The sequence below is a fragment of the Nostoc sp. genome (assembly GCF_036916985.1).
Classification (GTDB): domain Bacteria; phylum Cyanobacteriota; class Cyanobacteriia; order Cyanobacteriales; family Nostocaceae; genus Nostoc.
In genome coordinates, this window is record NZ_JBALFD010000042.1 from 1 (window position 1) to 57,671 (window position 57,671).

The window sequence follows — 57,671 nt, forward strand, 5'->3', positions numbered from 1 at the left end:
GGTAGTCCTGATAAGACAGTACGGTTGTGGGATGTGAATGGTCAGCCCATTGGTCAACCCTTTGTCGGGCATGATTCTAGGGTCAATTCAGTGGCGTTTTCCCCTGACGGTCAGCGGATTGTCAGTGGTAGTCCTGATAAGACAGTACGGTTGTGGGATGTGAATGGTCAGCCCATTGGTCAACCCTTTGTCGGGCATGATTCTAGGGTCAATTCAGTGGCATTTTCCCCCGACGGTCAGCGGATTGTCAGTGGCAGTTTTGACAAGACAGTACGGTTGTGGGATGTGAATGGTCAGCCCATTGGTCAACTCTTTGTCGGGCATGATTCTAGGGTCAATTCAGTGGCGTTTTCCCCCGACGGTCAGCGGATTGTCAGTGGCAGTTTTGACAAGACAGTACGGTTGTGGGATGTGAATGGTCAGCCCATTGGTCAACCCTTTGTCGGGCATGATTCTAGGGTCAATTCAGTGGCATTTTCCCCCGACGGTCAGCGGATTGTCAGTGGCAGTAATGACAAGACAGTACGGTTGTGGGATGTTAATGGTCAGCCCATTGGTCAACCCTTTGTCGGGCGTGATTCCCTAGTCTTATCAGTGGCGTTTTCCCCTGACGGTCAGCACATTGTCAGTGGCAGTTTTGACAAGACAGTACGGTTGTGGGATGTTAATGGTCAGCCCATTGGTCAACTCTTTGTCGGGCATGATTCTAGGGTCAATTCAGTGGCGTTTTCCCCCGACGGTCAGCGGATTGTCAGTGGCAGTAATGATGAAACCATCCGTATTTGGGATGCAACTACTGGCGACTGTCTGCGGGTAATTAGCTATAAACTGTGTGCAGGGCTGAATATCACAGGTGTAACAGGGCTAACGTCTGCACAGTCGATAGCATTAAAACTAATGGGAGCGATTGAATAAGCTGATGCACCTCTGCGCTAATCTAGAGGCTATATCTAAATAAAGCCTTATGACACCTGAAGAAATTGCGGGTACGCTCACAGAATTATTTGACACATCGGCTGTTGTAGTCATTGCTCCTGGATCGTGGCAAGTAGATACTTCTACATTTCGGCTGTTGGTGCTGCTTTCCGAAGATAATACTTGGCTGCGAGTTTTACTGCCTATTGTGCCCATCCAAGAAGCCCAACCATTTTTAGAACAGTTCCTAGAAGCTAACTTCGATGACACTCAAGAAGTACGTTACGCTTTGTATGAAGGGGTAATTTGGGGGGTATTTCAACATCACAGTAGCACTTTAGTCAGTGCAGATTTGTCCAATGCAATTAACCGACTTGCATCTCTCTATCAAGCCAGATTAAATAATGTCTTTAATCGACTAATTGAAAGCCGCATCCGGCAAATTATTCAGGTAGCAAAACAACAAGGGCAATCTCTGCAAGCGACGATGCAAAGCTTAGAACGCTTTTACGCAGAAGGAATGATGGGCGAAATCAATCAAACCTCAGAAGGGCGAGAAGAAGTCCTAACTGCTTGGCGGCGTCAGTTAGAACGTTTATGGAATGAAGGTTAATTTTCATTTTTCAGCTTTCATAATTAAACCAATTTACACATATATTTATTTCTCATGGATATCATTGAAATCCTCAAAGAAGACTATCAAAGATTCCCAGTCAATCAAACTTATAATATTTATGCTCCAGATGTTTATTTTCAAGACCCGCTGAATAAATTTCGTGGTGTTAAACGTTACAAAGAAATGATTAACTTTATCCAAACTTGGTTTTTAAATCCCAAGATGGATGTACATAATATTCAACGTTTAGGAGACACAATCAAAACTGAGTGGACACTCAGTTGGAATACTCCTCTCCCTTGGAAGCCAAGGATCTCTATTCCTGGTTGGAGTGAATTAGGTCTTAATTCTGATGGTTTGATTGTCTCCCATATCGATTATTGGAACTGTTCGCGCCTAGATGTGGTGAAGCAACATTTATTTACTTCAAAAAGTTGATTATTATCCCTCTCAAAAAGGGAAGAACTGAAGCAAGACTGAGCCAAGACTTCCAAAAAAGTCCATGAAACTGGGGCTACCAGTACTTACCTTGTCATTTACTGGTGTTTGCAATTCTTTAATAAAAGCTTGGGCTGTTAGTGTACCAGGGTTGTTATTTTGGGATGTAAACAATTTTTCAGCAACTTGAGCATCTTGAAATGCACCTTGTCTATCTAGTATTTGGTAGCGAGCGACACCACGAGCTAAATAAGCACCCGCATATTCTGGTTTAATAGTGATCGCTTGATTAAAATAACTGATTGCTTGCTGTTGGTTGCCTTTTTGCCCTTCTGCTATACCCCAAGCATAAAATTCTTCTGATGAAGCCACTTGTAATGGTATCCCAACTGCACCCTGAAAGTTAGCGCCATTCAGGTAAGCACCATTTAGTTCTGCATTCGCTAAATAAGTATTTCTCAAATCAGCACCAGTCAAATTTGCCCCACTAAATTTAGCTTCGCTCAGGTTAACACCAAATAAACTAGCACCACTCAAGTTTGCACCCCGTAAATCTGCGCCGCTCAAATTTGCACGGCTGAGGTTAGCACCTGTGAGATTAGCACCACTCAAATTTGCTCCAGATAAGTCAGCCAGAACTAAACCTGCATTCGTCAAATCGCAGTTTTGACATTGTTTGGTTGCCAATAACTGTCTAACATGTTCGGAGTTTGCTGCTTGTACCGTTACTGTCAAACTAATAGTGGTTAAAAATGCTGCTGCGCCGATAATTTGGTTTTTCATAATTGTGTAATATTTATTACTCCATACTAAGGTTGACCGAGACGGATTTATACCTCAGCATTATGATATGAGCAATCTCAACAATTTGCCCTCTGTAGTTGTCTATATTACTGATAAATTGGTGATACCTTTACTAGGGAACGCTACGCTAAAGGATTATAGAAAAGTAGTCAAGCTATTAATTGAGCCAATATTAAGACTGATAACCCCGGTAAGGATGGTCAATGAGCGTCATTCGTTAAGAGAAATTATACACTCCACAATAAGTAAAACTGATGTCACAAAATTAAACTCATTGCAAAACATTACTTTCAAGAAAGCATCTGCAACATCCAAATAAACCTCGTCTAACTTGAGAACTGTAGTTTTTTACCAAAATTTTGCGATTGCTTCCTACCCTGCGGGAACGCTAAGAGCGAACGTCGCAATGACACAATAGAATAATTCAAAACTCCGGGTTTCAACATGGACGATGGAGAAGAAAAAATATATTTCGAGACGCCAAAAGCGATCGCCTTTGGCGTCTTATAGAGATAAATACGGCGTCCTTGTTACCTTTAGAAAGTAAAAGTAGTTCTCAATGCACCAATGACAGCATCATTGTTATTACTGTTGTTATCCGGCGAAGTCAACCAAATAATTCCGGGAGTAATGGTAATATTATCGCTCACTTTATACTGGTAGAACGCTTCTAAATGATATGAATTGTTCTTGTCTTTGCCAATTTGGGCGACACTTGAATTTGTCACATAAGGTTCCATACCAACCACAATACCCGCTAGGTTCCCTTTTTTACCAAGGTCGGGGAATCCCAAAGTAACCGCCCAGTTCCAGATATCCAAACTTCCCCGATTAACTCCACTGCCATTGCTTGCCAAAATACGAGTGTTAGTGTAACCAGCCCAACCACCCAAGATAAATTTATCACTCAATTGTAATGATGCTTCTGCACCATAAGAATTACTGGATACTGGTAAATCAGAACCAGAAAATGGAGCTAAATCATTTGGCAAATTGGGATTATTCAGTAAAGCTGAACGCAGGTTAGCACGGTTGCTACCTGTACTACCATTGGCAGTGAAGTCATTATTGTAAGAATTAACGTAAGTCAAACCAAGGGTAAATTTTTCAGTAGGTTTGATAGTTAACTGGGCTATGGCTCCATAAGCACCGTTGAATAAACCACTTTGATTTTGAGGATTAGCAGGATCGTTAGCTAAGTATCCCAAACTTAGTTCTAGATTCTTACTGAATTGGTGCTGAATTCCTAAACCAGCACCATTAACTAGATAGTAAATCGGGTTGCGAGTCCCAAAATGAGAAAGAGCGCCGCTACCACCATCTCCATCTAAGTAAGGGTTTACTGTATTAGTAAAATCATCCGCTGCACCTGCATTTGCTTCAACGATGACATTTGTTTTCTGAGTGAGAGGGAACTGATACAACAGCGCATCGATGGCAACAGCATTGTTGTTGCCATTATCAAAAGTACCACCAGCAAACCGTAAGTCACCTTCTGGTGTAAATGTAGAGTTGCCAGAGAAGGCATTCAGGTTTGTGGCTTGAAGTCGAGTTCTGAGTAAATCTTTACCTGTAAAACTGGTGTCAAAGTTGAGACGGATGCGATCGCCTAAAATAGGATTCCGATTGATTTTTTCTCCCCTAGCATTATCTCCTGAGACAATTCCTGCCACTGCAAAAATAGCTTCACCATTGAGTTTGGTGGTGGTAGAAAACTGATGTGCTTGCAGTTCTGTAGCGCGTGATTCCACCGCATCGACTCGACCGCGTAAGGTTGCTAGTTCGGTGGTAAATTCCTCTTGCAATTTTTGTAATGTGGCTAAATCTTGTTTCTTGACCAAATCATTAGTTGAGGTAGCAATGAGTTCATTGACACGTTCTAGACAAGCATTCAAACCCGCCGCAAATTCATATCGCGTCATCGCTCGATTACCGCGATATGTACTATTGGGATATCCAGCAATACAGCCGTAACGTTCTACTAGTGATTGCAGTGCTTGAAATGCCCAATCAGTAGGCTGCACATCTGATAATTGAGATACGGAGGTAACTTGTGCGACAGCATCATTAGTTGCTGGAGAATCAAGAGATTGCTCGGTCTGGTTACTTCCAGATTTTAATGTAGTGTTATCTGGAGGAGATGCGTTGGCGTAGACCGCCGCAGGCATCGCCAGTGTACTAGAATCAACAGTTGAGGCAACAAGCACAACTAATGTAGCCTGCTGAAGAAAACTCCAGAGAACTTTTGCTTTTGACATTTTATTCCTCACACAAAAAATTAATCAGGACTAGGACACTAAGTAGCTAGGCGTAAATAAATTAAAGTTTGTAAGCTGTTGCGCCTGCAAATTGCATCACAAGCATGATTAGGCAAAACCTGTAAATCCTCTCCCTTGCTCCCTGCACCCTGCTCCCCTGCCGCCTCAATGTGCAAACTATAATCACAACAGCTTAGTGTTCGCGCAGCGTCTCGCAGAGAGGACTTGAGTCCTGATAATTCTTGTTTGGAGCAATGAATCGCTCACTACGAACTAGGATTTTATTTGATGTTTAACTATGCCTACCTACTTAGCTAACAAATACTTAGTGGATTAGACGTAGGTTGGGTGGAGCGGAGCGCAACCCAACAGATATCAGGATGTTGGGTTACGCAAAGCCCATTAGTGTCTACTTTTGCCCAAACCCTTTTAAAATCTGACTTTTCACGGGATCTGGAAAACTTCACTTCCATTCCTCTCTCCTACAAGAAGAGAGGCTTTGAATTCTCCCCATTCCCTTGTAGGGAAGGGGGCTGGGGGGTTAGGTTTTCCACATGACGTGAAAAGTCAGTTTAAAATCTCGTTTCCAGCCTCCGGCTGGAAATACTATTCATTGGGCTGCTGCCGCGAGCGAGTCTTGAGGCGGAGCCTCAACGACGGGCATTCCCAGTATCCGACTGGGAACGAGACAATATCTAAAAGCTGGTTCTAGGCTTGCTTTCACGTTAAGTTGACACTAATACGCAAAGCCTCCACCCAACCGACAATATTTTAGCCTTGACAGCCCACTACATAGATTTCAAAAATCAAATAGTAATCCTAATATTTGGCTCTTAAGGCTTGGCAACACTAGTGACATTCTGGTTAAGAGACGCTAAGGCTGTTAACAATTTCTGTTTATTTGGTGCAGAGGCTTTAAGCCCTGCTTTGAGTTCATCAGATTTATCTTCAATTTCTTTGTAGGCATTGGGAGACTTAACTTTGACTCCATCCTCAACTTTTGACCAAAAATTCTCAAATTTATCAAATTCCCCTTTAGCTTTGGCAAAATTTCCCGCATCAACTGCCGCCTTAGTATTGGTAACAACACCCTCTAAACCTTTAAAATCGGTATTTGCAGTGGGACTAACTGCTGTATCAGCCTTGGTTGTCGCAGTAGGACTAGCAGATGTTTCAGGGCTAGTTGCTGGAGTGGAACTAGGAGATGTTTCGGAGACAGAACTCCCAGCAGGTGGTGTCTGTGCAGTAGGTTCTTCACCCTTACTACATCCAACCAAAGCCATCAGGCTGATTAGAGAGACTATCAGTACAGGATTAAAACGATTCATTATAGACTCCTCATCAAAACTCGTTTTTGTAGACTAGTGCAACACGGCGTAAATAAATCACCCCTGACGCTCGATGACTCGCTCTAAGCGTTGGCGCAGCGTCTCGTAGAGAAGCCATGCCGTTGGCGGAGCCTCTCGTAGAGAAGGCTTTACGCTGCGCTAACGGCAGTTCCTCATGGGGGAAACCCCCATCGCCCTTGGCGTCTCCCCTTGGGAGAAGACCGGACTGCCTCACCATTCAAAATCAATGAGATGCTTACACTGTATTAATTTTGAATTTTTAATTCCGCCTTGCGGTACTAGTATTCACACATTGTACTCACTGTGAACAAAAATATTAGGTAATATTTCTGCCATTCAGATATTAAAGCTACCAAGGTAAAAAACTCGGAAAGAACCGATATTTTCTCTTTCCGAGTTTTTTACCTGCTGTGCTTTACCTTAAGAACAGAGTCTCTAAAAATTCCTCACACCAATTGTTTACTTCGAGTCTTGTCTGACAAGACTCGATTTTTCTCATTTAATTTGCATTTTAGGCGATATTGAGCCTACATTGTATTGTTTGGTAAAAGTTTCTACTGACTGGAGAATTACTATGAAACGTTCATTTCGTAAGTATCATCGAATCTTTGGCATTATCTTATCTGTGCCACTTGTTTTAACTGTATTGACTGGGATGTTAGTAACCTTTGTCCGTGAGTGGTCTATTGGTATAGGAGTTCCAGCTAGCTTCCTCTTAAGTATCCATACAGGCGAAATTTTTCATCTTGAAAAAATCTACCCAATTTTGAACGGATTAGGACTTCTGGGATTGTTGGCAACAGGATTAAGTATGTCTGGTTTATTTGGTAAAAGGACTCGGCAAAATCCCAAGAATTAAACTAAGATGCTAATGGCAAATGTACCTGAAAGCAGCTACCAACATCGACTTCACTGGTGACGGTAATATCTCCTCCATGAGTTCTAGCGATCGCATCGGCAATAGCTAATCCCAAACCTAAGCCTCCCTCTCGCTGGCTTCTGGCTTGATCTGCCCTCCAAAAGCGATTAAAAATTAGCGGAATATGTTCTGGAGCAATACCAATACCAGTATCCTGAACATTTATTGCTACTAACCGCTCAAGTTTAATCAAAGAAACTATGACAGTTCCTCCTTTCGGTGTATAGTGCAAGGCATTTTGCAATAGATTAGAAAATAATCGCTTTAATTGAATAGCTTCACCTTTGATAAAAACTTCGGTTGATATTTCTGACTTCAGAATAATTTCCTGAGATACTGCTTCCTGTTCCCAAAAATCCACCAAATCTTCTAATAGTTCATCTAGAGGAATACTTATCCATGTAATCAGTTGATTTTGATTACTGGTGACTGCATCAGTTCGAGCTAATAAAAGTAAATCTTCTACTAATTGAGTCATTTGATTGCTTGCAGATGAGATTGCTTCCAATTTATTCAAATTAGCTGGATGAATTCTATCTGGATAATTCATGATGACTTCAACAGAAGTTTTAATGATTGTTAAAGGACTACGTAACTCGTGGGAAGCATCGGCAGTGAACTGTTTTAATTGCTGAATACTTTGCTCAATTGGCCGTAAAGATTGTCTTGTTAGCCACCAACCACCTAAACCACTAAGAATTATTACAATTAGTCCTCCTAACTCAAATCCCCATAAAAGTCTGTCTAGTTCTTCTTCTAGTTCTTCTGTAGATTCACTTACCCGTACATATCCTTGAAGTTTTTTGCTGATACTTAAGCTATGCAGATAAACAGGAATAGTAATGCTGCGGATTTTATTATGTTGGGTGATGTCAAAATTAGCAGTAAATGGTATCTGAGAAATAGTGGTTCCCGCTTTAGCTAATAACTGACCATTAGCATCAAACCATTCTACTCCTTGATGATTTTCACGTAAATCTTGCCAAGGAATATCTAAATCTCCATCATCATCATTATCTAAAATTCGAGGAATTCTAGTATTAACTGCTTTTTTGTCCACTGGCGCTGCTATTAAGTTGTGAGAAGCTGCATTTGCTAAATTGATAATTTCGCTATCTAATTTTTGATAGAGATTGTAAGATAAAAAATGGTAGACAACTGTAGTAGAAGTTCCCCAAATTGTTACCATTACACCTAAATATGAAAATAAAATCCGCCTGCCTAAAGTCTGAAGCATCAATTTAAAAAGTTTGTTTTAGTCGATAGCCTAAACCGTATACTGTCTCAATAAAATCAATATTAGCTCCAGCTAATTTTAACTTTTGTCTTAAACTCCGAATGTGAACTTTTATTGTTTCTTCTCCTGGTGGTTCTTCAAAAGACCAAAGATGTCTCAGAATTTCATTTCGATTAAATACTTGATGGCTATGGCGTAAAAATAATTCCAAAATTCTATATTCTTTGGGAGTAAGATGTACTGGTTTTTCATTATATGTTACTTCATAAGTATTTGGATCTAAACGCAATTGTTCCCACTCAAATACAGAGGGTAAAATAGTAATTCCTCGCCTTAATAAAGCCCGAATACGAGCCATTAATTCTTGTAAATCAAAGGGTTTGACCACATAATCATCTGCTCCTGCATCTAACCCAATTACTTTGTCTGTGCTAGTATCTTTGGCAGTTAGCAATAGAATAGGTATCGAGCATCCTTCTTGTCTTAGTTGTCTGCACAAAGTTATACCATCTAACTTTGGTAGCATCAAATCTAACACGATTAAGTCATAAGGAAAGGTTTTGGTAAACTCCCATCCTATTTGACCATCACTAGCAATATCAACAAGATAATTTTGGTCAATTAGTACTTCTGCAAGTGCTTTTGCAATCCGATATTCATCTTCAATTAAAAGAATTTTTATCACAGTTTTGTCTTGTTAGTACCACAATTATTGTTTTACTTACCAATTTATAAAAAAGGGACAGTGCTATGCCAATGACGTGAAAAATCAGGCTTAACACTAGTACAACACGGTGTAAATAAACCACCCATTCCAAATCAATGAAATGCTTGCGTTGTATTCATTTTGAATTTTGTTAGCGCAGCGTAAAGCCTTCTCTACGAGAGGCTCCGCCAACGGCATGGCTTCTCTACGAGAGGCTGCGTACCCTTGCAGGGAAGCAAGCTACGCTTTTAGCATCTCGTAGAGAGCGTCATTTTGAATTCCGCCTTGCGGTACTAGCTTATTGACAATGATAAAGTTCATATTCGTAGCCATCTACACTTGGTAAAGATTGAGTATCAGATATAACGCATGTTTTGACGGCTTCTGCAACGGGGGCGTGAAAGTTTACCACCCATAAGTCAAAAGGTCGTGGTAATTTATTTAAAGTATTTTCTAGAGCTATGGTGGAAGTATTGGGGTATTGGTCTTGATGGGCAAGGAGAAATAGAGGTTTTTGAAGTGAATTGCCAAGTTTAATCTCTCTAGCTACCCCCATCATTTCCCCAGTGTGTACATAAGTTTTGTGGGTAGTGGCAATCAGTATTGGCACTGGGGATATTTGTTGAATTAGTTGCACAAATAGGTCAGGGCGATAATATTTTTGATAGCCGAGATTGCAGAATACTGTAACTGCACTCAAAAGTCCCATTGACCAAATTAATATTACGGCTTTTTTGCCATTTATTCCCCATCTACCAATGGTTTTGATGCCATTTTTCTCTAGTTCTCTTCCCAGCAATTCATTGGGAGGATGCCAACAAGCTGCTAGACTTGCGCCTAGTAAAATAACGATCGCAGGGAAGTAAACAAAGTTATAACGAGCGCCTCTGGTTAGATCGATGCCCAAAAAGTAGGTAAAGATAAAGAATAAAGCGATCGCACTGATGGTGACTCCGATAAACACCTGGATCATAATTCGGTTTTCTGGGTGCTGTAGTTGAATCTTGATCCCACGTAACAAAATTGGTACTGCCCAAATAAAGAAAGTCAGCATTACCACTCCAGAAGGAATCACAACCAATAGCTGTGAAGATTCCACTGGTAATAGGCAAATCATGGCAATCAATGTTCCCAAAGCCTGAAAAATTGGGCTTAACCAATCTAGTCCAACGCGCGAACCTCGAATCCACTCGGTCAAAACACCACGATTTTTATTCTCTAATAAGATTGGTATCCAAATTAAACCCGCGACAGAAGTACCTATAGCAACGGCATAGATGCGCCGCCAGGTAGGAGAGAAGAGGAGAGAAAATTTGCTGCTAGTTTGCAATTGAAGCCAAGCAAGAAAAATTAAAACTATCGCTTCTGTACAGAGAGTGAGGGTGAAGAAATAATGAGTCGCAATACCTAAAGCATTAATTCCTACCCACAACAGTGCTATCCAGATGGGTAAAGGTGTGCGGTTTTGAATATGACGTGTGGCAATTACTAAGCAGGTGAGGGAACCAATTACCCATAAGATTGCCAAAGTGTAATGACGCGCTTCTTGTGCTAAAAATACGCCGTAGGGTGATACTGCCATCATGGCAGCAGCCAAATGTCCGACTAATGATGAACGAAACGCTACTCTAGCTAAGAAGTAAATACATGGAATGGAGGCAGCGCCGAGGATTGCTGGTAATAATCGCGCACCAAATAGCGAGACTAATCCCCCGTCGCTCTTAAATAATTTCATCCACAGATAAGCCAGCACAAAATACAGTGGTGGATGGTTATCTTGTGTAGCTAAGTTATGAACAACATCACCAATACTAGCCGTTGGGTTTATTTGTAGTGGTTGCAATAAGGTATCAGGTGCGATCGCTCGATCTAAGGGTACTCCTAAAAAAGTATTTCCCAAGCTAAACACCAAGGTGGAAAACTCATCAGTCCAAGGAGGCTTTGCTGTCAAGTTGGCTAGACGCAAGCTGAGGCCGATGAGCAACCACATTAAGTTCAGCAAAGAGTGAACCCAGAAAGGAGGAAGTCGAGCCTGCCAATTTTGCCAATGCTTGTATTGCGAGCCATGTTTGGCAGAGGCAAGTAGCAACGAGATAATTTTTCTGTAAAAATAAAATGCACCTGGGAAAAAAACTCTCATTGCTGGGCCTCACACGAATGGATTTGTAGATTTGACGCTAAAGATTGAAGTTCGTTCTAAAATCTAAAAACAAAAATCAAAATCTCAAATCCCTCGTTGTGATTATTTCACGTCGGTGACACGCCAGCTAAGTTTTAAATTAATCCAGAAATTCCAGATAGTAGCAACTGCGATCGCAATAAAGTTGGCAATATAACGGTTATGAATAAGAAAATTGAATACCAAATTCAAGATCAGTACATTCAATACCAGTCCAGCCAGGCAAATAGCGTTGAATTTCAAAAACCGCTTCAGGCGTTGACGCCATCCTTGCTGTCTGGCGCTGACATCAGCAAATGTCCAAGCGTCATTCCAGAAGAAATTATTTAAAATTGCAATCTCACCGGCAACAATTTTGCTGCGTGTCAGTGGCCAAGCCAAGGTAGTGGGATCGCTGAGTAAGTAAAGTATTGCCATATCCACAAAGACGCCACTAAAGCCAACTAATCCAAAACGCAGAAATCGACTAACGGGGAAATTAACTTTTTTACTCAACCGTCCGACTCGCCCTGTGGAAAGCCGCAACCGTACTAAGTGGTGGATGTAATCTATATATTGCTTCCATGTCACCTTACTTTCGCCCTCTTTGCGTTCGCGGAACACATACCCAACTTCGGCAACTTGGTCTACATTCCCCCGGCCGATTACTTCTAGGAGAATTTTGTATCCGACTGGATTGAGTGTTGCATTGGCGATCGCACTCCGACGCACCATAAAATAACCACTCATGGGGTCGGAAACTCTGCCCAGTACCCCCGGTAAGATCACCAAGCCTAACAACTGAGCGCCACGAGATAAGAAACGCCTCACGACACTCCAGCTACTAACACCGCCTCCTTCCACATGACGGCTAGCTACAGCTAAATCTGCTCCCTGCTCAACACTACGCAACAATTGCGTCAGCACCTCTGGCGGATGCTGCAAATCTCCATCAATTACCCCCAACACATTCCCCGTCGCAGCTTGCCACCCACGAATCACCGCTGACGATAGCCCCCGTTCCTGTTGGCGTCGCATCACCCGCAACAGGGGGTATTCTGGCATCAAGGATTGCGCTATTTCCCAAGTTCGATCTGGGCTGTCATCGTCTACCACTATTAGTTCATAGTTTCCTGGAATAGATTCATCTAGTAACTGACTCAATATGCTAACTACATTCTTGATGTTGTCACGCTCTTTATAAGTGGGAATTACTAGAGAAAGCTCGATAGATTCACCACTTGTACCCACATCGTTAAGAGGTAACTCTGAAATCTTTAGTGGGCCAGTTGGCACTGTTAACAGCGAGTTGGATGAGTTTGTCTTCATGTTCCAAATTGCAGAACGAGGATGTGTAAAGTCCGTGGAAAATAGAGCCAAACATCTGCTGACTTTATTGACCACACTCAGTCCTGAGTCCTGAGTTATGTTAGCGATAGCGGGGCGTTTAGCCCGTGCTGAGGAAGTAAAAAAACTACTCATCACTTATGTACTTGGTACAAGCCCCGCCCGATGTTAAGCGAAATCTTCTTACGCAATAGAAGGTTGATACCCCACCCGCAAGTGGTGTGGTCTTTTAACTCAGCACTCAGTACTCAGCACTCAGCACTCTTCATTGAATCTAGTTACTCAAAACTTGAGGAATACTTTTGTTACAGTTAACTGTTCTGAAATTTTAGTAATTCCCGCACTTCAATTCACAGTATTTTCTCAAATTTAATCTAAATTTTGCATTCTACTACTAATTTTTATGGTATTATTTTCCCAGTTACATATTTTTACATACAAATAATGTACCATTAAGTAAACTAAGTCAACAAATATACACCTAATCCAGCAAATTTTTATAATCTTTTCATACTAATATGGGTAATATCAATTAAATATGAAGTATCGTTAATGTTGGTAACATACTTCTACATTTTTATTGTTAATAATTTGATCGAGAAATGATTTGTCATGAAATAATTTTTGGTTGATATTACAAAACGCGCAAATTCCAATGACATCAGCTTGTTATATCTGCAAAAAAATTACTTATTGATGTAGTAAATATTGAATTAATCAAATCCCACAAAATAGAGAAATATTCAAGTAGCTTTTTGTGAAATAGTGATAGCGATTTCTCAACCGTAAAAGCAACTGTAGGATTCCTGTGTGATGTTGTAAAAAAAGAGCTACTCCAAAAAGTAAGAGGCAATTATGAAAGTAGACATATACAGATATTCCGCTTTCGTAATATCTATCAAAGTTTAATGAACTAAAAAACAAACTCAATCAAAACGAACTATTTAATAAATAAGTATACTATTTAGGAGATATTGGATTGCAAATATGTCAAAAGTAGCACCATAAATCCCCCAATAGGGCATTGCAAAAAAGAGAAAAATTTTGTTTGTTATTAAAGTGATGTGTAGCTTTATTGCTTGTTTTGAGTAAATTAACATCTTAAGAATACAGGGTAAATCATGCATATTCCTGATGGATTTGTTTCTATACCAGTGGCAGGGGCTACTGGTTTAGCGAGTGCGGCAGCGCTGTTTATTGCCTTCGGGCGATCGCAAGAAGCCTTTGGTAGCCGTCGTGCGCCCATATTGGGACTAACCACCGCCTTCATTTTTGCCGCCCAGATGATCAATTTTCCGGTAGCAGGCGGTACTAGTGGTCACTTGTTAGGGGGAACCTTAGCGGCGATCGTTTTGGGCAGTCCTTGGGCAGCAACTTTAGCCATGTCAACAGTTTTCGTGATTCAGGCAGTTCTATTTGCCGATGGTGGCATCACTGCACTGGGGGCAAATATTTTGAACATGGGGTTGGTCGGGATCTGGGTTGGTTGGTTGTTATACCAACCACTACAGCGACTACTAGGAGGTTCTAGAGGACGCTTACCTTTGGCAGCCGGCATTGCAGCGGCGATTAGTGTCGTTGCAGCGTCCATTGCATGTGCTATTGAGTTAGCCATTTCTGGAACAATACCCTTGAACATCGGTTTGCCAGCAATGGCAGGTGTCCATATTTTGATTGGGATTGGCGAAGGATTGATTACAGGGGGCGTGTTAAGTTATCTTGTCAAAGTCCGACCCGACCTCTTGCCAGGAGAACAGCCGCAATTACAGAAGTGGTTAGTACCAGTGGTGAGCATTTTCTTAATTGCTGGTGTGCTATCGCTGTTTGCCTCAACTTGGCCTGACGGATTAGATTCAGTAGCCGAAAAATACCGCTTCAAAGACAAAGAAGCCCCAGTAGTTGAAATTCCTACTCCTTTGGCTGATTACAAGGTCAAGGGCTTAGATGGGAAAATTAGCACCAGCATTGCTGGACTTCTGGGATCTGGGGTTTGCTTTGCTGTTGCCTTTGGCATTGCCAACGTGGTGAAACCGAAGAATGCTTAAACTTTCCTTGCCGCTACGCTTGCAACTGTCTCTAGTGATTGTGGTGGGAGCAGCTTTATTAAAGCATTATGCCTGGTATGAACTAAGTATATATGGCGCGATCGCACTTTTATGGGCTTGGTTATTGCGCGTACCAATTCGCCAATTAGGAGGATTACTTGGCACAGAATTGATTTTTTTGTCATTGCTGGCCTTGCCCTTGGGATGGGAGCGAGCTAGTTTTTTGCTGGTTCGTTCGCTGATTTGTCTGGTTACAATGAATAGTTTTTTGTTGACCTTACCGCCTCACAGTTTCGGTATTGCCCTTAAAAGTTTACCCGTACCAGCACCTTTAAAAGAAAACTTGTTGTTAGCTGGGCAATATATGGAAATTTTGCTCTCAGAAGTAACTCGGATGCGGCGCAGCGCCCAATTACGCGGTTTGACTGGAACAGGGGGATGGTTGCGTTATGCCAGTGCTGCCATGATTGGAGCTTTATATCTCCGTAGTTTGGATAGGGGAGAGCGAGTCTACGCGGCAATGGTAGCTCGTGGTTACAACGGACAATTACCCATAGATTCTACCCTCAGACCAAAAGAACGTTTTGCCCTGTTACTAGCTTGGGCGATCGCTGCTGTTGTCACCCTAACTTCTTACAAAATTTAACCCACTCCTCATAGACGCGATTCATCGCGTCTCTACTGTCCACTCCCTTACATAGGTGAATTTTGAAATCTTTGACTTCCAATTCCCAAACATCAACCAGTAACCCCTATACAGCTGTAGTGGAGGTTGAGAACCTGGTGTATGCATATTCCCAGCAGGAGCCAGTATTACAACAAATTTCTTTTACCTTAAACAAAGGCGATCGCGTAGCATTGATGGGAGCAACAGGTTCGGGGAAAAGCACCTTATTGGAGAACCTAATTGGCTTAAAGCAACCGCAATCTGGGAAAATTACGATTAATGGTATTCCCGTAGAACCGCAAACCTTACCCCAAGTGCGTCGTCAAATTGGTTTTAGCTTCCAAGATGCCAACGACCAATTATTTATGCCGACCATCTTAGAAGATATTACCTTTGGGCCACGTAACTATGGTATATCAGCAGCAGAGGCAAGCGATCGCGCCCGACAGTTATTAGCTGATTTTGGTCTAGAAGCCTACGCCAATCGTTCCGCACATGAACTTTCTGGTGGACAAAGACGCCTAGCCGCCCTAGCCTCGATTTTAGCCCTAGAACCGACAATTCTAATTTTGGATGAACCAACCAACGGTCTAGATCCAGCATGGCGGCGTCATTTGGCGCAAGTATTGTTCAAATTACCCGTGCAGGCGATCTTAATTGCCTCCCACGATCTACATTGGTTAGGTAGAGTTACTCAACGCGCTTTGGTGTTATCTGGTGGCCGCATTCAAATAGACAGCGACATTGAACCACTTTTGCAGAATGGTGCTACTTTAGACCAGTTGGGTTTGCCGATAGATTGGTGATTTGGGCATTGAAAAGAGGCAGAGGTGCGGGGGGCGGAGGGGAAAACTTTTCTCCCCTACTCCCTTGCTTCTTCCCCAATCCCCAGTCCCCAATCCCCTCATTTACTCATAATATTGGATACTATATTCTCTGTTTTATTGCTCTTGGGGTGTTAATGTCTGTTTTACATAAATATACTGTTCTTGCTCCTGTTAGCCTGAGCATTGCTTTGTTCGTTACTAGTTGCAGCGAAAATAAAGTCTCGCAGTGTCAGCGACTAATTCGAGTTGTAAATGCCGGAACCTCTCTGATTGATAAAAATAAAGGAACCCAAGTCATAACCAGCATACAGCTATCTAAAGATTTAGAATTTGTGACTAAATCCATTGCGGAACTGAAATTAACAGATCCGAAGCTGAAAGAATTTCAAAGCGGTTTTGTCAAGATTTTTCAAAATCTCAGTCAAGCGATCGCTATTGCAGGTAGGGCGCTTGGTGCAACCAAAACAGCAGAAGCATCCGCATCTGGCAGAGAAAAAATCCAAAAGGCTAGAGCCGAAATTGATTCAACACTGACAACAGCAGCTACAACTGTTGGCAAACAATCAGATACGTTAGTGAATGAAATGAATAAGTATTGTAATCAGCCTGAATAATTTATCTTGGGGATTGGGGACTGGGGACTGGGGATTGGGTATTGGGTATTGGGTATTGGGGAATTAGATTAAATGTTAGGGTTCAAATAATTTTTTCCAGTCCCTAGTCCCCAATCCCCAATCCCCAGTCCCTAGTCCCCATCCACAGTAACTTTTATCACTAGTTTTTTTAAAAATTTCCTGATATACACCAACTTTTTTTGTCAAAAGAAATATTGGTGCAAGTCAAATGAAATACCATGAGTGATATTAGTCTACTGATAGCGGGTGTGCTAGGAACAGCCCCAATATCTGCGCTCAATTTACCACAACAGCCTACAAATACGTCAGATAATCTGGTGCAGCAGTCAACACAAGAAAATTTGTCTGAAGTTGTCTCACCTGCTGAAATTACACCACCTGAATTTGTGCAACCAGATATAACTACTTCATCAGCTATAAAAAACAAGTACGAAAATATACTTAAAAAAAGTAGAGGAAAAATTCAATTTATCAGTTCTCCTAATTTACCTGAATTAAAAGATACTCAACCTGTAACAGAAGTTGCACAGAACCAGAAAAACACAGAAGAATTTTCCCAACCTCCCCATCCCTCAGACTCAGACAATCGAATGTCTCAAGTCACTTCAGTATCGCAACTCCAAGATGTGCAACCCTCTGATTGGGCTTTTGGTGCTTTGCAGTCTTTAGTAGAACGCTATGGCTGCATTGCTGGATACCCAGATGGGACTTATCTGGGGAATCGTAGCATCAGCCGTTATGAATTTGCGGCTGGTTTAGATGCTTGCTTAGAGAAGATTAACGATGCGATGCCTGCGGCGGGCTACGCCTACGCTAACAATAAAGTTAATACTGTTAATAACGAAGATTTAGTCTTGCTGCAAAGGTTGCAAGGCGAATTCAAAGCCGAGTTGCAGCAATTACAGCAGCGTATCAAGGTTGTGGAAAATCACAATGGTGAATTACAACGTAATCAGTTTTCCACAACTACCAGATTATTTGGTCAAGCTATTTTTAGTGTTCAGGGAACCAATAGCCCCGGTGTGGATTTATTTCCTAGAGATGGAGTACCTGAACGTCAGGGAAAAACTAATCTGACTTTTACAAGTAGCGCCCAACTCACCTTAGCAACTTCATTTACAGGGCGAGATTTGCTGTTAACTGGGCTATCTGCTGGTAATTTGGGTTCTAATGCCTCGTTGCTATCTAACAATATGGGGCGGCTGGGTTTCGAGTCTAATACAAACAACAATCTAGCTATTAGCGATTTATCTTATCGATTTCTTCTCTCGGATAACTTGGGAATTGTCGTAGGTACGGCGGGAGTCAACCCCATCAACACCTTTCGCGGTATTAGCCCTCTAGAAGGTTCTAGCGACGGTGCAATTTCTCTATTTGGTCAGCGAAACCCGATTTTAAGTATTGGTAACGGTAGTGCTGGTATAGGCTTTGATTGGCAGATTAGCGATCGCATCAGTTTGCAAGGCGTTTATAGTGCAGAAATAGCCAATTTTCCGGGCGATATCAACCAAGGCGGATTATTTGGCGGTAGATTTACTGCTGGCGCTCAGTTAAGTTTAGCACCCACTAATAACCTCGATATCGGCGTACATTATCTTTATTCCCATTCCCCAGATGGCTTATTAGCAAGTGGTATTGGCGATTCTCAACTGATTTCGCCTTTTGCAGATCCGACAGCTTTCAATACCCAAGCAATTGGTGCTACCGTTGCTTGGCGAATAAACCCTAACTTGCAATTGGGTGGTTGGGGTGGCTTTACTTCCTCCAAACCATTAAACCTTCCTGGAAGTGTGGAAACCACCAACTGGATGGTATTTGCGGCTTTTCCCAATTTGCTGCGCTCTGGGAATTTAGGAGGCGTTCTCGTCGGACAACCGCCCAAAATTACTTCGAGTAGTTTACCCGAAGGCTTTAATTTTCCCAACTTTTCAGATGGCGGAACAGCAGGCGGACGTAGTGACACATCAATTCACGTAGAAGTTTTTTACCGCGCCCAACTCAGCGACAATATCGCTTTGACTCCAGGTTTATTTGTCATTTTCAATCCCGATCACAATGCTGCTAACGATGCATTGGTAGTTGGGGCATTAAGAGCAACTTTCCGGTTCTAATTTCGTACTGATGTAAATGTAATAAAATGCGCTATTTACATACTGACTAACTCAGTATTAGATGCTTTCGTTCTTCAGTGGAAGCAAGAAAAAATCGTGTGTAAACATATACGTATTTTTTTTGTAAATAATTAAAGGAGCAAATTTTTCATGAAATTAGATTCATTAACTCATCGCACTGGGAAAAATATCGGCGACAGATGGATTTACACAACCCAGACGCAGAAGGTAATTCCCAATCCCAAATCTAAGTTGTGCTGGAAGCGTACCAAAGATGCAGCCCAAAATCCAAAATTGCATCAGTTGGGTTGTGCAGTTGTTACCAAAAGCTGTTTAGCCGCAGTCTTCATCGGTTTAGGTGGAACAAGTGCTTCGGCTCAAATCACAATTCAAAGCACTGGCACATTATCAGGCACTATCCAACTTCCCAGCATTAATCCTAATTTCAATGGCAGCACTACTCGTGTTGATACAGACAACACGGGGACTTACTCTCGGAACTTAGGTACTAATAATAATCCTAATTACGTTCCTGTATACAAGTCAGACTATGTGAAGGTACAAACACGCTCTGATGGTAGTCTGCATTATTTTGTTGACTTTAAAGGCATTCCAATTGTCTCCTTTAATGGCGTTCTGACTTCGCCGATTCTCTCTGGCGGTGAGTTGACACCTTATAAATACCAGGGAAGATTGGCAGGAACCATATTTCAAGGAGTAGTTCAGGATGAATTTAATCTCACAAAAGCCTTATACACTGGAATTGTTACCGATCCCAAGACTGGAAACCAGTATCAGGGCACTTTTGAAGTGAGTGGATATGGAGTCCGATATAGCGATCGCAATGGTGGAGCAACCCCCACAGTTTTTGATTTCAAGTCAGATATCCCAGGTTCGCCAAAGGTAACTTCTTTGGAAATGACTAACTCTCCCCTGGCAAGAATACAAATCAAAGTACCTGCAACTGCAACTCTCATAACTCCTACACCAACTACTGGTAGTGGTAGTACAACCACTCCCCCACCAGTAATTAGCGGTGGTAGTACACCCACTCCCCCGCCAGTAATTGATGGTAGTGCGATCGCTCCTACGCCTGTAGTTAATGATGGTAGTGCGATCGCTACCTCGACACCTGCAACCTACACATCTGGGACTAATTCTCCATCGCTCTCTACTACACCTAATATGGAATTGAGTAGTGGTAATTCCTTAGAAGTTAATCAAGTAGTTGTCAACCCTGCAACCCTTACTGAAGCTGTTTGTTCACAGGATTCTGCCAAGAGTTGTGCAATATCCACTTCACCTAAACAAGCGATCGGTCCTCGTAGTCGAGTGCTACTGCGTTAATTAGGGACTTTCAAATAAAAAAATCCAACTACTTATTGTGGGGTGGGCGTCTCGCCCGCCCTTAAACAAAAGCTGACTTGACAAAAACTTTGGCTGCTTCTGGCACTCTATCAGGGCAAAATGAAATTAGTATAATAGCCAAGACAAGGGCAACATTGTAATTAAAAAAGTCCATCAAAACATATTCCTGGCATTTTTGTCGCTGAGACTTCCTTTCGGTGGTAGATTTTCCCCTGATGATTTTCTGGCTATACTAGGGCTTAAGCTGATTGATAAATTTCGTGCCCCAGCATGAAACATACAAAAAACTCCCAGTTTTGGATATATACCAGTGTACATTTACTTTTAACTGACACAAAAATCATATCTGATGTTGGAGGAAATTAATTTTTTTAGTGTCTACAAAAACTCGATCAATCAATTACTAAGCTTAACACTAACACTACAAAGTGAATCTACATTAATTAAACATATTCCGAGTAAGCACCTATGAAAGAAGAATTGATAGCCAGAGTTTTGCATGTCTTGCGAATTAATATGAGTTGGATGACTTGGAATTTGTTTCTGGCTTTTATACCTTTGGCTTTAAGTGTGTGGCTATTTCGCATGAGGCGCGGTGGCACTTGGCTTTGGTGGCTAGGATTCTTAGTTTTCTATGCTTTCTTACCAAATGCACCGTATTTGTTGACTGATGTAATTCACTTGATAAATGATATCCGCATGATTCAGTCAGTGTGGATAATTACTTTAGTACTTATTCCTGTCTATTTCCTAGTAATTCTAGGTGGATTTGAAGCTTATGTAATATCGTTAATTAATTGGGGTCACTACTTACATCGCATCGGTAAAAGTCAATGGATTTGGCGCGTTGAGTTGATTACCCATTTTCTCTGTGCTATTGGCGTCTATTGGGGAAGATTTCTGCGTTTCAACAGTTGGGATTTTATTACTCAACCCGATGCCGTAATTACCAAAGGTGTTGAGGAAATTCTCGGTAAACAGCCATTGGTGATTATTGCTATCAGTTTTGTGATCCTTGTTGGACTGTACTGGATCATGAAACGAGTCACTTTGGGTTTTATCAGGCAACCAAAAGATGTATATCCTCTCAATACACAATCAGCCGATACTAACACCCCAAATGCTGGATGAGTAACTATGTTAAAGCAGGCTTAATACGAAAATTGGTTTATGGTCGCACGGTTAACTACATTTGCCTTCTCACACCCACTCTAAATGCTCTACTAGAAGTCTGTGAGTGTTAGACAAGAAGAAGCAAATACACATTTACGGATTCAGGAGACCGAATTTTGAACAGGCTGCAACGATTAACCCTTAACGGATTCAAGTCTATTAAGACAATGGATCTTGAGTTGCGTCCCTTAAATATCTTGATTGGAGCAAACGGAGTCGGCAAAAGCAATCTCATCTCGTTCTTCAAGATGCTTAATGAGATGATGGCTGGACGCTTCCAACAATATATCGGTATGTCGGGGCGTGCCCAGTCCATTTTACACTTTGGAGCAAAAATAACTCCTCAAATAGAAGCAAAATTGGAGTTTGAAGTCGAGAACGGGGTAGATACATATAATCTGCGGTTATTCCATGCTGCTGGTGATACCCTAATCTTTGCCGAAGAGACATTGAGTTTTTTGCAAACGGGTAGGACATCCCCAAGGATTGACCAGTTGGGTGCAGGACATCAGGAAACAAAAATTAGTGCAGCAGCAGACGAAGGTAAACAAACAGCTAAGACGCTTAAATATTTGCTTGATCGTTGCCGTGTATATCACTTTCACGATACATCTTCTACGGCGGCAGTGCGGCAATCCTGTTACGTAGGTGATAATCGGTGGCTCATGCCTGATGCCGGAAATTTAGCTGCATTACTTCTGAAATTCCACCAAGACAATATTTCAGCTTATCAACGTATCGTTGGAACAATCCGTTTGATTGCACCATTTTTCCATGACTTTGTTCTTGAGCCAGATGCATCTAATCGCGTCATTCTGAACTGGCAAGAAAAGGAGTCAGATAGTGTGTTTGGACCCCATCAATTTTCAGATGGCACTTTACGCGCTATATGTCTTGTAACACTGCTTTTACAGCCAGAAGATAAACTACCAGAACTTATCGTTGTTGATGAGCCAGAACTAGGTCTTCACCCCTATGCTCTAAATATTGTGGCTGGCTTGTTTAGTAAAGCTTCAGTCTATACGCAAATTCTCATTAGCACCCAATCTAGCTCCTTCTTGGATAATTTTGATCCTGAAGATGTAATTGCGGTAAACCGAGAGGGCAAGGAGTCGCAATTTAAGCGGCTCAATCCCACAGTATTAGAAACTTGGCTCGAAGAGTACAGTCTGGGAGAAGTCTGGGAGAAAAATATCATTGGGGGAGGACCACATTAATGATGCGCCTTTACCTATTTGCTGAAGGACAAACCGAACAGACATTCGCCGACACTTTGATAAAACCGCACTTAGCTCAACATGAAGTATTTATGCACTCCCCTCGGCTAATCGCTCACGCCAGAAAAAAGGGGAAGGTGCATCGCGGTGGTGGACGCAATTATGCGCCAATGAAAAACGATATTCTGCGATCGCTCAAGGAAGATAGTAATTCTGATGTATTCTTTACTACTATGATTGATTTATATGCTATCCATCCTGATTTTCCCGGATTAGCTGAGTCTGAGAGTTTGCGCCAAAATCCTATAAGGCGAGTTGAATTTCTAGAGCAACGCTTTGCAGAGGATATAAGTGATCGCCGATTTATTCCGTACATTCAATTACATGAATACGAAGCATATCTTTTTGCCGATCCAACGTGCTTTGAATATCTTGATGCTCGTCGTACAAAAGAGATTGAGGCTCTTAAGGTGATCGCTAATCAATATGAGACACCTGAGTTAATCAACGACGGACAGGATACAGCTCCCAGTAAACGCATCATCGCTCAGTTTCCTGATTATGGAAGAGCAAAGTCTGCTTTTGGATCGCAGTTGGCTGAACGAATTGGACTAGAAGTAATTCGGAGCAGATGTCCCCACTTCAACACATGGCTGTCACGCCTAGAATCATTGAATCACTTTTAACTAATGCAGTTTTCGTCGTGCTGCTGCTAAAATTAGGCGTTGTTCAGCACGAGCGATCGCCTGATATGTTCGCTCTACTGCTTCCGGTTCCACAGAAATGGAAGTAATGCCCCATTCCACTAACTGATCGATAATTTCTGGATAAAGGGCTGGTGCTTGACCGCAGATTGAACAAGGTATACCAGCACTTTCAGCCATTTGGATTAGTTGTGCGATCGCCTTCATCACAGCCGGATGACGTTCATTAAATACTTTTGCTAGCTGTCCTTGTTCTCGATCTACTCCTAGCAATAATTGGGTCAGGTCGTTTGTACCAATGGAAATTCCGGCTGCGCCTGCTTTCACATATTCCGGCAGCAAAAACAGTACGCTTGGCACTTCCGCCATCATCCACAATTGAAACTCCGACACCTCAGTTAAAAAAGCTTGCTCAACTTTGCGACGGCAAAAGATAAATTCTTCTACAGTCCGCACAAAGGGTAATAGTAGGTTGACATTGGTGTAACCAGCTTGCTGTACACTCGCTAAAGCTTGCAGTTCTAACTCAAACACTGCGGGATTTCGTAAATAGCTGAAAGTGCCACGTTCACCCAACATCGACTGGGGCGAAGATTCTAAATTATCACTCAATGATGGTAAATCGTGCGATCGCCAATCTAAAGAACGATAAAAAACTGGTCTTGGCGCAAAAGCACGGGCAAACTGCATAATCTGGTCTGACCATAGCTCTAGTAATTCTGCCTGACGCCCGCCTAAAATCCAACTATTAGGATGTTGCCCAGACAATATATTTAATACCATCAATTCTGAGCGCAACAATCCCACCCCATCCACAGGCAAGCTTTGCACTTGTTCTATTAAAGTGGATTGACTCAAGTTAACCAGCAATTGGGTAGCAATCATAGGTAGATGAGACGTAACAGCAGGATGGGATACTTTTGGGCTGGGGTGATGGGAGGAAAGAAGATTTTCTTCTTTTCCTTTGTCCATCTCCTCCTTTGAGTCTCCTTTGATGCGATAAACTTCTCCTCTGTCACCATCAAGCAACAGTCGTTCACCAGTTTGAATTAAAGTTGTAGCAGATGTGGCGTTTACTACGGCGGCGATACTTAATTCTCTAGCCAGAATTGCCGCGTGGCTGGTTAATCCCCCTTGTTCTGTGATAACACCAGCAACTTGTTGCAATAATGGCAACCAATCAGGTGTAACTGTTGGTACTACTAAAATCACTCCCTTGGGTAGTTGTTCGGGTTTCTGTTGAGAATTAATAATTACCACGGCATTGGCTACAACACGTCCCCCTGCTGCCCCTAGTCCCCGAATGAAGTGTAAGTGGGGAATTACAGATTGGGAAGGACTAACTTGTGTGATGTAGAGCTTGCTAGATGTAGGTTGTTGAGCAATAGTCCATTTAATGGTGAAGGTTTTACCTAGTTCACTCACCAGTTGAGTTCCCAGAGCAATTATTTGTTGTAAGTATTCTTCTTGTAAAGCGTACTGTTTTTGCTGGGCTTCTTGAAGTAAATAGGTAGTCAGACAAGTGTGATTTGTTGTTAGCACTGAATTCGCCACAGGTTGCGAAAAAGCTCCAGGCGCGGCATTATCAACACTATAAGCGAGCATTTTATTACCCAGTTGTTGCTCAAGTACAACCCCAGTTTCCGGTTGAATGTAGTAAACATCTGGCTGTACTTCGCCAAGAGCGATCGCAATTCCTAATCCCCAAGTAGCTTCAATTTCCCACCCAGAGGGGTCGGCTGTGAGCAAGCCACTGGCGATCGCATTTTCAACAGGTTGCACCAAAATGGCAAGATTAATTTGTTGCAGATTAATTCCTGAGTGCTGCCAATATAAAAGACTCCGGGCGCGAAATATCTGGCTCCAAGTACGCTTTAAAGCTGAAGCGATCGCTTCTGGTTCGCACTGGCAAAATACCGACTCCAGTAAACCAGATATATTCTTCATCCCTGGAGTAGTAGTTGATACTGCCAAAGTCGGTCGAAGAATCAAACAGCCAGTTTGCCATTCTCTAGCTGCTTGGAAAATATTACTGACCCACTGCTGTGGTACAGTCGCAGTCAGAATTTCTTGGCGCAAGCGGCTAGCCACCTGCTGAAGTTGACGCCAATTAGTAACATCCAGGTGTAACGAAGAATGGGGTAAGTCAGCCACTAATGACTCTGAACTATTGAGATTTTCGAGAAATTGGCGCAAAATTTCTGCCGAAACGACAAAACCAGGCACCACCGGATAGCCACGCTGGATAATTTTGCTCAAGTAAAACGCTTTGTCACCTACTTTGGAGCGGTCTTGTAGTTTAATTTGGTCTAGCCAGTAGAGTTTATCCACTCAATTTGTTAGTTGTCAATTGTCTATTTGTAGCCACAGCCATTTCTTCCTGGTATGTTATCAGCCGTTAATCCACTGACTCCTAAATCAGTGCTGAATACTGTACGGTTTCATCTTTAATTATTGAGTGTATGGGTTAAATCTAGCAATTTAAGGTAAATTATTGAGTGTTAGTTATTTTAAATAACCAAAAAACTATTTAATAAACTTAAAAGTTGTGTAGTTTGCCCAAATTATGATATTGGCGATAATTTGGCAATGCAAACCTCCATTGATTCAATAAAACAATACGTTATTAGGAAATAATTCTAATAATGTAAAATGCTAGTTCGCAGTTTAAAAAGTATTCCTGAATTGATAGAGTCCAAATAAGTTGCATTAAACTCCATTAAAAAAAGATTAGAGTCTTTTGTACTATTTGTATAAAAGGATTACCATTTAACCTAGTATATAAGATTATCTATATCAAACTTAAGCATTGCCAAACACTTACTACGTTGCAACTAATGATTGGCTGAATATCAGCTTCCGGCTATGCGTTGCATTGCTTATTGGAGCAATAATCGGCTTAGAACGCCAAATTAGGCGCAAACCAGCCGGTTTAAGAACTCATATACTGGTGAGTTTAGGTTCAGCCATGTTTACCTTGACAATCATGCAAACAGGAGGATTGCAAGGTAGTCCTGATGCACTTAGCCGCGTCATCCAGGGGATTGCAGCTGGTGTAGGATTTCTCGGAGCGGGAGAAATTGTCCGCCAATCATCCCAAGAATCACAGCAACTTGAAATTCACGGACTCACCTCAGCAGCAGCTATTTGGGTCTCAGCTGCATTGGGAATTGCTGCCGGCTGTGGTTTATGGCAGTTAGGATTGATTGGCGCTCTCTTGACTTTTTTGGTTCTCAACGTTTTTAAAAGGTTAGAAAAACACCATTAGATAGACCTTTTGCAAAAATATTTTTGCAAAAGGGTGAGAAAGGGAAAAGGGAAAGGGTTTTTTATGAGTCCCTTTCCCCACTTGTGCAACAAGTCCATTGAAGAATAATGCAGAATTTAGAATTCAGACGCTCTCTAGTTCGCGCAGCGTATCTCAGAAAGACGCTGTGCTATCAGCTTTTTAGGTCAGAATATTCAACATAATTCTGACTCATGAATTCTGTTTCGATAACAAAGATTGCAGCAAGCCAATTTATGCCCGTGAAAACTTTTTACGTAGCTGTCCAATGGGAAGTTCTATAAACTGGTAAATCAGATATGCTAATCCAAAAGAAATTAATAGAGCAATTACTGATTGCATAACTTTATTCAATTGGGGTAGATGCTTCCAAACAAAGAAAAGAACAGTGTAATGAACAAGGTACAAAGAATAAGATAATGCACCCAGAAAACGCATCCACTTTAAATTTAGGAATGCGAATAATCCCCAATTGGGAAAGCGAATAGCGGTAATAAAGACTGGATATAAGGCAATTCCCTGTATGGTATAACGAAAGGCTCCTCGAAACTCAGGTGAGCGAGAGAGGCATGACAAAAGAATTAAGACTATTCCTGCAGGTAGAAAGAAATACCTCCAGAGTTTGTTAGAGTAATCTTGTGTATCTAGGGCAGGATTACCACTGACTGCCAATGCACAACCAAAGAGAATACTATCTACCCTAGTGTCTGTTGAACAAAAAACACGTAGTTCAGGTACTTTAAAACCAAAAACTAGAACACACCGCCAAAGCAAGACAGCTAAACACAATCCCCAAAAAATTAGCATTTGTCTGCGTGGACTCACACGCAGTTTACGTAGAGCTACATAAAACAGTGGAAAAAGTAAATAGAAATGCTCTTCGACTGCGAGAGACCAATATACCCAACTCCCGGCAGCCATTCCACCACCAAAAAAAATTCCATAGTAGTTGGTATAGTGGAGAAACTGAGCCAAGAAGGCGGGAAAGAGTATTTCTCCCGGAAGTAATTTTAAGATAGTTAAGCCGGCTCCTAACCCCAAGACTAGATAAAAGGACGGCCAAATACGCAGGATTCGTCTTAGATAGAAGAGCTTAAAATCAATAGTCTCATAGCGATCGTATTCTTGCCTGAGAAGAGTAGTAATTAAGTAACCACTAAGGAAGAAAAATACTGTTACACCGAAATTTCCCGGAAAAGCATTCGCAATTTGTGTATGGGATAAAAAAACAATTAGGAAAGCAACAATTCTCATGCCATCGAGGGATGGTATGTACATCTTTGAGTGTGGATTAACACCGGAGGAAGGCTCTGGATTACTTCCTAGCGAAGATGTTAAGGATTTTTCCACAAATCTTTACTCCTTACTATAGATTAAAATTTCTGGTCAGTTTCTCGCTCAAAGAAAAGCTACAGGTTTTCAATCACAATTATTATAATCTCGCATTATTTGTCCTGACTTCACAAAAAGAGTTTGAGAATACTTCAAGTCTTGGCAATCAAAATAACCCAAATAAGTGGTTATGTGGCTTATCTACGAGGCGCTGCACGTAGCTTGGTTCCTCTTAAAAGGCTATGGTGTACTCTGCCAGTTTTTTCAATGCAAGTATTTTGAAATAGATTTTCAATTAAAATTATGATACTCTTGGATTATTTGTCCTGCTTTCACAAAAAGAATTTGGGAGGACTTCAACCACTGGGAATCAAAAGAACCCAAGTGAGTTGTAGTAATCAGGGTTTGAAAGCGGTCTTGAATAGCATCGAGTAATTGATTTTGGCGAGATAAATCTAATTCGGCAAGAACATCATCAAGCAATAGCAATGGTGGCTCTTTAACGACTTCTTCAATTAGTTGTAATTCGGCTAATTTTAAGGCTAGAACCAGCGTTCGTTGTTGACCTTGAGAACCGTATTGACGAGCGGGTGTCTGGTTAATAGTTAATTCTATTTCGTCGCGATGGGGGCCAACCAGGGTAGTACCTTGGTGCATTTCAGCGATCGCTCGCTGCTGAATTTTGGCTAAAAAAGCTTGCTGTACTTCTTCTGGCTGATTATCCTCTAAAGGAATATTCGGTACGTACTTGATTTGCAGAACTTCTGTACTGCCGCTAATACTGGCATGCCAAGTACTAGCAATGGGAGCTAATCTTTGGATGGCGCGATCGCGTCGTCTAATTACTCTGGTTCCTGTAGTCGCTAACTGTGCATCCCATACCGCTAGTTCTGAGTGCTGAGTGCTGAGTTCTGAGTCTTGAGTTTTTTTTAGAAAGGCATTACGCTGGCGTAACACGTGGTTATATTGCTGCAAAATATGAGCATAAACTGGTTCGAGTTGAATTAAAAGTGTATCTAACCAGTTACGGCGACCTTCCGGGCCGCCGCGTACTAGTTCTAAATCCAGGCTGGAAAATTGGACGGCATTGAGAACACCGAGAAAATCCATTTGACGGCGGATCGATTCACCATTGAGAGCAACGCTACGGCGACCATTGCGGCGCAGGGTTAAGGTCAGGTCACTAACACCTGTTTGTCGCTCAAGGGTGGCATTAATTTGGGCTATGGCTTCCCCTTCTTGAACCAAATCGCGATCGCGGGTCATGCGGTGCGATCGCAATGTCGCCAGCAACTCCACCGCCTCCAACAAATTTGACTTTCCCTGAGCGTTATTACCTACCAAAATTGTTTTAGCAGCAGTAAACTCAACCTGCTGGTCTTGATAATTGCGAAATTGTCGGAGGTTTAGAGTTTTCAGGTACATAAGTGCAATTTTGGATTTTAAATTTTAGATTTTGGATTAAAGATAAATCTAAAATCTAAAATCTAAAATTTTCTTTCTAGACAGCCTTCTTGCCCATAATCCGCAAGAATATTTTCTCCGCTTCAATCCAGACAAACATTAAGGCACTGAAGCCGATACAAACCCCCAATTCTTGCATATTCAGGTAGTGAGTACCAAAGAAATCTCGCAGGGGTGGGACATAAACTAGCATCAACTGCAAAATCGTGGTGACGACAACAGCCGCTAGTACAAAGATATTAGAGAAAGGATTCATCTCAATGGTTAGTCGGTTGTTGGAGCGAATGGCGATCGCATGTCCCATTTGGGCGATACACAAAGTTGTAAATACCATTGTCTTCCAAGTTTCAGGATCGCCCTGATACCCAGCAGCATGGGTATGTTGATAAGCCCACCACATTAAAGCAATGCTGATAATAGCAAATATTATCCCAATGCGAATCATGTAAGAACCCAATCCCCTAGCAAAAATACTTTCACGGGGACTAAAAGGCGGACGCTGCATGACATCCGGTTCTGGAGGTTCCACAGCTAATGCCAAGGCTGGTAAACCGTCTGTCACCAAATTCATCCAGAGAATTTGTAAGGGAGTAAGAGGAACGCCTCCCAAGCCGATTAAGGGTGCGGCTGCAATTGTGAGAACTTCACCAATGTTACTGCCCAGGATGTATTTAATAAAACGGCGGATATTAGTGTAAACAACTCTGCCTTCCTTGGTGGCGCTAACAATGGTGGCGAAGTTGTCATCAAGTAACACCATGTCACTGGCTTCTTTACTGACATCAGTGCCAGTAATGCCCATTGCAATCCCGATGTCGGCTTGTTTGAGGGCTGGAGCATCGTTGACACCATCACCCGTCATCGCCACAAATCGACCCCGGCGTTGCAGTGCTTGGACAATTCGCAGTTTGTGTTCTGGGGAAACTCTGGCATAGATGCTTACCAAGTCAACGTTTTGCTCTAATTCCTGGTCAGTCATCCGTTGCAATTCTTGACCTGTGAGTACCCTATCGCCTTCTTGGGCAATTCCCAAATTGGTGGCGATCGCTCGTGCTGTTAATTGGTGGTCGCCTGTAATCATGATTGGGCGAATGCCTGCATCCCGACACTCTTGCACAGCTGCCCTGACTTCTGGGCGGGGGGCATCTAGCATTCCCACTAATCCCAGCCAAACTAAATCTTGCTCAGATGTTTCGTCTGAACCTGACGGTGGAATTTCTACTAAAGGTTTGTAGGCAAAACCTAGCACCCGCAAACCTTTACTCGCCATCAGGTCATTTTCTGCCAAAATTTTCTGGCGGTGTTCTTCGGTCAATGGGCCTGTGTAATTACCCAAATGAATCTGAGTGGAACGTGCCAAGGTTAACTCTGGAGAACCTTTGGTAAACATTAAATAAGGTTCCGATTCGAGAAAACCGGCGATCGCGGGGTCAATTCCTCTCGAAGATGCTTCACCTGTGGCGACTCCCTCCACCTGAGTAATGACGCTCATCCGCTTCCGTTCTGAGGAAAAGGGGAACTCTGCAACACGAGGTAACTTACTGTTCCACTGGTCTTTTTCAATTCCGGCTTTTCCTGCCAGAGTGAGTAATGCACCCTCTGTAGGATCTCCTAAAATCGCCCACTCACCTTGTTCTTTTTGCAACACTGAATCATTACAAATAGTACAGGCGACTGATAAAGCTGGGATTTCTGGAGACTCCTCTAAGGAAATTTTTTGACCATCTAACTGAAAGTCTCCAGTTGGTGCATAACCTTCGCCAGTGACGCGAAAAGTTTTGTTATTGGTGGAAACTGATTGCACCACCATTTTATTTTGAGTCAGGGTGCCGGTTTTATCAGAACAGATGGTGGTTACAGAACCCAATGTTTCCACTGCTGGCAATTTGCGAATCAAGGCATTTTGACGCACCATTCGCTGGGTTCCCAGTGCCAAGGTGACGGTAATGACAGCTGGTAAACCTTCTGGAACCACAGCAACCGCCATACTCAAGGAAACTTCCAAGAGTTCTTGGATGTTTTTAAAACCTCCATCCTTGATGACACCACCGACGACAACGATCGCCACGAGAATCAAAGAACCCGTAACCAGGACATTACCCAGTTGAGTCATCCGCTGCTGTAAAGGCGTAGGTTCACTTTCTACCGCCTGCAACATTGCAGCAATTTTACCCAATTCTGTAGTCATGCCGGTGTTAGTCACCAGAACCTTGCCGCGTCCTTGGACTACTTCAGTACCTTGAAACACAACATTGAGGCGATCGCCTAATGATGTTTCTTCTGGCAATTTTAGTGATGCCTGTTTATTCACCGCTTCGGCTTCACCAGTTAAGGCCGACTCGCGTATTTGTAAATTCGACTGTTCGATCAAACGGCCATCTGCGGCTATCTGCATCCCAGCTTCCAGCAGCATTACATCCCCTGGAACTAGTTCCTTAGCTGCTATCTCCACAAATCTGGTGTCGCGGATTACCCGCACTAAGGGAGAGGTCATTTTTTTCAAGGCTGCCAAGGCTTTTTCGGCACGGCTTTCTTGGACGTAGCCGAGTATGCCGTTGAGGATGACAATTGCTAAAATAGCGATGGTATCTTTAAATGGCACTTCACCAGGCTTTAAAGTGCCCGTTCGCCAACCCCATAAATCTATCAAACCAGAAATCAGAGCGACGCCAATCAGCATCAACAACATAATGTTCTTGAACTGATCCAGCAGAATTTCCCAAGTACTACGGCCAGTAGTTTCTTCAAGTTCGTTGGGGCCGTATTTTTGCAATCTCTGTTGAATTTCTTGGGGTGTTAAGCCGCTCTCTGCATTACTATCAAGCAGGTCTAGCGCTTTATCAACTTCTAAACTATGCCAAACGGCGGCACCTTCAGGCAGAGAATTAGCAGACATCGTGTAGGTCACAGCAAATGGTTACAAAATTCGATCATAATTTAGTGATGCCAGGAATTCCATCTCCTAAAGTTACATTAAGGCGATCGCCCAGTCAGATGAATGTATTTGTAATTCTTAACATTTGTAAATTATTCCTATTTTGACATAGTATTATTTCTCACGAAAGAGTTTTTCGGAACACATTGTACCGATAATTGTTAGTACCCCGCCGTAAACGTGGCGTTTTAAGGGTTTGGTACCTAATCCCCAGTCCCCAGTCCCCAGTCACTTTTACACTTACCACAAGGTTTTATGAGTTTTGCACTCCCCACTTTGACCGTTAGCCAGATGTTTGGGCAAAAAACAATTCGACCGCTTACTGCTGCTGCCCTGTGTGGCATTACTTTCATCAAAGATAGACTGATTGCCATTGACAGTATTAAAGGGCATCTACTGGAGATTGATCCCGCCTCTGACAACAGTAAAATTCTCAATCCCCATCAAGTTAAAGAATTTACCGATGTCACTGGTCTAGCGGCGTGGGAAGATACTTTGTGGGTGAGCCGAGAAAATAGTGTTTATTTGTGCAAGCTCGATGCTTTGGCTCTGGAACATTTTGTGACATTGCCTTATCCGGCTGACGGTGTTGCTGTTTGGGAAACAACAGTTTATGTCAGTTGCCAAAGACTAGGTTACATTCTGGTTTTTGACCGCGAAACGCGAAAAGAGATTACCAGATTTTATGCCCCTGGAGTTGGGATCGAGAATTTGGCAGTCAACCAAGAAATGCTATGGATTTGCGATCGCACCGAACAATCAGTTTACGCGATGGACAGGGCCACAGGAGAACTGCAATTTAGTGTTCTAACACCCTTTGAATGTCCCACAGGCATCGCAATCCATAAAAATTACGAAACAGGCAAAGAGAGTATTTACGTCGCCTACGCCTCAGAGGAGCCTTATATCCGGGACAACCCCAATGCCGATCCGAGTCATGAGCTAACATTCCGCGATCGCACTTTTATTCATCCTCTGTATTACCATTACCAGCCAGATAAGCGTTACGCCCTCTCCAATGGCTATCTCATCGAAATGTCTTATGCTGAGGAAATTGCACCCTTAGACGAGGTTTATATCCCTGAGGTGGAATGGCGCATTGCCCTGCCATCGGAAACTGAGCGTCAAAAGGTGAAACACGTTGAACCCATTGGTATACCCTTTACCGAAGAAGTGATAGAAGGGCAACGTGTAGCAGTCTTTAAATTTGATTCTCTTGCCCCAGGCGAACGGCATATATTTGGCTGGAAAGCACTTTTAGAAGTTCGAGGAATTAAATATCGCATCACACCCAGAGATGTAGAAGACGTTCCTGAAGTTTCTCCAGAATTACAAACACGTTACTTAGTGGATGACGACGATTTAGCAATGGATACCACCATTGTTCGCCGTGCCGCCAGAGAGGCGATTGGTTCTGAAACCAATGTGCTGCGGAAAATGCACAGCATCCGCAACTACGTCTATGATGAGTTGTCTTATGGTATTAAACCTTATATAGATACGCCAGATATAGTTTTAGAACGGGGCGTTGGCTCCTGTGGCGAATATGTCGGCGTTTTACTTGCCCTATCCCGTTTAAATGGCATCCCCTGCCGCACCGTCGGTAGATACAAATGTCCTCCTCATAGTGACTTACTAGGAGTTCCACTACAACCCGACTTTAATCATGTTTGGCTAGAATTCTACGTCCCAAATTTTGGCTGGTTGCCAATGGAATCAAATCCTGACGATGTTGCTGAAGGTGGGCCTTATCCGACGCGCTTTTTTATGGGCTTATGCTGGTATCACATTGAAATTGGCAAAGGTATCACCTTTGAAACCGTAACAAGTCAAGGTGCGCGGCTAACCAAAGAAGATATCCCCATCGGTGATTTAGCGATAAATCATATTCGGTTCACAATTCTTAAAGAATTACCGGACTTTTGAATTAGAGCATTGGGAATTGGGGAAAGACCATGAGAAAGTGAGTAGGGTGTGTTATGCCGTAGGCTAACGCACCTTAATACTGTCTGCTTAAGGATTATTTTCGTCTACTTCTAAGCTCTTATTTCCTATTCAAGTATTCTTCAAACAATTCAAAAAATTTCTGTAGTGCCTCAGGCTCATCTACAGAATAGAAAAGGATTATCTTAGACCAAGACCGACTCGCATTAGTTTTTGCTCTTTCTTGTATCCACTCTTGAAACCCTTCTATTCCACAAGAGCCTATGTCAGTAAATCCTAGTGTGATTAGACCATCTATATATCAGCACGAACCACATCGCTAATCCATTCTCCCTCAACATTATTGTTAGAATAATTCGCATAATCATCCCATGTCATGGTGTCACCAGTTGAGTATTCATAAACAACTCCACGAGTTTGATTATTACCATCTCCATCATTTAAACGAATCCACATTACATAATCACCAGAGGGAGGATAACCACCACCAAAATCACGATCTGCATATTGATTAACTAAACTTCTAATTGCCCCTGGTACAGGTCGCCAACTTCGATAATGATGAGTTACAAATCTATCGGGATAACCAGACCTCCTATAATGTACTGTTTGGTGAAATTTGTAATTATAAAGAACTGAAGATTGACCTTGTGGCCCACAAACCAAATTAAGTGGATAAAAAGAACAATATCCCTCTTTAGCTTTATTTGGAACCTGCTCATTTTGAGCTTTGCTAATTGCAGCCTTCGCAGTAGGAGCTAATTCTAAGCCTATAGCAACAGCACATTCAGCTTTAACAGCACAAGCATCTGGAGACAACAGCAATGCATAAACTGGTTGAGGCAAAATCCCTTTAAAAATGAGAAGTAAAAGAAACGTCCAAATTCCTACTAATCTAAAAACAGATTTATTGGCGATTAATCGCACTAGTCTTAACTCCTTACAACCAAAGATAAATCCAATTCGCAATTCGTCATAAACCACCGATTCAAAATGAAACGCTTACGCTGTATTCATTTTGAATTTTGAATTCCGCCTTGTGGTACTAGATTGTCTGATCGGAGAAGAAAATCAGGTCAGTAAAAATACGAGTATTTAGTAAGTGGTTTTGAAAATTGAACCAAGAACAATAGGTAAATTAATTAGCTATTAACTCTTAAACTGGGCATTGGATATGATTGATGCTGCTTAAAATCGGCAAATTCACAGATAGAGTTAAATGGGCAGAAACGGCAGTGAGAGCCAGGATTAGGGGGAAATATTTTACTGAAATTACTAGTTTCTTCCTGATATTTTTGCAAATCGTACTGGTGCTTGTGGGCAATATTAGCTAACTCAAATTTTAAGGATTCTAATTCACTATTATTAATGCTAATTAACTCAGACTTTTTACATATTTCCAAATTATAAAATGATGCAACAGCTTCTCGTCCAGGATAAAGATAACGAGCCGCTAGCAAGTAAACTAATGCCTGTCGTTTGTCAAAAGCCGACTTACCAGTTTTGAAATCCAAAATATGTAAAGTACTATCAGACTCAATAAAAACGCAGTCCATAGCCGCATATAAGCGAAAGCAATAATCTTCTTGTTCAACTACTATCGGTTTAGGAAAGCCTTCATCACCTGGAGTTAATTGGATAATATCTTTATCCAAAAGCAACGGCGCATCGTGATATTTTTGCAAAATTTGCAGCACGCGTTGCTGGACTTGAACGCTTGAGTGGGCTAATTTTAGTAGCTGTGCAACTCTTTCTACACCATCTGCTTGCTTCAACAGATGCCTGTGATGATGAAACTCATAAATGCCTTTTTGGGCGAGTATGCCTATTCGCTGGGGTGCGGTGGCTTGCGCTAACAGCGCTTTGACTTGTGGTTCGTGTTGCCGTGCTTTGATAAACCCCCGTCTCATCTGGCAATGCCAGCGTTCTTGCCCGGTCGCTGGGGCAACTAGAGACCAAAGGTGATAACTGGCAAAAGGTCGATCGGGGGTTGACATTGCTCAGAAACAGTGAGAGAAAATACGGTGGGGAGAAGTTTAAGCTAAGGCTAGCTTAGAAAAGAACTTCGGTGGATACTTGCTGCTACCCATGCTTTGCGGGAAGCTTTTATAGTACTGATATGTACGGGAGCAAGTGGCAAAAATGTCCAGCAAGATAAAATTTGGTACTGATGGATGGCGAGGGATTATTGCCGATGATTTTACATTTCCCAATGTACGGAAAGTAACAAGGGCAATTGCCACTTACTTAGCAACAGCCTACACAAAAGATAGACCAGTACTTATTGCCTACGATACTCGCTTTTTAGCTGACCAGTTTGCCCAAACAGCGGCCCAAGTACTAGCAGACTTGGGTTGGACTGTAAAAATTACTGATCGGGATTGCCCCACACCAGTAATTGCTTACAACGCCCGTCACTTAAATTCCGCAGGGGCGTTGATGTTTACTGCTAGCCATAATCCACCACGCTACTGTGGAATTAAATATATACCCGATTATGCTGGGCCTGCCACTCCAGAGATTACTGATACTATTGTGGCAAATATAAAAAGTGCATCGGATGAGTTGCCTGGGAACAACCCATCAGGTTTAATTTCAATTTTCGATCCGAAACCTGATTACCTACAATTTATCTACACCTTACTTGATATAGAAAAAATTAAAAGCGCTAATTTAAGGGTAAAGTACGATGCTTTGTATTCTACCTCTCGCGGCTATTTAGATGAAGTTTTACAATATAGTGGCGTTCAGTTAGAAAGTTTTCACGATTGGAGGGATGTCTTATTTGGGGGTGGAATGCCAGAACCCAAAGGAGAACAATTAGTTGAGTTAGCAGAAGCAGTAGTTCGCGATCGCGCTGATTTGGGTTTGGCGACGGATGGAGATAGCGATCGCTTTGGTATCGTTGATGAACAAGGAACTGTCCTCACTCCCAATACTGTGCTGTTAGTTTTAGCACGTCATTTAATCAAAAATAAAGGTAAAACTGGCGCTATAGTCCGCACTGTGGCTACAACCCACCTGCTGGATAATTTCGCTGCTAAAAATGGGCTGCAAATTTACGAAACACCGGTTGGTTTTAAATACATCGGCGAAAAAATGCGCGAAACTGCTGTATTAATCGGTGGAGAAGAATCAGGCGGTTTGAGTATTATTGGGCATATTCCCGAAAAAGACGGGATATTAGCCGATATGCTGGTGGCAGAAGCAATCGCCTATGAAGGCAAACCTTTGAGTCAACTTGTCAAAGAAGCGATCGCCGAAGCCGATGGGCCACTTTATAACAACCGCCTAGACTTGCACCTCACAGAAGCGCATAAAACCGCCGTCATCGACTCTTTTACCAAAAATCCACCTACAGAGGTAGCAGGAATTAAAGTCAAGGAAGTGGGGCGTAAAGACGGTATTAAGCTCTATTTAGAAGAAGGTAGCTGGATTTTACTGCGTCCTTCTGGTACAGAACCACTGGTACGCGTCTACCTCGAAACCAACACTCCCGAAAAACTCACCCAAATCGCCCAAGAGTTAGAGAGTGCCATTGCTAAATTAGACGCATAAGAATTAAAAGTTAGGAGTTAAGAGTTATGAATTAGGAGTTAAGAGTTGTAAATTAGCAATTCTTAACTCTTGATTTCTAATTTCGAGCAAAATGTGAATTACAGCAGTTTTCATGTATTTAAACCGCTTGTAACAAACTCTACTAAATTATGGTTAAAAACCCGTTAACTTAATGAAACCAATAAATGTAATTCAGGCTACATAAAAATGCGCCTAGAGCAGTTGCAAGCCTTTTTAGCGATCGCCCAAACCGGCAGCTTTCAACAAGCAGCGCGAACATCTGGTGTTACCCAATCGACGATTAGTCGCCAAATCCAAGCATTAGAAGCTGATTTGGGGATAGAACTATTTCACAGAAGCAGTCATGCCAAGCTGACGCTAGGAGGTGAACGTTTGCTACCCCGCGTTCGCAAAATCTGCCAAGAGTGGCAGACTGCGACAGAAGAATTAGCCGATTTAATCGCCGGAAAGCAACCAGAACTTTGCATTGCGGTGATTCACTCCCTATGTGGATCTTACTTACCACCAGTGTTACAAAAATTTTGTCATGATTATCCAGATGTGCAATTGCGGGTGACTTCGTTAGGAAGCGATCGCGCCCTGAAAGTCCTCAAAGATGGGTTGGTGGATTTAGCAATTGTGATGAATAATCGCTTTTTAACCACCAGTAGAGAAATGGTGGTAGAAGTGCTTTATGATGAACCGATAGAAGTTTTAACCGCAGCTAATCATCCCCTGGCACAATATGAATTCATCCCTTGGTCAGAGCTAATTCGTTATCCCCAAGTGGTTTTTAAAGATGGTTATGGGATGCAGCGCTTAATCCAAGATAGATTTGAGCGCATGGAAGCTACACTCCAATCAGCTTTGGAGGTAAATACCCTAGATGCCTTTCGGGGAGTTGTGCGCCAAGGAGAACTAATAGCTTTGCTACCTCAATCAGCATTACTGGAGGCACGTCTTGACCCTACCCTGGCGATTCGTTCCTTAGCTAGCAATCATACTAGTGGTTTAGCAGATGGTTCCAGTTTGACTCGTCGGGTAGTGATGGTGACAACTCAAGACCGTCTGCAAATTCCCCCCATCAAACACTTTTGGCAACTGGTGCTAGAAAATATACCACTACAAATTGACCAGCAGCGATCGGCTTCTTAAGCGTTATTAGTCATTATTCAAGAGTCTTTAATTTCTGATAGGACTTTTGCAAGATAATTAATAGTTTCTAAAAACTAATTGTGCCGTAGTTTTTAGCCAGCCCTGAGTCTTGTTGGGATAAATTCATGCTCTATTATCTCGTTATTCTCGCACGTTAGTCGCTGCACACCAGTTAGCCACTGTTGCGACCCCTGTAACCCGATTTTGAATTTAACTGTGCGGGATTTATACTCTTGTGTGATTGTGATCTGCGGTGGATCAAGAAATCTTGCAGTGAGCGACTGACCTGGATCTATAATCATGCCCTGAGTACCAAGTGCGTAGCTACGGAAAGTATTAGAATTTGGCTTGTTTGCGTACTGATCTAGCGATTCTGTTTCCGTAGTTCTATTGCCGCCGTTGTCTGTCGTGATCTTGGTTATTTCCTCAAAATATTCCAGTGGTGGCGGTGTCAAAAGGCGCAATCTTTTCTGCGATTTGTTGTACCATCTGATATTTATATATAAATTGTGCCCAAATTGCCTGTCCGTTATGATATCACTAGGCTGCATCGTCAAGATATCTAACTCCATATATTTTTTCCAGTCCTCCCCGTTCACCTGTATTTCTTCTATTTCATTGTCATCATCTTTGGAAAAGAATTTTTTAAGCTTTTCAAAAGGGTTACGCTGGATTACTGGTTGATACCCAGAAGGCGAGTTCAGAAGGGCTTTAGATTGGACTTGTTTTTTTTTATCTCCTGGTCAGGAAGCAATTTACGCCCAAGCGCACTACCATTTTGTTGGACAACGTGAGTTAACTCATGGGCAAGTAATTCCTTCCCTCCATGACTCTCTGGAGCATATTCTCCTTGACGGAAAAATATATCCTGTCCTGTGGTAAAGGCACGAGCCTGGATGGATTGGTTGAGTTGGTCAGAGCGGCTATCTGTGTGGATTTTGACACCACTAAAGTCAGTCCCAAAAGATTGTTCCATTGGTTGCCGGATATCGTCTGAAAGTGTCTGTCCGCCTCCTCGTTCCTGTTGGATTGAAGTTTCCAAGTCAGATGTGGCTGCAATCCCACCACCCTGACGTTGCAGCGAAATATTGGTATCCGCCAGAGATTTCATTTGTAATTCTTCTTCTTCCTCTGGTAAAGCTTCCCGTTGTAGCGAAATATTGGTATCCGCCAGAGATTTCATTTGTAATTCTTCTTCCTCTGGCAATGCTTCCCGTTGTAGCGAAGTATTGGCATCCGTCAGAGATTTCATTTGTAACTCTTCTTCTTCCTCTGGTAACGCTTCTCGTTGCACAGACTGCTTACTTACAGACTCGCCCATCGTCTGTATTACCTGCTGTGCTACTCTATCAGCTTCCTGCTCGTAAACATCTCCTGGCTGGTTAACAGTGAGTTTTGTTTGGGGACGTAGTGATATACGACTAATGTCATGCATTAGTGGTTTGTTGAAGGGTTGCAGCGATGGAACTGCTTGGGATGAAGCACCAGAGGAGTCTAAACCAAAACCACGCGTCGGTTGTTTGAGTGCAGGTATTGAGAAGGAAGCAGTGGTTGCTTTTTTGGGCTGACTTACGCGTTCTCTCATGTACTTCTCCTGATGCCCGATCAGTCGGTGGATAAATATCTATACTAGTTGATCATCTTTAACTAGAGTACAGCGATCGCACTTTTAATACAATTCATCGAAAGTCTAAATTTTCGGCAACCCCATTTTTATAGTATCGGGCGATGTCTACGACGGGCTACGCCTACGCACTTCAAGAGGTGTAGGATGGGCAAATTTTGATAATTTGACAATTTCATGTCCATTTACTCAACTTAAAAGAGATGCGATCGCTCGCAGGTTTTCGCACTCTACAAGATTGGCGATACCTGCGGCAGGCTGCGCCTACGCACTAAAATGTTAAGTAAATCAGAAAACGTTAACAATGGCAGCTAAAGATAAATTTCATGCTGTAGTTAGAATTGCTTTAGAAAAGGAGCAGTGGAAGATAACCGATGATCCTCTGCGACTAGAAGTTGGCGGAACTAAGTTTGAAATAGATTTAGGTGCAGAGCAACTGTTAGGAGCAGAGCGAGGTGAAGAAAAAATTGCAGTTGAAATTAAAACGTTCCTGAGTGATTCACCACTAACAGATTATCATGCTGCGTTAGGACAGTTTTTGAATTATCGGCTTGCCTTAGAAATCAGCGATCCAAATCGCATTCTCTATTTGGCAGTGCCTATAAGTGTTTATGAAGCTTTTTTCAAGCGGGAATTTGCCCAAATATCTGTAGAGAGATATCAGATTAAACAAATTATTTATGACCCAATTCAAGAGGTAATTGTACAATGGATACCCTAGAGTCTAATCGCCATATCATTCAGTCGTTGTTGACTACTTATGCTGCTATCCCAATAGCGAATGGTCAGATTGATTGTTACACTGTTTTTGATATAAAACAAGACCATTACATGGTTATGAATGTGGGATGGGATGGTCATCGGCGAGTCTATGGTTGTGTTTTACATTTGGATATTAAACAGGGAAAAATTTCGATTGAGCAGAATATGACGGAAATGAGAGTGGCTCAAGAACTTGTAGAGCGAGGGATTCCAAAAGATGATATTGTTTTAGGATTTCAATCTCCTGAAATGCGGGAATATACGGGTTATGGAGTTTTTTAACGACAATATCGTGATCGCACTTCACACTCTACAAGATCAGGCGATCGCACTTTTAACACAATTTATCGAAAGTCTAAATTTTCGGCAACCCAATTTTTATAGTATTGGGCGATCGCACATATTCAAGTTGAAGCTTCAGCAGGCGCATTATCTATCAGCCATGCCTCACCTGCTTTTTCACTACTGCTGTATCCCGTTGTATAGCCCCAAGGTACTGCCGATACGCCCATAGCAATTAAGATACTTGGTACCAGCTTTTCATCTAATTCAGCAACCTGGAATTCGTTCTTTAGTTTCTCCAAGATGAAATTTCGTGGATATTCTGGCATCATACTTAAAGTCTCCCGACTCTTCTTCATTTCTTTCCAAATCTGATTGAAAGCAAACTTTTGACCAAGCTCCTTCCATTGCTCTTTACGTTTTCCATACTCTGCCTGAGCAGCAGCCAATCTTGTTTTGAGATCCGCTTCGCTAATTCCGCCCTTATTGTCTTTATTTTGTTGCATGAAGGCTAAAGTGCCAAGATCAAGAGAAGGATAGGTAACTTCTGCAAAATTGCTAACTTTTAAAGACCAATTATCCTTCGTGTAAATATGGTCAACACTACCTGAGGCTGTTAGGTCTAGCCATGCAATATAGTTGCTTCCTTTTTTTAACCGCAAAACTAAATCAGGACGGGTTCCACCCACTGTTACCTGTGTATCCACTGAATACTCTCCAGATATGTTGGGGTGAAACTCCGAGTTTGAGTCACTCACCAACGATTCGATCACATATCCAAAGGCTGCTGCCATCAACTTCGGGCGCTTTTGCGATAAATGTTCATTCCACTTTTGAACCCAAAGTTTGGTATAACCGTTCAATTCCCCATAAGCTCCTAAACTAGGTACGGTGATTGCATAGTTATATGCCTTTTGAACAGTTTCATTATAGGCTGTGAAGAAAGCCTTAGATGCCTCGGCACTTGTTGGATCGGACTTGTCATAGGTAGCATTTTCGATATCTCGCTGGATTATAGGTTCTCTTTTTTCGCTACCTATCATTAATATCGGCGATCGCTGCACGATCGGCTTCATCTGTAATTCTTCCTCATTCTCTGGCGCTTGTTGTCGTTGTATGTCCAGAGATTTCATCTGCTGTGCTACGCTATCGGCTTCCTGTTCGTAAATGTCTCCAGGCTGGCTAATTGAGAGTTTTGCTTGGGTACGCAGTGGTATGCGACTTATATCGTGAGTCAGTGGTTTATGGAGTGGTTGTATTTTTGGAACAGCTTGGCGTGAAATTGCCGACGACTCCAAACCAAAACCGTGCGTTGGGTGTTTCAGGGATGGAATTGAGAAGCCTGTAGTAGTTTTTTTCTGTTGGCTGACGTGTTCTCTCATTTTCTTTTCCTGGTTGCCCAAGCAGTAGCTAGATGAATATTTTGCTGTTACTCACAATTTAGAGTACTGCGATCGCATTTCCAACACAATTCCTCAAAAATCTAAATCCAGGGAAAAACTAAGTTCGACTTTTGGCTACTTTTGATTCTGATGCAGTACCTTTAGCCTGGATTTAGGGAGAGTTTTTTTATTTATGGACTCAAATCAGCAACAGAGTTTTTTCACATTCGATGGAGACGTTGGCGGTACTGCTGGCTACGCAGGGGTTTCAGCGGCTAGCAAGGCGGCGAATGCTGCGGGTAAATACCTCAATGACTCGCGGCTCTTGAACCAACTTACAGAACACGTGTATAAACTTTTGCTAGAAGACTTGCGATCGCAGCGCGAAAGAGTAGGTAATTATGATTCTCAAAGGTGGTTGTGATGGCTACAGGCGCTAATAACGGCAACATTACTCACGAATTAAATTATGTCACTACTAATCGTTTCTACGTTGAGATAGACAGTTCTATTGCTGCTTCTTTCGCCGAATGTTCAGGATTAAGTATTCAAATTAAGAAAAATGTTTTTCAAGAAGGTGGTGTCAACGATCAGCAAAGAATTTATTTAGGTCATACAGAATTTACAGACATCACTCTTAAACGTGGAGTTACCGATCATCCAGGTTTTTGGAACTGGATGAATGCAGTTTTTGATGAACAAAAGAAAACATCTCGGCGCAATGTCAATATTTTGATTTTCAATCAAGCTGGTGAAACGATGATGAGTTGGACTTTAATTGGTGCTATCCCGATAACCTGGAAAACACCGACACTTCAAGCAGATGGCAAAGCCGTTGCCATTGAAGAATTAACTTTAGCTTATGAAGGTTTACAAGTTGCCAGAGCTACAGGAGGAGGTAGTTCTGTACAACGAAATCAAAAAACCGGATATTTCGTTTCTAGTTAATTGGCTATTCTTTAACTATAACTATAGCAATCCAATTTGATTTCTGAATCACTCGTAGAGGTAAGGGACTGGGGACTGGAAAGAAGGAATAAAGGTGTATTGAGTTTTGTTTAAAAATCAAATATGAGTCCTATATGCAAATTATTAAACCTACACTAGGAAACAATATTCATCCCTTGGGGATTAGAGCGTCTTTATTTAATCCTCACAAAATGTTATTGAGAAAAGAGTCTCATTCTCTACATTCACGAAGTAATTTTATCAGTTCCATTCAAAATAAACCACCATTAGTTACATCCTCAAAGTTTTTCTTATCTCGTGAACATGAGCCATCGATACAACCACTAATAGGTTGGGATAGTTGGGATACTCAGGATATAAATAATGAATTTTCCTTACTTGAGCCTGATTCTACTGATTTTATAAATTCACTAGAAAATAGTAATATTAGCAGTAGCGAACTAGTAAATAATAGTATTCCAGAGATAATACCAATTCGCATTGAAAACAATACGAGTAATGATACGTCATCAGAAATCAATATTAGTACTAAAAGTAAATCTAAATCTAAATCTAAATCAAGAAAAACAAATAAATCTCAACAGCCCCCAGAAAAAAAGTCAGCCACTAAATCTAAGACTAAAAAATCGGTTAAATCATCTGTAACTAAGTTTATTGACGAAAACAATATTCCTATTAATTCAAATGAAAATAGCTTATTAGCATCAGATAAACATCTGCTTGCTGAGGTTAACTTAGAACTCCCCACTTTACAACTTGATATTGCTTCAGATATTATTAAAAAGAATCATGATTCAATTAATATTATAACGCCTAGTATAACGGCACCAGATTCACCTAACGTTAATATTACTAACGACAATCTGCAAGTAAATCCTGAATTATCATCTAATTTGCCTAGTGCAGAATCGTCTGAAATAGAAAGTATTTTACAATTGCAACAAGAAAATAAATTAGATGATAATCAAAGTGATTTAGCAGAATCTTCACTTGTAGAATTTCCTTTTTATCAAAATATAGATCAAACTTTTGTCCCCCATAGTTCCTTGGGAAATGATGAACAGCAGATAATCCCTGAAATATTAGAATTAGTTAATATTTCAGATATTCCAGTTAGCCCAACGCTACCACAACAGGATATTCAAACAGATCACCTTCCTTCCATAATTGATAATCAAACCATCGTTTCTTCAACAAATTTAATACATAACAATGAGGTATTGCCAACCTTTATATCTCCATCGTCAGAAGAGAAATCATCATATATAAATAGAAATAGTGATTTTGAGGCAATTACAGATATTGAAACAGACTTAATCTTAGAAAATAATCCAAAGAGTTTTGTCACAGATAATTTTATGGCGGATAATTCTCTAGGAAATGCAGCTTTATCATCAACATTGACATCATCTGATGTTAATGACACACTTCATGTTTTTGCAAATGATGAAAATATAGTAGGGACGCACAGCTATACACCACTACAAGATACTGCTGTACCTAATTCTCAGTCTTCAGTTGTAAAAAGTCCTATTGCAATAGAAGAAGATATTGTCTCTAGTTTTACGAGTCAGTCTTCAGCCGATATACCTATTCAGTTAACACCAACCTCAGCCGATATTGAAGACACACCCAGTTTATTTGCAAACTCTGATAATCATGACCAGTTAGTAACTTTAGAATCACAATCTACTATTGCAGATAATCTTTTAGATGTCTCAACAAATGTAACTTCATTGCAAGATGACAGCAGTATTGAGAATACTACCAACGAGTCTACAGAAAGTTATCCTATCTTAGCGCTACCTGAGATTGTTGAAACACCAGCAGTTACCGCCACATCGCCTGAGATTGGTGAAACACCAGCAGTTACCGCCACATCGCCTAAGATTGTTGAAACACCAGCAGTTACCGCCACATCGCCTAAGATTGTTGGAACACCAGAAGTTACCGCCACATCGCCTGAGATTGGTGAAACACCAGCAGTTACCGCCACATCGCCTGAGATTGTTGAAACACCAGAAGTTACCGCCACATCGCCTGAGATTGTTGAAACACCAGCAGTTACCGCCACATCGCCTAAGATTGTTGAAACACTAGCAGTTACCGCCACACTGCCTGAGATTGTTGAAACTGTGATGTTTCACGAGGACGTTAACACACCAACAATTCCCGCCACATTACCTAAAATCGTTACAACTGAGAGTATTTTCAGGAAAAGTATTGACAATGAACAACCAATAGAATCAGAACTTCCCTTTGCGGTAACAAATCCTAAGATATCAACCTTTGTTGATATTTCAGATAATCCAGATATCCCGGAAGAAACAACTTCCGCACAAAATGAAGTAACTATACCATCTGAAGTTGAGCAAAACGCGACTATTAAAAATTTGCCCGCACCTAAAGGTTATGCTACTGGTGGTCAAGTAACAGACTCCCACGTTGAAAATCGTCAACAGATTGCAGCCTCGGATACAGTACCAGCAATGCTTACACCTGGGGAGTTTGTGATTAATACCAGGGATGCACAGAAGAATTTACCTCTACTACATCACATCAACACTGGTGGAACACCGCAAGATATTATCCTTCCAAGTTTACAGATACCCAATCCCACAGAACCAGAAGAAACAACTTCTCCAGAGACTCCGACTAAAGTCGATTCTTTTCCAGATACTTCATTACAGCTAAAAAGTACCGAGACTTACTCACCTCAGATATCCAATTCTTTAATTCCTTCTTCTTTGGGGTTGAATATTAGTAAACAGAAGCTTTCAATTCTCAATTTTCCACAGCTTAATTCTCTTCAAAACGAAACAGTTGATGTGGATGAACCTTCACCTCAATACTCATCACCTCCCCTAATTTTCCGAAAAGCAAATCCCAACACTAATACACCTTCCCAATGGTCAAATACACCTTCTCAATGGTCAAGTGTGGAAGATTTACTCAATGCAAATAATGATGAATTCACTAACTTTAACTTTAGTGATGTGGAATCTAATAGCCAAAATTATGATTTTTCTCATGTTTCAGAGTCGCCACAAGTTTTTGCTAAACACCTTCCTACACCTAGAGGCTTTGCTGATGGTGGAGAAGTGACTCCACCCGACATATCTAGAGAAATACAACCGATAACTGAGACAATAGAGAATACCTCTTTAGCTTCTCAAGAAGATGATAAAGATAATACGGCTAATCTTGAAGCTCTAGCCCGTGAAATTTATCACAGATTACGACAACGGATAGAAATTGAGCGAGAACGTCATGGCGGTTACTCTGGTCGATTACCTTGGTAATTTTCTATTCAATAATTAATTTTTGGAGAACTATTCAAATGGCAAGTCCCGCAATTATTGTTATTCAAAAGCGCCAACCACAACTTGAGAAAGCCAAACTTGTAGCTTATAACGGCGAAGCGCCAGATATTGAATTAATGTTTAATCCTACAGATATTAGTTTTGCTCGAACTGTGAAGTGGGAAAGTAAGCAAGGTAATAGGGGAACTACTTTACTTCCAAAAGTAAACTTTTCTGGGGTTGATCCTTATAAGTTTACACTGAAACAATTATTATATGATACTTATGAAACGAAAGAGTCGGTAATGAAAAAATATATTGATAATATTAAAAAGGGTGTAGAAACTATCAATAGAGTAACTGATAAGCGCCCACCTGTTTATATATTTACATGGGGAACAGAGTATTTCTATTGTGTAATTACGAGTTTAACTTACTCTTTAAATATGTTTATGAGTGATGGTACACCAGTTAGAGCGCTGGTAGATATAGCCTTGCAAGAAGTAGATAAAAATAACCTTCCTGGAGGACGCGAATCTGATTCTAAAGGTGCAAGTCGCCAGCCAAATCCCAAACTGGGAAAAAATAATTAAAATTTAGGATTGTTGGAACATTTTAATTTTATAGATTACTACTTATGCCTAAAAAAAGTCTTTATTTAAGCGAACCTAAAATTCAGATAGACGGAAAACCTGCTTCGGCTGAATTAATGAAGGATTTGTTGCAAATAACAATCGAAGAAAGCCTTCATTTGCCAGCAATGTTTACGCTAGTAATACATAATAGCTATATTCCTACATCTGATCGACCAGAAAATAAGGCTTGGCGACATGATCCGTTATTTAAAATTGGCAAAAAAGTCAAGTTGGGTTTTACTTCGAGTACTACTCTAGATAATAATTTTCAAGATGAGGTAGAAAAAACTCTAATTGAAGGCGAAATTACCGCGATGGAAGTTCATTTCAATGAAAAATCTGAAGCGGACATCATTGTTCGTGGTTATGATATTTCTCATCGTCTTCACAGAGGTCGTTATAATCGTTCTTTTTTGAATGAAACTGATAGTGATATAGTTAAAAAGATAATTCAAGAAGTAGGTATAAGACCTGGCGATATCGATTCAACAGGCGAAGTTAATAAGTATGTTTTCCAAGAGAACCAAACTAATATGGAGTTTCTGCAGGAAAGGGCAGCCCGTAACGGTTTTGAACTATTTATTACAGAGGATAAGCTGAATTTTTGTAAACCAAAAATTCAGGAATCTCTAGCATTAGAATGGCTAGATGATATTAGTAAATTTAGTACCCGCGTCACCAGTGCTGAACAGGTGAGTTCTGTAGAAGTACGTGCCTGGGACTATACTAAGAAAAAATTGATTAGCCAAACAGCTAATAAAGAAAAACAAGTAACCGAGACAGGCAATCAGTTAGGAAGTAGTACCAGTACTGCATTTTCTAATCTTAAGTCTCCCAAAATGATTGTTGTAGATAAACCTGTCACCAGTCAAAATCAAGCAAAAGCTATGGCTCAGGCTTTGTGTGATGAATTGGGAGGAGAATTTGTTTATGCAGATGCTAAAGCAGCAGGGAATCCTGAGATTCGTCCTGGACGAGTTGTTAAGCTTAAGGGTATGGGCGATCGCTATAGTGGTAAGTATTATGTTACAGAAACCCGCCATTTCTACAGTCAGCGGGTTTATGAAACTGATTTTAGCGTGCGGGGGCTACGTTCTGGTAACTTATTCACAACTCTATCCCCACAAAAACGTCTACAGCCATCTGAGACTCTATTAGTGGGAATTGTGACTGATAACAAAGACCCACGGTCATGGGGTAGAGTGAAGGTAATGTTTCCCACTCTCACAGAAGAACATACAAGTGACTGGGCAAGAGTTGTAGCTTTGGGAGCAGGCCCAAATCGAGGTTTCGACTGTTTACCAGAGGTAGGCGATGAAGTTTTGGTAGGTTTTGAACATGGCGATATCCACCGTCCCTATGTCATTGGCGGGGTATGGAATGGTCAGGATGCACCACCGGAAAAGGTGGATGACTCGGTTACAAGTGGTGTGAGATTACGCACCATTAAGACTCGTGTAGGTCATGTTCTACAGTTTGTTGAAGAAGATAAAGGAAGTAGTAAAAAAGGTATTCGTGTTGAAACCACAGGTGGTCACAAAATATATCTCAATGATAGCGATCGCTGTATAGAGATTGAAACCACAGGTGGTCATAAAATCAAAATGGATGACATGGCTAAATCTGTTTCAGTGAAATCAACAGGTAATATGTCATTAGATGCTGCTGGAAATATAGACATTTCAGCCAACGGCGTGATTACAGTGAAAGGTGCGATGATTCGCCTTAATTAATTTTCTATGTTTTTTCTCAGCGCTCTCTGTGCCTCTGTGGTTTAAAAGTAATTTATCTAACTACGGAGACGCAGAGAACACAGAGGCAAGAGATTAAAGACACTATAGGAGGTTGTTATGGGTAAACCAGCAGCAAGAATTACCGACAATGTAGCGCACCCTTTACCCCCAGTTTTAACAGGAGGGCCGGGTAGTCCCAATGTTTTGATTGGGTCTTTACCTGCGTGGCGGGGTGTGCTTGCAGCAGCAGTACCAGGTTTGCAGTCTGCCAAAACCGCTTCTGATGCAGCTATCCAAGCGGCTGAGGCTGCTACTTTAGCGGCGGCTGGTACACCAGGGGCACCTGCTGCTTTGGCCACCGAACAAACTACAAAGGCAACATCTGCTGCTACTATGGGTAGTGCGATCGCTGCTGCTGCCGCTGGTGCTGATATTCATAATTGCGCCACACCTTTACCCTTGCCTCCTCACGGCCCTGGGGTTGTGATTGATGGTAGTCAGACTGTGCTGATTAATAATCTACCTGCCTCTCGGATGGGGGACACTATTCTAGAAGCATTAGGACCACCAAATAAAATTGTCAAAGGTGATTTTACTGTTTTGATTGGCGGCTGATTGGAAAAGTAGGGGAGATGGGGGAAATGAGGGAGAAAGTCGGAACTATAGCGTTTCTCGTTCGGATGCAATACACTTTGACCTCACTTCCATTCCTCTCTCCTAAAAGGAGAGAGGCTTTGAATTTTACTCCCCAACGCTAGAAGGGAAGGGGCTGGGGGTTAGGTCTGTATTCTATGCAACTGAGAACCACTATAGATTTATCCACCTCAGAACTCCGTTCATCCACCTCAGAACTCCGTTCATACACCTCGGAACTCCGTTCATCCACCTCGGAACTCCGTTCATCCACCTCAGAACTCCGTTCATACACCTCGGAACTCCGTTCATCCACCTCGGAACTCCGTTCATCCACCTCGGAACTCCGTTCATCCACCTCAGAACTCCGTTCATACACCTCGGAACTCCGTTCATCCACCTCAGAACTCCGTTCATCCACCTCAGAACTCCATTCATCCACCTCGGAACCTTAAACTCCTACCTGCCTCTTCATCTTCGACCTTTGGCGAATAGGCTTAAACCCTTTGTGCCGATATCTTTGAAGATATCCATGTAACAGCTGTCTAAGTGCCAGATATGGTTTATGGTCGCGATCGAGCCTATTTGGGAACAGGTTGGGCTTATCCACTGCATTTAAGTGTGCAAGGTGGGATACAACTTAGCCGTGAAGATCAAAAAGTTAAGGAATCTATTTGGATTATCCTCCGCACGGGAGTAGGTGAGCGGGTTTATCGACCTACCTTTGGTTCGCGCTTGTCGGAACTGGCGTTTGCACCTTTAAATAGCGATACTCTACTGCGAATCCGTCTTTATGTTTTGGAAGCTTTAGAAGTTTGGGAACCACGCATCACTATCGATGAAGTTCTGACTGATCCTGACCCTATGCGTGGCAGAGTGGACATTATTATCAATTATCGACTTAAAGACGGCCCGGATATTTATAGTTTTGTTTATCCTTATTATTTGGTTTCAGCTGGGGAGGAATCGTGAACTTTGACTTTTTACCGAAATTACCTTCTTCCAACTTAGACGATCGCGCCTTCGATGATTTGGTGGAAGAATGTATTATGCGTATTCCTCGCTACTGTCCAGAATGGACTGACCATAATCTCAGCGACCCAGGAATTACGCTAATTGAGTTATTTGCTTGGTTAACTGACCAAATGTTGCTCAGATTTAACCAAGTACCCCGAAAAAATTATGTCGCTTTTCTAGAATTACTGGGTATTCGTCTTCAGCCTCCCGCCCCAGCCCGCACAGAATTAACTTTTTATTTAAGCGCTGCACTACCTGAAGCCTACACAATTCCAGCCGGATTGGAAGCCTCAACTATCCGCACTGAAACTACAGAAGCAATTACCTTTAGTACAGATGCTCCGCTAATTATCGGCAAACCCCGCATCCAACACTTCTTAACTGCCCAAACTACCGAAGATATTCCCCAATCTCTGCGCGAAAGAGTCACAACTTCCTGGACTCGTCAATCTAACGGTTACTGGACAGGTAATGAACAACCAATATTTGAAGAGGAACCCCAGCCTGGTAACTGTTTTTATTTAGCAATTAATTCTGATGATCCTTTAGACGCTAATGTTTTAGAAATTATTTTCCAAGGGGCTGCGGCTACCCCGGCTGGGATTAACCCCAATCAACCACCCCGCAAGTGGGAAGCCTGGGATGGGGAAAATTGGCAACCCGTTTTATTACAAGAGTCAGATGATAAAACTCGCGGTTTCAGTTTTTATGAAATTGCTCAACAGGGTGGAAACCCGTCTCAAGGTGCAGAGGTACGTTTGCATCTACCGCAGATTTGGCCTGTGGCTAATTTTACCTCATACCGAGGTCGCTGGTTGCGCTGTAGCTTTGTTTCCACAGAAGCCAATGAAACTGGTTACAATCGTCCACCAAGGATTATTGGTTTAGCAGTGCGGTCAATTGGCGGTACTGTTAGGGCTAGTCATAGTATGCTAATTCAAGATGAGCGATTGGGAATTAGTGATGGTACACCCGGTCAGAGTTTCCAATTACAAACAGCACCAATTTTAGAACGCCGAGAAAATGAGTATATTTTAGTTACTCCCGCTGGTGGTTTGCCGCAAAAGTGGACTGAGGTGAGAGACTTTGCTGATTCTGGGCCGCATAACTTTCATTACACCATCGATTCCATCACTGGTACAATCCAATTCGGGCCGCTGATTCGAGAACCTAGCCAACTTAAACAACAAACACAGGTGCGGACGCGAATTCAGCAACCATCACTAGATGACACATCTGTACAAGTTCTTGATAATAACCAATCTGAACACCAATATGGGGCGATTCCTCCCCGTGGCTCAGAAATTAGGATGGTTACTTATCGTACAGGCGGCGGTAGAGAAGGCAATGTGCAAACTGGGGCAATCCAGTTTTTGAAGTCTGCGTATCCATATATTGCTAGTGTGGTCAATCGTGTACCTGCAATCAATGGGGCGGATGCAGAATCACTGGAACAGGCTGTGATAAAGGCTCCCCGTATCCTCCGCACGCGCGATCGCGCCGTCACTGCTGAAGATTTTGAAGTTTTAACTCAACAGGCGGGTGCTGGTGCGATCGCACGTGTTCGGTGTTTGCCAGCAAATTCTCGGAGACAAGCAGGTATAGTTAGTTTACTGGTAGTTCCATTCGCAAACACAGATGCGATCGCTCAAGGCAATGGCATGACACCAGAAGAATTTGCCCTCAGTAATGCCCTGCAAGAGCAAATTTTGAGTTATTTAGATGAAAGACGCTTATTAGGGGTACAAATAGAATTACAAGAGCCGAATTACGTAGGTGTTTCGGTGCAGACAGAAGTTGCTTTAGAGCCAGCATACAACAACACTTTTGCCAGCGAGGAAGTTCGCCGGAATTTAAGGCGATCGCTATATAAATATCTAAATCCCTTAACTGGAGGAATTGACGGCAAAGGTTGGCCATTTGGACGACCAGTTTATACATCAGATATTGTCGCATTACTGCAACAAACCCCAGGTGTCCGTCATTTAGGCCCCGTTCTGCTGTTTCCCATCCGCAAGCAAGGAGAAGTTTGGCGACGACAACCATCACCAGAACAATTGATTGACCCAGGATCGGAAGGTTTGATATGTTCTTGGGCTGATACAAATCTGCGTTCAAATCACGACATCCAAATAATTCGTAATTAGTCATTTGTCATTTGTCATTTGTCATTGGTCATTTGTCAGTAGTTATTCTCCTCCCAGTCCCCAATCCCAATTCCCAATCCCCAATCCTATGGTTCAAAGTCGCTCTAGTCCAGCTGTAAGCATTCAATTAACGCCAATGCAAATTCCCGAAGCTTTACCTGTGGCAGGTTTAGCATTTGCAAATACAGAAAACATCGATGTCGCTGGGCGTAGTTTACTCTTGCATCCTGGGCATCCCAGCGAAATGATTGTCCAAGTACAAAACTTAGAACAACGTCCTTTGCGGGTAAGTTTAAGTATTGAGGGTAACTTCCCATCTCAGTGGTGTCAAATTGGCACAGAAGGAAGTGAAATACCGCCTCGCGGACAAATGGATGCTGTTCTCTACTTCTCAATTCCCGACACATTTTTTGAAGACCAAGAAGCAATTTCCCCTGGTAAAAAAGATAAACTAACGCTTAATTTCCGCAGCCTTATTACCCTACACATAGATCCAGGGACGGACAATGAACAAATCGAGAGAAGCGAGTATTTCGATTTATACATCCGTCCCTACACGGACTACATGGAATTCTTGCCAATTTTGTATCGAGAAGTGGACTTTATTGGTCGCTTCATGAAGATATTTGAGCAAGCCTTTCAACCAATAGTTAATAGTTACAACGTCATGTGGGCAAACCTCGATCCCTTGACAGCACCGCAGGCACTATTACCTTTTATGGCTCATTGGGTTGCTTGGCAAGTAGATTCTGTTTGGGATCTCCAGCAACAGCGGCGTTTAATTCGCCGTGCCGTAGAACTTTATCGCTGGCGAGGAACTCGTAAAGGATTGCGTCTTTACTTGCATCTTTATACTGGTTTACCACTAGACGAACATTTAACTAATGAAGCTGATAAACATATTAGTATTACAGAACCTTTTGGGCCAAGTTTTATTATCGGAGATGCACAATTAGGAAATGCAGTTTTAGCGGGTGGACAACCATATCATTTTATAGTACGTTTGCGTTCCAATATTTCTAGTGGCATCATCAATGAAGAACTTATCCAAAGAATCATAGAACAAGAAAAACCAGCTTTTTGCACTTATGAATTATCTATCGAGAATCCTACTAATTAAATAATTCATAATGACGCTCTCTACGAGACGCTTCGCGAACGCGGACTCGCTACCGCTACGTTAACGTAATTCGTAATTAAGTAAAATTAAACAGACTTTTAATCCAAAATCCAAAATCTAAAATCCCAAATTGCGATGTCTCACCCTTTCCCCCCTCCACCAATAAAATCTTTTGAGCGCCTGCAAGCCGCAGATGGCTTACTAATCAATGCAGAACGTTGGCGCACAGCCCATGAATATCACCGGAATCGGCAAAATGCTCAATATCAAAGCTTAAACCAACCAGGAATTGTCTGCGGTTTAGGCGTTCGAGATATAACTGCCCCAAGCCTTGTAGAAGCTAGATATCGAGATGGACGTTGGGTACAAATTCAGCCTGGTATTGCAATTGATTTAGCCGGCAATCTAATTGTTGTACCGACTTCTTATGATTTTCCTATTGATATGGAAGTAGTAAGTTCTGAACCACTCATGATCTACTTAGTAGTTAGCTATGTAGATCCTGATGAATTGCGGCGCGGGCAGCAAAGAGATATTGTTCAAGAAACTTATCGAATTGACCAAAGAAACTCTACACCAGCCAGTTCAGAAATAGAAATATGTCGGATACTTTTGCAACCAGGACATACTGAGATTACTCAACCTACGGATGCTTTCTTTCCTGGATATAACAATATTGATTTGCGTTATCGCCGTCAAGCACAAATGCGTCCTCAAGCACTTGTCTGTATGGCACAGGCGAATCATAGTGATCCCGAATGTGCGCGTAATTTTTTCAGCCTTTCGTATTTGTTACAAGCAGTAGAACCCCTATACCCAAGTTTGCGAGGGGCTGATGAACCCGGTCAGGTTTCTTTAGCAGAAAATATCCAAGACTATGACATTCTTTATCTCACAGGTGGACAAGCAATTTCTTTAAATAGTCTCGAATTTGAATCCCTCAGAAATTATTTAAATTTAGGTGGTGTGCTTCTAGTTGATGCACCAATAAATGCTAATCCTCTAATTGAGAGTACTCAAGCTTTGGCACAACAGTTAGAAAGTCCTTTAAGGCCTTTAGAAGAATTGCAACGGAGTCATCCTTTAAGGACAAAACCTTTCTTATTTGCTGCCTTACCAATGGTTAATCAACAGCAGATTAAACTATTAATCGGTGGAGGAATTATTTTAGCTATTGGAGATTTGGCAACTGCTTGGGGACTGGATAGAGATTTGAGTTTACCGAGATTGACTATTCGGACAGCTCAGGAATTAGGGATTAATATTCTTCACTATGCTTGGAAACGGCGACAGTTAATTGGTTTGCAGCAGGAAGATAATTCCGGGCAGTGGTGAAAGAGGCAGGGAGCAAGGAGCAGGGAGCAGGGGGACAGAAAAGGGATTAGTGTCAACTTAACGGGAAACGGGCGGTTAGAAACCGCGTATATACAAACAAAACCCACCTGCGTGGGTTTCAAACCCTCAAGGGAACTCCAAGAAATAAATTATCCAAAGTTGTGGGGTGGGCATCTTGCCATTGGTGTCGACTTAACGTGAAACCGCTCGTCCGCCGGGAATTGAAATTCCCGTCTCATAGCTAAAGTCATCTGAAGATGACTAAATGTCGCCAAAAATCTCCAGTCTACTTCAGTAGACTTAAGCTAAAAGCCAAAAAAATTTATTTCCGGGCGGGCATGGCAGCCAACAGATATGCCAAATTCTTGCTGAGGGAAACCCCAAACTAAGGGGTAATAAATAACTTTCGCTACTTTCACTATTTTTTCAATTGTTCTAAATAAACAGCAACCTGCATCATAAAGCTGTTACATCTTTGTTAAGAATAGTTACAAGTTCTTAACACAAGGAAATATTTATTATGGTTCTCTCACTTGAGAAAAATGCACCACATCAGGTTGTGATCGTTGGTGGTGGCTTTGGTGGACTGTATACAGCAAAAGCTTTGAAGACAGCAAACGTAAACGTTACTCTCATTGATAAACGCAACTTTCACCTATTTCAGCCGCTTTTATATCAAGTTGCCACAGGTGCGTTATCACCTGCTGATATTTCTGCACCATTGCGATCTGTATTCAGCAAAAGCAAGAATACAAAAGTTTTGTTGGGCGAAGTAAATGATATTGATCCCAAAGCCCAACAAGTTATTTTGGGTGATGAAATAGTACCTTATGACACATTAATTGTCGCCACAGGTGCTAACCATTCCTATTTTGGTAAGGATAACTGGAAAGAATTTGCTCCTGGCTTGAAAACTGTTGAAGATGCCATAGAAATGCGTCGCCGGATATTTTCGGCATTTGAAGCGGCAGAAAAACAAACTGATCCTGAAAAACGCCGTGCTTTGTTGACTTTTGTGATTGTGGGTGGTGGTCCCACCGGTGTAGAATTAGCAGGTGCGATCGCAGAATTGGCATACCAAACTCTCACAGAAGATTTCCGCAGCATCAACACTTCAGAAGCGAGAATTTTACTATTGCAAGGTGGCGATCGCATCCTCCCACACATTTCACCAGAGTTATCAAAAGTAGGAGCAGCATCTTTACAGAAGTTGGGTGTGGCTGTCTACACTAACACCAGAGTGACAAATATTGAAAATAACATTGTTACTTTCAAGCAAGGCGATGAATTGACAGAAATAGCCTCAAAAACCATATTGTGGGCAGCAGGCGTTCAAGGTTCACCTCTGGGGAAAGTTCTAGCAGAAAATACAGGTGTAGAGTGCGATCGCGCCGGACGTGTGATTGTAGAACCTGACTTGTCTATCAAGGGTTATAAAAACATTTTTGTCGTCGGAGATTTAGGCAACTTCTCTCATCAAAATGGGAAACCCTTACCTGGTGTTGCACCTGTAGCCAAACAACAAGGAGAGTATGTAGCTAAACTCATTAAACGCAGGCTTC

The 57,671-nt window shown here is 41.9% G+C and carries 48 protein-coding genes (1 of these 48 running past the window's edge); 32 read left to right on the top strand and 16 right to left on the bottom strand.

Going from position 1 to position 57,671, the window contains the following annotated elements:
* The 3 genes from V7L07_RS15140 to V7L07_RS15150 all read left to right on the top strand — a co-directional run.
* Nucleotides 1-915, top strand: a 915-nt coding sequence (locus V7L07_RS15140) for a WD40 repeat domain-containing protein (protein WP_335059105.1), incomplete at its 5' end; no start/stop codon positions are given.
* 49 nt (nucleotides 916-964) lie between these two features.
* Nucleotides 965-1,528 (top strand): hypothetical protein, encoded by a 564-nt coding sequence (locus V7L07_RS15145; RefSeq protein ID WP_335059107.1) that lies wholly within the window; start codon nucleotides 965-967, stop codon nucleotides 1,526-1,528.
* Between the two features lie 54 nt (nucleotides 1,529-1,582).
* Nucleotides 1,583-1,969, top strand: coding sequence for a DUF2358 domain-containing protein (locus V7L07_RS15150; RefSeq protein ID WP_335059109.1), 387 nt, complete (start codon nucleotides 1,583-1,585; stop codon nucleotides 1,967-1,969).
* A gap of 12 nt (nucleotides 1,970-1,981) precedes the next feature.
* Here the strand turns inward: V7L07_RS15150 and V7L07_RS15155 are convergent, their stop codons facing one another.
* The 3 genes from V7L07_RS15155 to V7L07_RS15165 form a co-directional block, all read right to left on the bottom strand.
* Nucleotides 1,982-2,752 carry a pentapeptide repeat-containing protein gene (locus V7L07_RS15155; protein ID WP_335059111.1) on the bottom strand — a complete coding sequence of 257 codons (771 nt, stop codon included), beginning with the start codon at nucleotides 2,750-2,752 and terminating at the stop codon, nucleotides 1,982-1,984.
* A 557-nt stretch (nucleotides 2,753-3,309) separates the two neighbouring features.
* Nucleotides 3,310-5,031: an iron uptake porin gene (locus tag V7L07_RS15160; RefSeq protein ID WP_335059113.1), complete on the bottom strand. Its 1,722-nt coding sequence runs from the start codon at nucleotides 5,029-5,031 to the stop codon at nucleotides 3,310-3,312.
* An 833-nt stretch (nucleotides 5,032-5,864) separates the two neighbouring features.
* Complete coding sequence (locus V7L07_RS15165; RefSeq protein ID WP_335059114.1) at nucleotides 5,865-6,359, bottom strand: DUF4363 domain-containing protein; 495 nt, start codon at nucleotides 6,357-6,359, stop codon at nucleotides 5,865-5,867.
* A gap of 595 nt (nucleotides 6,360-6,954) precedes the next feature.
* Between V7L07_RS15165 and V7L07_RS15170 the strand changes: the two genes are divergently transcribed.
* On the top strand, nucleotides 6,955-7,239 hold the full coding sequence (locus V7L07_RS15170) for a peptidase (RefSeq protein ID WP_335059116.1): 285 nt from the start codon (nucleotides 6,955-6,957) through the stop codon (nucleotides 7,237-7,239).
* A 1-nt stretch (nucleotide 7,240) separates the two neighbouring features.
* Here the strand turns inward: V7L07_RS15170 and V7L07_RS15175 are convergent, their stop codons facing one another.
* From V7L07_RS15175 to V7L07_RS15190, 4 genes are all read right to left on the bottom strand, one after another.
* The gene (locus V7L07_RS15175; RefSeq protein ID WP_335059118.1) at nucleotides 7,241-8,536 is read right to left on the bottom strand and encodes a sensor histidine kinase; all 1,296 of its coding nucleotides are present in this window, start codon (nucleotides 8,534-8,536) and stop codon (nucleotides 7,241-7,243) included.
* Between the two features lie 4 nt (nucleotides 8,537-8,540).
* On the bottom strand, nucleotides 8,541-9,221 hold the full coding sequence (locus V7L07_RS15180; RefSeq protein ID WP_335059120.1) for a response regulator transcription factor: 681 nt from the start codon (nucleotides 9,219-9,221) through the stop codon (nucleotides 8,541-8,543).
* A gap of 319 nt (nucleotides 9,222-9,540) precedes the next feature.
* On the bottom strand, nucleotides 9,541-11,232 hold the full coding sequence (locus V7L07_RS15185; RefSeq protein WP_335059249.1) for a glycosyltransferase family 39 protein: 1,692 nt from the start codon (nucleotides 11,230-11,232) through the stop codon (nucleotides 9,541-9,543).
* Between the two features lie 252 nt (nucleotides 11,233-11,484).
* Complete coding sequence (locus V7L07_RS15190; protein WP_335059251.1) at nucleotides 11,485-12,729, bottom strand: glycosyltransferase; 1,245 nt, start codon at nucleotides 12,727-12,729, stop codon at nucleotides 11,485-11,487.
* Nucleotides 12,730-13,868: 1,139 nt separating this feature from the next.
* On the opposite strand from V7L07_RS15190, the gene V7L07_RS15195 reads away from it, so the two are divergent.
* The 9 genes from V7L07_RS15195 to V7L07_RS15235 all read left to right on the top strand — a co-directional run bounded on the left by V7L07_RS15195 (nucleotide 13,869) and on the right by V7L07_RS15235 (nucleotide 23,476).
* On the top strand, nucleotides 13,869-14,792 hold the full coding sequence (locus V7L07_RS15195; protein WP_335059122.1) for an energy-coupling factor ABC transporter permease: 924 nt from the start codon (nucleotides 13,869-13,871) through the stop codon (nucleotides 14,790-14,792).
* The gene (locus tag V7L07_RS15200; protein WP_335059124.1) at nucleotides 14,785-15,438 is read left to right on the top strand and encodes an energy-coupling factor transporter transmembrane component T family protein; all 654 of its coding nucleotides are present in this window, start codon (nucleotides 14,785-14,787) and stop codon (nucleotides 15,436-15,438) included. Before V7L07_RS15195 ends, V7L07_RS15200 begins: the two co-directional genes overlap by 8 nt.
* A 62-nt stretch (nucleotides 15,439-15,500) precedes the next feature.
* Nucleotides 15,501-16,265, top strand: coding sequence for an energy-coupling factor ABC transporter ATP-binding protein (locus V7L07_RS15205; protein ID WP_335059126.1), 765 nt, complete (start codon nucleotides 15,501-15,503; stop codon nucleotides 16,263-16,265).
* Nucleotides 16,266-16,420: 155 nt separating this feature from the next.
* Nucleotides 16,421-16,900 carry a hypothetical protein gene (locus V7L07_RS15210; RefSeq protein ID WP_335059128.1) on the top strand — a complete coding sequence of 160 codons (480 nt, stop codon included), beginning with the start codon at nucleotides 16,421-16,423 and terminating at the stop codon, nucleotides 16,898-16,900.
* Between the two features lie 239 nt (nucleotides 16,901-17,139).
* Complete coding sequence (locus V7L07_RS15215; RefSeq protein ID WP_335059130.1) at nucleotides 17,140-19,032, top strand: iron uptake porin; 1,893 nt, start codon at nucleotides 17,140-17,142, stop codon at nucleotides 19,030-19,032.
* Between the two features lie 150 nt (nucleotides 19,033-19,182).
* A complete protein-coding gene (locus V7L07_RS15220) occupies nucleotides 19,183-20,379 on the top strand; it encodes a hypothetical protein (protein ID WP_335059132.1) in 1,197 nt (398 codons plus the stop codon).
* Between the two features lie 489 nt (nucleotides 20,380-20,868).
* Nucleotides 20,869-21,531, top strand: coding sequence for a DUF1361 domain-containing protein (locus tag V7L07_RS15225; RefSeq protein ID WP_335059134.1), 663 nt, complete (start codon nucleotides 20,869-20,871; stop codon nucleotides 21,529-21,531).
* A 158-nt stretch (nucleotides 21,532-21,689) separates the two neighbouring features.
* On the top strand, nucleotides 21,690-22,790 hold the full coding sequence (locus V7L07_RS15230) for an AAA family ATPase (protein ID WP_335059137.1): 1,101 nt from the start codon (nucleotides 21,690-21,692) through the stop codon (nucleotides 22,788-22,790).
* Nucleotides 22,790-23,476 (top strand): DUF4276 family protein, encoded by a 687-nt coding sequence (locus tag V7L07_RS15235; RefSeq protein ID WP_335059139.1) that lies wholly within the window; start codon nucleotides 22,790-22,792, stop codon nucleotides 23,474-23,476. The genes V7L07_RS15230 and V7L07_RS15235 overlap by 1 nt, the downstream gene beginning before the upstream one ends.
* Here V7L07_RS15235 and V7L07_RS15240 read toward each other — a convergent pair whose 3' ends face one another.
* Nucleotides 23,477-25,825 (bottom strand): putative PEP-binding protein, encoded by a 2,349-nt coding sequence (locus V7L07_RS15240; protein WP_335059141.1) that lies wholly within the window; start codon nucleotides 25,823-25,825, stop codon nucleotides 23,477-23,479. It lies immediately after the preceding gene.
* Between the two features lie 478 nt (nucleotides 25,826-26,303).
* Here V7L07_RS15240 and V7L07_RS15245 point away from each other — a divergent pair, with 478 nt between their 5' ends.
* Nucleotides 26,304-26,762 carry an MgtC/SapB family protein gene (locus V7L07_RS15245; RefSeq protein ID WP_335059143.1) on the top strand — a complete coding sequence of 153 codons (459 nt, stop codon included), beginning with the start codon at nucleotides 26,304-26,306 and terminating at the stop codon, nucleotides 26,760-26,762.
* A gap of 252 nt (nucleotides 26,763-27,014) precedes the next feature.
* Here V7L07_RS15245 and V7L07_RS15250 read toward each other — a convergent pair whose 3' ends face one another.
* The 3 genes from V7L07_RS15250 to V7L07_RS15260 all read right to left on the bottom strand — a co-directional run bounded on the left by V7L07_RS15250 (nucleotide 27,015) and on the right by V7L07_RS15260 (nucleotide 32,472).
* Nucleotides 27,015-28,130 (bottom strand): acyltransferase family protein, encoded by a 1,116-nt coding sequence (locus V7L07_RS15250; RefSeq protein ID WP_335059145.1) that lies wholly within the window; start codon nucleotides 28,128-28,130, stop codon nucleotides 27,015-27,017.
* A 273-nt stretch (nucleotides 28,131-28,403) separates the two neighbouring features.
* A complete protein-coding gene (gene recF, locus V7L07_RS15255) occupies nucleotides 28,404-29,537 on the bottom strand; it encodes a DNA replication/repair protein RecF (protein ID WP_335059147.1) in 1,134 nt (377 codons plus the stop codon).
* 76 nt (nucleotides 29,538-29,613) lie between these two features.
* Entirely contained in the window at nucleotides 29,614-32,472 is a 2,859-nt protein-coding gene (locus V7L07_RS15260; protein WP_335059253.1) for a cation-translocating P-type ATPase, read from the bottom strand.
* Nucleotides 32,473-32,489: 17 nt separating this feature from the next.
* Here V7L07_RS15260 and V7L07_RS15265 point away from each other — a divergent pair, with 17 nt between their 5' ends.
* Complete coding sequence (locus V7L07_RS15265; protein WP_335059149.1) at nucleotides 32,490-32,618, top strand: hypothetical protein; 129 nt, start codon at nucleotides 32,490-32,492, stop codon at nucleotides 32,616-32,618.
* 148 nt (nucleotides 32,619-32,766) lie between these two features.
* Nucleotides 32,767-34,437: a transglutaminase family protein gene (locus tag V7L07_RS15270; protein WP_335059151.1), complete on the top strand. Its 1,671-nt coding sequence runs from the start codon at nucleotides 32,767-32,769 to the stop codon at nucleotides 34,435-34,437.
* A 312-nt stretch (nucleotides 34,438-34,749) separates the two neighbouring features.
* Here V7L07_RS15270 and V7L07_RS15275 read toward each other — a convergent pair whose 3' ends face one another.
* Nucleotides 34,750-35,382, bottom strand: a complete 633-nt coding sequence (locus V7L07_RS15275; RefSeq protein ID WP_335059153.1) for a hypothetical protein — start codon at nucleotides 35,380-35,382, stop codon at nucleotides 34,750-34,752.
* 215 nt (nucleotides 35,383-35,597) lie between these two features.
* Nucleotides 35,598-36,452 (bottom strand): PD-(D/E)XK nuclease family protein, encoded by an 855-nt coding sequence (locus V7L07_RS15280; protein WP_335059155.1) that lies wholly within the window; start codon nucleotides 36,450-36,452, stop codon nucleotides 35,598-35,600.
* 145 nt (nucleotides 36,453-36,597) lie between these two features.
* Here V7L07_RS15280 and V7L07_RS15285 point away from each other — a divergent pair, with 145 nt between their 5' ends.
* Together V7L07_RS15285 and V7L07_RS15290 are read left to right on the top strand one after the other, a co-directional pair.
* The gene (locus V7L07_RS15285) at nucleotides 36,598-38,013 is read left to right on the top strand and encodes a phosphoglucomutase/phosphomannomutase family protein (RefSeq protein ID WP_335059157.1); all 1,416 of its coding nucleotides are present in this window, start codon (nucleotides 36,598-36,600) and stop codon (nucleotides 38,011-38,013) included.
* 207 nt (nucleotides 38,014-38,220) lie between these two features.
* On the top strand, nucleotides 38,221-39,168 hold the full coding sequence (locus V7L07_RS15290; RefSeq protein WP_335059159.1) for a LysR family transcriptional regulator: 948 nt from the start codon (nucleotides 38,221-38,223) through the stop codon (nucleotides 39,166-39,168).
* A 92-nt stretch (nucleotides 39,169-39,260) separates the two neighbouring features.
* On the opposite strand, the gene V7L07_RS15295 is transcribed toward V7L07_RS15290, so the two are convergent.
* Both V7L07_RS15295 and V7L07_RS15300 read right to left on the bottom strand, forming a co-directional pair.
* Nucleotides 39,261-39,740 carry a hypothetical protein gene (locus V7L07_RS15295; RefSeq protein WP_335059161.1) on the bottom strand — a complete coding sequence of 160 codons (480 nt, stop codon included), beginning with the start codon at nucleotides 39,738-39,740 and terminating at the stop codon, nucleotides 39,261-39,263.
* 128 nt (nucleotides 39,741-39,868) lie between these two features.
* Nucleotides 39,869-40,753 (bottom strand): eCIS core domain-containing protein, encoded by an 885-nt coding sequence (locus V7L07_RS15300; protein ID WP_335059163.1) that lies wholly within the window; start codon nucleotides 40,751-40,753, stop codon nucleotides 39,869-39,871.
* A 343-nt stretch (nucleotides 40,754-41,096) separates the two neighbouring features.
* On the opposite strand from V7L07_RS15300, the gene V7L07_RS15305 reads away from it, so the two are divergent.
* Together V7L07_RS15305 and V7L07_RS15310 are read left to right on the top strand one after the other, a co-directional pair.
* Nucleotides 41,097-41,513 carry a XisH family protein gene (locus V7L07_RS15305; protein WP_335059165.1) on the top strand — a complete coding sequence of 139 codons (417 nt, stop codon included), beginning with the start codon at nucleotides 41,097-41,099 and terminating at the stop codon, nucleotides 41,511-41,513.
* On the top strand, nucleotides 41,501-41,836 hold the full coding sequence (locus V7L07_RS15310; protein WP_335059167.1) for a XisI protein: 336 nt from the start codon (nucleotides 41,501-41,503) through the stop codon (nucleotides 41,834-41,836). The genes V7L07_RS15305 and V7L07_RS15310 overlap by 13 nt, the downstream gene beginning before the upstream one ends.
* A 122-nt stretch (nucleotides 41,837-41,958) precedes the next feature.
* Here the strand turns inward: V7L07_RS15310 and V7L07_RS15315 are convergent, their stop codons facing one another.
* Nucleotides 41,959-43,218, bottom strand: coding sequence for a hypothetical protein (locus V7L07_RS15315; RefSeq protein ID WP_335059169.1), 1,260 nt, complete (start codon nucleotides 43,216-43,218; stop codon nucleotides 41,959-41,961).
* A gap of 193 nt (nucleotides 43,219-43,411) precedes the next feature.
* Here V7L07_RS15315 and V7L07_RS15320 point away from each other — a divergent pair, with 193 nt between their 5' ends.
* From V7L07_RS15320 to V7L07_RS15375, 12 genes are all read left to right on the top strand, one after another.
* Nucleotides 43,412-43,642: a hypothetical protein gene (locus tag V7L07_RS15320; RefSeq protein WP_334708922.1), complete on the top strand. Its 231-nt coding sequence runs from the start codon at nucleotides 43,412-43,414 to the stop codon at nucleotides 43,640-43,642.
* On the top strand, nucleotides 43,642-44,166 hold the full coding sequence (locus V7L07_RS15325) for a phage tail protein (protein WP_179065051.1): 525 nt from the start codon (nucleotides 43,642-43,644) through the stop codon (nucleotides 44,164-44,166). The genes V7L07_RS15320 and V7L07_RS15325 overlap by 1 nt, the downstream gene beginning before the upstream one ends.
* A 134-nt stretch (nucleotides 44,167-44,300) precedes the next feature.
* On the top strand, nucleotides 44,301-47,489 hold the full coding sequence (locus tag V7L07_RS15330) for a hypothetical protein (RefSeq protein ID WP_335059171.1): 3,189 nt from the start codon (nucleotides 44,301-44,303) through the stop codon (nucleotides 47,487-47,489).
* A 38-nt stretch (nucleotides 47,490-47,527) separates the two neighbouring features.
* The gene (locus tag V7L07_RS15335; RefSeq protein WP_335059173.1) at nucleotides 47,528-48,082 is read left to right on the top strand and encodes a CIS tube protein; all 555 of its coding nucleotides are present in this window, start codon (nucleotides 47,528-47,530) and stop codon (nucleotides 48,080-48,082) included.
* Nucleotides 48,083-48,126: 44 nt separating this feature from the next.
* A complete protein-coding gene (locus tag V7L07_RS15340) occupies nucleotides 48,127-49,857 on the top strand; it encodes a VgrG-related protein (protein WP_335059175.1) in 1,731 nt (576 codons plus the stop codon).
* 117 nt (nucleotides 49,858-49,974) lie between these two features.
* Nucleotides 49,975-50,472, top strand: a complete 498-nt coding sequence (locus V7L07_RS15345) for a PAAR domain-containing protein (protein ID WP_335059177.1) — start codon at nucleotides 49,975-49,977, stop codon at nucleotides 50,470-50,472.
* Between the two features lie 176 nt (nucleotides 50,473-50,648).
* Nucleotides 50,649-50,945 (top strand): hypothetical protein, encoded by a 297-nt coding sequence (locus V7L07_RS15350; RefSeq protein ID WP_335059179.1) that lies wholly within the window; start codon nucleotides 50,649-50,651, stop codon nucleotides 50,943-50,945.
* Nucleotides 50,946-51,048: 103 nt separating this feature from the next.
* Nucleotides 51,049-51,462, top strand: coding sequence for a GPW/gp25 family protein (locus V7L07_RS15355; protein ID WP_335059255.1), 414 nt, complete (start codon nucleotides 51,049-51,051; stop codon nucleotides 51,460-51,462).
* Entirely contained in the window at nucleotides 51,459-53,654 is a 2,196-nt protein-coding gene (locus V7L07_RS15360) for a putative baseplate assembly protein (RefSeq protein ID WP_335059180.1), read from the top strand. Before V7L07_RS15355 ends, V7L07_RS15360 begins: the two co-directional genes overlap by 4 nt.
* An 88-nt stretch (nucleotides 53,655-53,742) precedes the next feature.
* Nucleotides 53,743-54,774, top strand: a complete 1,032-nt coding sequence (locus V7L07_RS15365; protein WP_335059182.1) for a phage tail protein — start codon at nucleotides 53,743-53,745, stop codon at nucleotides 54,772-54,774.
* A 135-nt stretch (nucleotides 54,775-54,909) separates the two neighbouring features.
* A complete protein-coding gene (locus V7L07_RS15370; RefSeq protein WP_335059184.1) occupies nucleotides 54,910-56,109 on the top strand; it encodes a DUF4159 domain-containing protein in 1,200 nt (399 codons plus the stop codon).
* 520 nt (nucleotides 56,110-56,629) lie between these two features.
* Nucleotides 56,630-57,671, top strand: partial view of an NAD(P)/FAD-dependent oxidoreductase gene (locus V7L07_RS15375; protein WP_335059186.1) — the 5' portion only. Its footprint extends 305 nt past the window's final position; only the first 1,042 of its 1,347 coding nucleotides appear in the window; the start codon lies at nucleotides 56,630-56,632; its stop codon lies off the right edge, out of view.

Coding starts and splice junctions, on each gene's coding strand:
- V7L07_RS15310 (WP_335059167.1), top strand. CDS start 41,501: ATGGATACCCTAGAGTCTAATCGCCATATCATTCAGTCGTTGTTGACT.
- V7L07_RS15165 (WP_335059114.1), bottom strand. CDS start 6,359: ATGAATCGTTTTAATCCTGTACTGATAGTCTCTCTAATCAGCCTGATG.
- V7L07_RS15355 (WP_335059255.1), top strand. CDS start 51,049: ATGGTTTATGGTCGCGATCGAGCCTATTTGGGAACAGGTTGGGCTTAT.
- V7L07_RS15150 (WP_335059109.1), top strand. CDS start 1,583: ATGGATATCATTGAAATCCTCAAAGAAGACTATCAAAGATTCCCAGTC.
- V7L07_RS15300 (WP_335059163.1), bottom strand. CDS start 40,753: ATGAGAGAACGCGTAAGTCAGCCCAAAAAAGCAACCACTGCTTCCTTC.
- V7L07_RS15195 (WP_335059122.1), top strand. CDS start 13,869: ATGCATATTCCTGATGGATTTGTTTCTATACCAGTGGCAGGGGCTACT.
- V7L07_RS15290 (WP_335059159.1), top strand. CDS start 38,221: ATGCGCCTAGAGCAGTTGCAAGCCTTTTTAGCGATCGCCCAAACCGGC.
- recF (WP_335059147.1), bottom strand. CDS start 29,537: ATGTACCTGAAAACTCTAAACCTCCGACAATTTCGCAATTATCAAGAC.
- V7L07_RS15335 (WP_335059173.1), top strand. CDS start 47,528: ATGGCAAGTCCCGCAATTATTGTTATTCAAAAGCGCCAACCACAACTT.
- V7L07_RS15170 (WP_335059116.1), top strand. CDS start 6,955: ATGAAACGTTCATTTCGTAAGTATCATCGAATCTTTGGCATTATCTTA.
- V7L07_RS15345 (WP_335059177.1), top strand. CDS start 49,975: ATGGGTAAACCAGCAGCAAGAATTACCGACAATGTAGCGCACCCTTTA.
- V7L07_RS15270 (WP_335059151.1), top strand. CDS start 32,767: ATGAGTTTTGCACTCCCCACTTTGACCGTTAGCCAGATGTTTGGGCAA.
- V7L07_RS15185 (WP_335059249.1), bottom strand. CDS start 11,232: ATGTGGTTGCTCATCGGCCTCAGCTTGCGTCTAGCCAACTTGACAGCA.
- V7L07_RS15155 (WP_335059111.1), bottom strand. CDS start 2,752: ATGAAAAACCAAATTATCGGCGCAGCAGCATTTTTAACCACTATTAGT.
- V7L07_RS15175 (WP_335059118.1), bottom strand. CDS start 8,536: ATGCTTCAGACTTTAGGCAGGCGGATTTTATTTTCATATTTAGGTGTA.
- V7L07_RS15370 (WP_335059184.1), top strand. CDS start 54,910: ATGTCTCACCCTTTCCCCCCTCCACCAATAAAATCTTTTGAGCGCCTG.
- V7L07_RS15340 (WP_335059175.1), top strand. CDS start 48,127: ATGCCTAAAAAAAGTCTTTATTTAAGCGAACCTAAAATTCAGATAGAC.
- V7L07_RS15295 (WP_335059161.1), bottom strand. CDS start 39,740: ATGGAGTTAGATATCTTGACGATGCAGCCTAGTGATATCATAACGGAC.
- V7L07_RS15215 (WP_335059130.1), top strand. CDS start 17,140: ATGAGTGATATTAGTCTACTGATAGCGGGTGTGCTAGGAACAGCCCCA.
- V7L07_RS15365 (WP_335059182.1), top strand. CDS start 53,743: ATGGTTCAAAGTCGCTCTAGTCCAGCTGTAAGCATTCAATTAACGCCA.
- V7L07_RS15315 (WP_335059169.1), bottom strand. CDS start 43,218: ATGAGAGAACACGTCAGCCAACAGAAAAAAACTACTACAGGCTTCTCA.
- V7L07_RS15190 (WP_335059251.1), bottom strand. CDS start 12,729: ATGAAGACAAACTCATCCAACTCGCTGTTAACAGTGCCAACTGGCCCA.
- V7L07_RS15305 (WP_335059165.1), top strand. CDS start 41,097: ATGGCAGCTAAAGATAAATTTCATGCTGTAGTTAGAATTGCTTTAGAA.
- V7L07_RS15210 (WP_335059128.1), top strand. CDS start 16,421: ATGTCTGTTTTACATAAATATACTGTTCTTGCTCCTGTTAGCCTGAGC.
- V7L07_RS15220 (WP_335059132.1), top strand. CDS start 19,183: ATGAAATTAGATTCATTAACTCATCGCACTGGGAAAAATATCGGCGAC.
- V7L07_RS15200 (WP_335059124.1), top strand. CDS start 14,785: ATGCTTAAACTTTCCTTGCCGCTACGCTTGCAACTGTCTCTAGTGATT.
- V7L07_RS15265 (WP_335059149.1), top strand. CDS start 32,490: ATGGTTACAAAATTCGATCATAATTTAGTGATGCCAGGAATTCCATCT.
- V7L07_RS15260 (WP_335059253.1), bottom strand. CDS start 32,472: ATGTCTGCTAATTCTCTGCCTGAAGGTGCCGCCGTTTGGCATAGTTTA.
- V7L07_RS15225 (WP_335059134.1), top strand. CDS start 20,869: ATGAAAGAAGAATTGATAGCCAGAGTTTTGCATGTCTTGCGAATTAAT.
- V7L07_RS15325 (WP_179065051.1), top strand. CDS start 43,642: ATGGCTACAGGCGCTAATAACGGCAACATTACTCACGAATTAAATTAT.
- V7L07_RS15285 (WP_335059157.1), top strand. CDS start 36,598: ATGTCCAGCAAGATAAAATTTGGTACTGATGGATGGCGAGGGATTATT.
- V7L07_RS15280 (WP_335059155.1), bottom strand. CDS start 36,452: ATGTCAACCCCCGATCGACCTTTTGCCAGTTATCACCTTTGGTCTCTA.
- V7L07_RS15350 (WP_335059179.1), top strand. CDS start 50,649: ATGCAACTGAGAACCACTATAGATTTATCCACCTCAGAACTCCGTTCA.
- V7L07_RS15235 (WP_335059139.1), top strand. CDS start 22,790: ATGATGCGCCTTTACCTATTTGCTGAAGGACAAACCGAACAGACATTC.
- V7L07_RS15320 (WP_334708922.1), top strand. CDS start 43,412: ATGGACTCAAATCAGCAACAGAGTTTTTTCACATTCGATGGAGACGTT.
- V7L07_RS15145 (WP_335059107.1), top strand. CDS start 965: ATGACACCTGAAGAAATTGCGGGTACGCTCACAGAATTATTTGACACA.
- V7L07_RS15330 (WP_335059171.1), top strand. CDS start 44,301: ATGCAAATTATTAAACCTACACTAGGAAACAATATTCATCCCTTGGGG.
- V7L07_RS15160 (WP_335059113.1), bottom strand. CDS start 5,031: ATGTCAAAAGCAAAAGTTCTCTGGAGTTTTCTTCAGCAGGCTACATTA.